Source organism: Allobosea sp. (genome assembly GCF_036675845.1).
GTDB lineage: Bacteria > Pseudomonadota > Alphaproteobacteria > Rhizobiales > Beijerinckiaceae > Allobosea.
Genome location: NZ_JAKFED010000064.1, coordinates 1 through 43,465, shown reverse-complemented (window position 1 = coordinate 43,465; position 43,465 = coordinate 1). Strand labels below are relative to the sequence as shown.

General features: G+C 68.6%; 40 protein-coding genes. 18 read left to right on the top strand and 22 right to left on the bottom strand.

Annotated features, from left to right (window positions below):
* The coding region (locus tag V6M56_RS07965) for a malonyl-CoA decarboxylase (RefSeq protein ID WP_332682668.1) at positions 1-1,104 on the top strand (1,104 nt) is incomplete at its 5' end.
* A gap of 58 nt (positions 1,105-1,162) precedes the next feature.
* Positions 1,163-2,707, top strand: coding sequence for a malonate--CoA ligase (locus tag V6M56_RS07960; RefSeq protein ID WP_332682666.1), 1,545 nt, complete (start codon positions 1,163-1,165; stop codon positions 2,705-2,707).
* 192 nt (positions 2,708-2,899) lie between these two features.
* Here the strand turns inward: V6M56_RS07960 and V6M56_RS07955 are convergent, their stop codons facing one another.
* Together V6M56_RS07955 and V6M56_RS07950 are read right to left on the bottom strand one after the other, a co-directional pair.
* Complete coding sequence (locus tag V6M56_RS07955) at positions 2,900-3,670, bottom strand: MBL fold metallo-hydrolase (RefSeq protein ID WP_332682664.1); 771 nt, start codon at positions 3,668-3,670, stop codon at positions 2,900-2,902.
* A gap of 253 nt (positions 3,671-3,923) precedes the next feature.
* A complete protein-coding gene (locus tag V6M56_RS07950; protein WP_332682663.1) occupies positions 3,924-4,478 on the bottom strand; it encodes an NADPH-dependent FMN reductase in 555 nt (184 codons plus the stop codon).
* 75 nt (positions 4,479-4,553) lie between these two features.
* Between V6M56_RS07950 and soxR the strand changes: the two genes are divergently transcribed.
* A complete protein-coding gene (soxR, locus tag V6M56_RS07945; protein ID WP_332682661.1) occupies positions 4,554-5,015 on the top strand; it encodes a redox-sensitive transcriptional activator SoxR in 462 nt (153 codons plus the stop codon).
* Between the two features lie 95 nt (positions 5,016-5,110).
* Here soxR and V6M56_RS07940 read toward each other — a convergent pair whose 3' ends face one another.
* Positions 5,111-5,908: a creatininase family protein gene (locus V6M56_RS07940; RefSeq protein WP_332682660.1), complete on the bottom strand. Its 798-nt coding sequence runs from the start codon at positions 5,906-5,908 to the stop codon at positions 5,111-5,113.
* 311 nt (positions 5,909-6,219) lie between these two features.
* Between V6M56_RS07940 and V6M56_RS07935 the strand changes: the two genes are divergently transcribed.
* The 3 genes from V6M56_RS07935 to V6M56_RS07925 all read left to right on the top strand — a co-directional run bounded on the left by V6M56_RS07935 (position 6,220) and on the right by V6M56_RS07925 (position 9,043).
* Entirely contained in the window at positions 6,220-7,248 is a 1,029-nt protein-coding gene (locus V6M56_RS07935) for an ABC transporter substrate-binding protein (RefSeq protein ID WP_332682658.1), read from the top strand.
* A gap of 95 nt (positions 7,249-7,343) precedes the next feature.
* Positions 7,344-8,150 carry an ABC transporter ATP-binding protein gene (locus V6M56_RS07930; RefSeq protein ID WP_332682657.1) on the top strand — a complete coding sequence of 269 codons (807 nt, stop codon included), beginning with the start codon at positions 7,344-7,346 and terminating at the stop codon, positions 8,148-8,150.
* On the top strand, positions 8,147-9,043 hold the full coding sequence (locus V6M56_RS07925; RefSeq protein WP_332682656.1) for an ABC transporter permease: 897 nt from the start codon (positions 8,147-8,149) through the stop codon (positions 9,041-9,043). The genes V6M56_RS07930 and V6M56_RS07925 overlap by 4 nt, the downstream gene beginning before the upstream one ends.
* A gap of 37 nt (positions 9,044-9,080) precedes the next feature.
* On the opposite strand, the gene V6M56_RS07920 is transcribed toward V6M56_RS07925, so the two are convergent.
* Entirely contained in the window at positions 9,081-9,986 is a 906-nt protein-coding gene (locus V6M56_RS07920; protein WP_332682655.1) for a hypothetical protein, read from the bottom strand.
* Positions 9,987-10,088: 102 nt separating this feature from the next.
* Between V6M56_RS07920 and V6M56_RS07915 the strand changes: the two genes are divergently transcribed.
* The 6 genes from V6M56_RS07915 to V6M56_RS07890 all read left to right on the top strand — a co-directional run bounded on the left by V6M56_RS07915 (position 10,089) and on the right by V6M56_RS07890 (position 15,590).
* The gene (locus tag V6M56_RS07915) at positions 10,089-11,276 is read left to right on the top strand and encodes an MFS transporter (protein ID WP_332682654.1); all 1,188 of its coding nucleotides are present in this window, start codon (positions 10,089-10,091) and stop codon (positions 11,274-11,276) included.
* Positions 11,277-11,308: 32 nt separating this feature from the next.
* The gene (locus V6M56_RS07910; RefSeq protein ID WP_332682652.1) at positions 11,309-12,454 is read left to right on the top strand and encodes an MlaE family lipid ABC transporter permease subunit; all 1,146 of its coding nucleotides are present in this window, start codon (positions 11,309-11,311) and stop codon (positions 12,452-12,454) included.
* A 17-nt stretch (positions 12,455-12,471) separates the two neighbouring features.
* Entirely contained in the window at positions 12,472-13,299 is an 828-nt protein-coding gene (locus V6M56_RS07905; protein ID WP_332682650.1) for an ABC transporter ATP-binding protein, read from the top strand.
* A 9-nt stretch (positions 13,300-13,308) separates the two neighbouring features.
* Positions 13,309-14,442 carry an MlaD family protein gene (locus tag V6M56_RS07900; RefSeq protein WP_332682649.1) on the top strand — a complete coding sequence of 378 codons (1,134 nt, stop codon included), beginning with the start codon at positions 13,309-13,311 and terminating at the stop codon, positions 14,440-14,442.
* A 4-nt stretch (positions 14,443-14,446) separates the two neighbouring features.
* Positions 14,447-15,055 (top strand): ABC-type transport auxiliary lipoprotein family protein, encoded by a 609-nt coding sequence (locus V6M56_RS07895; protein ID WP_332682647.1) that lies wholly within the window; start codon positions 14,447-14,449, stop codon positions 15,053-15,055.
* Between the two features lie 61 nt (positions 15,056-15,116).
* Positions 15,117-15,590, top strand: a complete 474-nt coding sequence (locus V6M56_RS07890; RefSeq protein ID WP_442881107.1) for a GNAT family N-acetyltransferase — start codon at positions 15,117-15,119, stop codon at positions 15,588-15,590.
* 124 nt (positions 15,591-15,714) lie between these two features.
* Here the strand turns inward: V6M56_RS07890 and V6M56_RS07885 are convergent, their stop codons facing one another.
* Complete coding sequence (locus tag V6M56_RS07885; RefSeq protein WP_332682645.1) at positions 15,715-21,870, bottom strand: apolipoprotein A-IV repeat region-like domain-containing protein; 6,156 nt, start codon at positions 21,868-21,870, stop codon at positions 15,715-15,717.
* A gap of 267 nt (positions 21,871-22,137) precedes the next feature.
* On the opposite strand from V6M56_RS07885, the gene V6M56_RS07880 reads away from it, so the two are divergent.
* A complete protein-coding gene (locus tag V6M56_RS07880) occupies positions 22,138-22,476 on the top strand; it encodes an Hpt domain-containing protein (RefSeq protein ID WP_332682644.1) in 339 nt (112 codons plus the stop codon).
* A 278-nt stretch (positions 22,477-22,754) separates the two neighbouring features.
* Entirely contained in the window at positions 22,755-23,075 is a 321-nt protein-coding gene (locus V6M56_RS07875) for a 2Fe-2S iron-sulfur cluster-binding protein (protein WP_332682643.1), read from the top strand.
* A 30-nt stretch (positions 23,076-23,105) separates the two neighbouring features.
* Here the strand turns inward: V6M56_RS07875 and V6M56_RS07870 are convergent, their stop codons facing one another.
* Positions 23,106-24,341 carry an MFS transporter gene (locus V6M56_RS07870; RefSeq protein ID WP_332682641.1) on the bottom strand — a complete coding sequence of 412 codons (1,236 nt, stop codon included), beginning with the start codon at positions 24,339-24,341 and terminating at the stop codon, positions 23,106-23,108.
* Positions 24,342-24,546: 205 nt separating this feature from the next.
* Here V6M56_RS07870 and V6M56_RS07865 point away from each other — a divergent pair, with 205 nt between their 5' ends.
* The 3 genes from V6M56_RS07865 (at position 24,547) to V6M56_RS07855 (ending at position 26,019) form a co-directional block, all read left to right on the top strand.
* Complete coding sequence (locus V6M56_RS07865) at positions 24,547-24,969, top strand: universal stress protein (protein ID WP_332682640.1); 423 nt, start codon at positions 24,547-24,549, stop codon at positions 24,967-24,969.
* A 255-nt stretch (positions 24,970-25,224) separates the two neighbouring features.
* The gene (locus V6M56_RS07860; protein WP_332682671.1) at positions 25,225-25,485 is read left to right on the top strand and encodes a GlsB/YeaQ/YmgE family stress response membrane protein; all 261 of its coding nucleotides are present in this window, start codon (positions 25,225-25,227) and stop codon (positions 25,483-25,485) included.
* A 69-nt stretch (positions 25,486-25,554) separates the two neighbouring features.
* Positions 25,555-26,019: a YidB family protein gene (locus V6M56_RS07855; RefSeq protein ID WP_332682638.1), complete on the top strand. Its 465-nt coding sequence runs from the start codon at positions 25,555-25,557 to the stop codon at positions 26,017-26,019.
* Positions 26,020-26,074: 55 nt separating this feature from the next.
* Here the strand turns inward: V6M56_RS07855 and V6M56_RS07850 are convergent, their stop codons facing one another.
* The 3 genes from V6M56_RS07850 to V6M56_RS07840 form a co-directional block, all read right to left on the bottom strand.
* Entirely contained in the window at positions 26,075-26,686 is a 612-nt protein-coding gene (locus V6M56_RS07850; protein WP_332682637.1) for a hypothetical protein, read from the bottom strand.
* A 34-nt stretch (positions 26,687-26,720) separates the two neighbouring features.
* Positions 26,721-27,896, bottom strand: coding sequence for a vWA domain-containing protein (locus V6M56_RS07845; protein ID WP_332682636.1), 1,176 nt, complete (start codon positions 27,894-27,896; stop codon positions 26,721-26,723).
* 78 nt (positions 27,897-27,974) lie between these two features.
* Positions 27,975-28,316: an HU family DNA-binding protein gene (locus V6M56_RS07840; protein ID WP_332682635.1), complete on the bottom strand. Its 342-nt coding sequence runs from the start codon at positions 28,314-28,316 to the stop codon at positions 27,975-27,977.
* A 239-nt stretch (positions 28,317-28,555) separates the two neighbouring features.
* Here V6M56_RS07840 and V6M56_RS07835 point away from each other — a divergent pair, with 239 nt between their 5' ends.
* On the top strand, positions 28,556-29,797 hold the full coding sequence (locus V6M56_RS07835) for a flavin-dependent oxidoreductase (RefSeq protein WP_332682633.1): 1,242 nt from the start codon (positions 28,556-28,558) through the stop codon (positions 29,795-29,797).
* A gap of 24 nt (positions 29,798-29,821) precedes the next feature.
* Here V6M56_RS07835 and V6M56_RS07830 read toward each other — a convergent pair whose 3' ends face one another.
* The 13 genes from V6M56_RS07830 to xdhB all read right to left on the bottom strand — a co-directional run.
* Positions 29,822-30,196, bottom strand: a complete 375-nt coding sequence (locus tag V6M56_RS07830; RefSeq protein ID WP_332682631.1) for a PilZ domain-containing protein — start codon at positions 30,194-30,196, stop codon at positions 29,822-29,824.
* A 113-nt stretch (positions 30,197-30,309) separates the two neighbouring features.
* On the bottom strand, positions 30,310-30,768 hold the full coding sequence (locus V6M56_RS07825) for a cupin domain-containing protein (protein ID WP_332682630.1): 459 nt from the start codon (positions 30,766-30,768) through the stop codon (positions 30,310-30,312).
* 135 nt (positions 30,769-30,903) lie between these two features.
* On the bottom strand, positions 30,904-31,602 hold the full coding sequence (locus tag V6M56_RS07820; protein ID WP_332682629.1) for an ABC transporter ATP-binding protein: 699 nt from the start codon (positions 31,600-31,602) through the stop codon (positions 30,904-30,906).
* Between the two features lie 3 nt (positions 31,603-31,605).
* Positions 31,606-32,355 carry an ABC transporter ATP-binding protein gene (locus tag V6M56_RS07815; protein WP_332682627.1) on the bottom strand — a complete coding sequence of 250 codons (750 nt, stop codon included), beginning with the start codon at positions 32,353-32,355 and terminating at the stop codon, positions 31,606-31,608.
* Complete coding sequence (locus V6M56_RS07810; RefSeq protein WP_332682626.1) at positions 32,352-33,347, bottom strand: branched-chain amino acid ABC transporter permease; 996 nt, start codon at positions 33,345-33,347, stop codon at positions 32,352-32,354. The genes V6M56_RS07815 and V6M56_RS07810 overlap by 4 nt, the downstream gene beginning before the upstream one ends.
* Positions 33,344-34,270, bottom strand: a complete 927-nt coding sequence (locus tag V6M56_RS07805; RefSeq protein WP_332682625.1) for a branched-chain amino acid ABC transporter permease — start codon at positions 34,268-34,270, stop codon at positions 33,344-33,346. Before V6M56_RS07805 ends, V6M56_RS07810 begins: the two co-directional genes overlap by 4 nt.
* A 97-nt stretch (positions 34,271-34,367) precedes the next feature.
* Positions 34,368-35,555, bottom strand: a complete 1,188-nt coding sequence (locus V6M56_RS07800; RefSeq protein ID WP_442881106.1) for an ABC transporter substrate-binding protein — start codon at positions 35,553-35,555, stop codon at positions 34,368-34,370.
* Between the two features lie 247 nt (positions 35,556-35,802).
* Entirely contained in the window at positions 35,803-36,879 is a 1,077-nt protein-coding gene (locus V6M56_RS07795; protein ID WP_332682624.1) for a BMP family ABC transporter substrate-binding protein, read from the bottom strand.
* Positions 36,880-36,913: 34 nt separating this feature from the next.
* Positions 36,914-37,837: an ABC transporter permease gene (locus V6M56_RS07790; protein WP_332682623.1), complete on the bottom strand. Its 924-nt coding sequence runs from the start codon at positions 37,835-37,837 to the stop codon at positions 36,914-36,916.
* Positions 37,834-38,871, bottom strand: a complete 1,038-nt coding sequence (locus V6M56_RS07785) for an ABC transporter permease (RefSeq protein ID WP_332682621.1) — start codon at positions 38,869-38,871, stop codon at positions 37,834-37,836. Before V6M56_RS07785 ends, V6M56_RS07790 begins: the two co-directional genes overlap by 4 nt.
* A gap of 31 nt (positions 38,872-38,902) precedes the next feature.
* Positions 38,903-40,462 carry an ABC transporter ATP-binding protein gene (locus V6M56_RS07780; protein ID WP_332682620.1) on the bottom strand — a complete coding sequence of 520 codons (1,560 nt, stop codon included), beginning with the start codon at positions 40,460-40,462 and terminating at the stop codon, positions 38,903-38,905.
* A complete protein-coding gene (xdhC, locus tag V6M56_RS07775; RefSeq protein ID WP_332682618.1) occupies positions 40,446-41,312 on the bottom strand; it encodes a xanthine dehydrogenase accessory protein XdhC in 867 nt (288 codons plus the stop codon). Before xdhC ends, V6M56_RS07780 begins: the two co-directional genes overlap by 17 nt.
* Positions 41,309-43,465 (bottom strand): xanthine dehydrogenase molybdopterin binding subunit (gene xdhB, locus V6M56_RS07770; protein WP_332682616.1); only part of this gene is annotated, 2,157 nt, incomplete at its 5' end. The genes xdhB and xdhC, both read right to left, overlap by 4 nt.

The window sequence follows — 43,465 nt, the reverse complement described above, 5'->3', positions numbered from 1 at the left end:
GAGAGCTTCGGTCCCGATCACGCCCGGCTCGAGGCGGCGCTGGCGCGTTATCGCGAAACGCCGGACGCGGCCGCCGTGGCGCAGCTCCACCTTGCTTCCGAGCCGCGCCGGCAGGAGCTGTTCCGCCGCCTCAACCTGGCGCCCGGCGGCACCCATGTGCTGGTCAGGATGCGCGAGAGCCTGTTCGAGGCGCTCGAGGCCGAGCCCGGGCTTTCGGTGGTCGATGCCGATTTCCGGCATCTCTTCGCCTCCTGGTTCAATCGCGGCTTCTTGGTGCTGCGCCGGATCGACTGGCGAACTCCCGCCAATGTGCTGGAGAAGATCATCCGCTATGAGGCGGTCCACGCCATCGAGGACTGGGACGATCTGCGCCGCCGGCTGGAGCCGGCCGACCGGCGCTGCTTCGCCTTCTTCCATCCGCAATTGGTCGACGAGCCGCTGATCTTCGTCGAGGTGGCGCTGACCGGCGAGATCCCGCGCGGGATCGACGATCTGCTCGGCGAGCAGCGCGAGATCATGCCGGCCTCGGCCGCGACCACCGCGGTGTTCTATTCGATCTCGAACTGCCAGGAGGGCCTGCGCGGCATCTCCTTCGGCAACTTCCTGATCAAGCAGGTGGCCGAGGACCTGAAGCGCGAATTGCCGGGGCTCGACGTCTTCGTGACGCTCTCGCCGGTGCCGGGCTTCGCGCGCTGGCTCGACCGGGCGCTGGCCGAGCCGGCGGCGCTCGGGCTCGGCAATGAGGAGGCGGCGCTGCTGACCGCCACGCCGGCCGAGGTCGCGGAGTTCGACAGTGCCGGCCGGGCAAGGCGCGACAAGCTGCTCGGCCAGATGATGGCGCAATACATGCTGCGGGAGCGGACCGGTTCGGGCCGGGTGATCGATCCGGTCGCGCGCTTCCATCTCGGCAATGGCGCCAGGCTGGAGCGCATCAATGTCGGCGGCAATCTGGCGGAGCGGGGCGTGCGCGAGTCGCATGGCGTGATGGTCAATTACCGCTATGAGCTCGCCGATATCGAGGCCAATCACGAGGCCTTCGCCAGCCGCACCACGGTGGTCGCCTCCGCCTCGGTCAAGAAGCTGCTGCGCCCGGCCGGCGCTTGAGGCAAAAGCGCCTGAACCAAGAACTGTCTGACAAGACTGCCTGAAAGGACCCGGTATCATGGGTAATCACCTGTTCGACCTCGTCAGGGCGCGGATTCCAGCGCCGGAAGCCCGCTTCGCGCTGATCGATGACGGCCGGGTCTTCAGCTATGCCGACATGGTCGAGGCCTCGGCCCGCTATGCCGGAGCGCTCGTTTCGCTCGGGGTAAAGCCCGGGGACCGGGTGGCGGTTCAGGTCGAGAAGAGCATCGAGGCCCTGATGCTCTATCTCGGCACGGTCAGGGCCGGCGCGATCTTCCTGCCGCTCAACACCGGCTACACGCCGGCCGAGATCGAGTATTTCCTCGGCGATGCCGAGCCCTCGGTCTTCGTCTGCGATCCGTCGAAGGCCGATGCCTTGCGTCCCTATGCCGAGAAGGCCGGGGCAAGGCTGGAGACGCTCGGCGTCTGGCGCTCGCACGATGTCTGGGCCGGGACCCTGCCGGATCGGGCGCTGGCCTCGCCGGCGCAGTTCGCCGATGTCGCGCGCGGGCCCGACGATCTCGCCGCCATCCTCTACACCTCGGGCACCACCGGGCGCTCCAAGGGCGCGATGCTCAGCCACGACAACCTCGCCTCGAACGCTTTGGCGCTGGTCGACTACTGGCGCTTCACGAAGGACGACGTGCTCCTGCACGCGCTGCCGATCTTCCACACCCACGGGCTCTTCGTCGCCACCAACACCGTGCTGCTGGCCGGCGCCGCGATGATCCTGCTGCCGAAATTCGATCCGGAGCAGGTCTTCAAATACATGGCCCAGGCGACGGCGATGATGGGCGTGCCGACCTTCTATGTCCGGCTGCTCCAGGACAAGCGCCTGGGCAAGGAAACGACCGCGCATATGCGGCTCTTCGTCTCCGGCTCGGCGCCGCTGCTCGCCGAGACCCATCGCGAATGGCGCGAGCGCACCGGCCACGCCATCCTCGAGCGCTACGGCATGACCGAGACCAATATGAACACCTCGAACCCCTATGATGGCGAACGCGTCGCCGGCACGGTCGGCTTCCCGCTGCCGGGCGTCTCGGCCCGGGTGGTCGATCCGGAAACCGGCAAGGCCCTGGGGCGTGACGAGATCGGCATGATCGAGGTCAAGGGCCCCAATGTCTTCAAGGGCTACTGGCGCAATCCCGAGAAGACCGCGGCCGAGTTCAGGGCCGACGGCTTCTTCATCACCGGCGATCTCGGCAAGATCGACCCCGCCGGCTACGTCCACATCGTCGGGCGCGGCAAGGACCTGATCATCACCGGCGGCTACAACGTCTATCCCAAGGAGGTCGAGGTCGAGATCGACGAGATGCAGGGCGTGGTCGAGAGCGCGGTCTTCGGCTGCGCCCATCCCGATTTCGGCGAGGGCGTCACCGCGGTGGTGGTGGTCAGGCCCGGCGCCGAGGTGACGGCGGCTTCGATCCAGAAGGCGCTCGACCAGCGCCTCGCCAAGTTCAAGCTGCCCAAGCAGGTCTTCGTCGTCGGCGACCTGCCGCGCAACACCATGGGCAAGGTCCAGAAGAACCTGCTGCGCGAGCAGTACAAGGACATTTACCTCAGCCGGAAGGCGGGGGAGTAGGCAACTTCAGCAAGCCATCGCTCGCCCAAAGCAGCACCGTCATTCCGGACAAGCCGCGTGAGCGGCGCAGCTCCGGAATCCATCGAGGGGCGCTGCGCTTTACGATGGATTCCGGCACTCCGCTGCGCTGCGGCCGGAATGACGGAGCGCGGCGCTGCTGCATTGCCGGAATCCTTGCCCGGCGGGATGCTTTCAGGCGCCCGCCCGCGCCGGCGCGCTGATCACCAGCGTCTCGCCATCTGCCGGTATCAGCAGCCGGTTGTGCCCGATGCCCTGCGCGTCCGCCGCCTGCCGCAGGGCCTCGCGGCTGACGGTCGCGTGGTCGAGCGCTTCCATATGGGTCGCGATCACGGTGGCATGCGGCTGGGCGGCGCAGAGATCCAGCGTCTGCTGCGCGTCCATGACGATCAGCGTGTCGTCCCAGTGCGCGCCGCAGGAATGCGTGACGATGATGTCGGGATCGGTCGCGGCGACGGCGTCGCGCAGCGGGGGATAGAGCACGCTGTCGCCGCACCAGTACAGCGTCGGCTCGCCCGGCGCCTCGAAGGTCAGCCCCATCACCGGTCCCATCTTCTCGACCACGGCGCCGGTGCCGTGCTGTGCCGGCTGGCGCTTGATCACGATCGAGCCCAGCCGCAGGAAGTGGTCGAGCGGCGTCACTTCGGTGAACCCTGCCTCCCGGATCGCCTCCTCGTCGCCCGGCTGGCAGAGCAGCGGCAGGTGCTTGGGAATCCGCTCCTTGGCGACCTCGTCGAAATGGTCGGCGTGCAGATGCGAGACGATGAGCTGGTCGACGCCGGCGAGGATGGTTTCGATCGGCTCCGGCAGCTCCACCATCGGATTCGGCGATCGGCCGGTGAAGGAAGGCCGGCGGTGTCGCGGGCCGAAATCGGGGTCGATCAGCAGCGTCCTGCCGGCATAGGTGAGCTTGAGCAGGGCGTTGCGCAGGAGCTGGAGCTGCATGGCGGTTCCTCGGCAGGTGGATCGGCTCGGGCCGATCCTTCCGTCAAAGCCCCGCCGCGACCAGTTCCGATTTGTGAAGGAAACTGCATCGCGGCGTTGGATGCCGGCTCTGGTTTCCCTCTGCCCTCATCCTGGGGAGCGCCCGTAGGGCGCGTCTCGAAGGATGGTCCAGTTGTCTCCCGAGCCTCCTGAAGCATCCTTCGAGACGCCGCTGCGCGGCTCCTCAGGATGAGGTGGAAAGGGGGGCTGCGTATCAGGCCGCGAATTGCCCATAGGGAACCGTATTGCGCGCCGCGCGGAGCGCGCTCGCCCACCAGTGCAACTGGCCGAGCGTCGTCGCCATCGCCCGCTCGGCCCGCTCCGCATCGGCGAGCCGGCCGGTCTCGTCGAACTGGTTCCAGGCATTGGCGAAGCAGACGCCGTCGCGGATCGTCGCGGCGTGCAGCTCGGCGAAGACGAGGCGCAGCTGCTCGACGGCGCGCAGGCCGGCGGAGACGCCGCCATAGGAGACGAAGGCGACCGGCTTGCCGCGCCATTCGGGGCCCGTGGCATCGATCATCGCCTTCAGCGGGGCGGGGAAGCTGCGATTGTATTCGGGCGTCACCACGATGAAGGCGTCGGCGCGGCCGAGCCGGGCCCTGACCTCGTCGACGTCGAGCGCGGCCGGGTCGACCGCCTCGACGGAAAACGGACCTTCGCCCTCGACCTGAGTCAGCGCCCAGCCGGCGACCTTGTCGCAGAGGCGGCCCTGGCGGGCGCTGCCGTAGATCACGGCGAGATTGATGGCGGGCGTGAGCCTTCGATGCATGGGGACGCTCCTTGGGCTGGCGAACCAGCGGAGCACCTCGTATAAAACCTCAACTAAGGTTAAGGTCAAGCGCAAATGGTCGGAACGGCACGCAGCGTCTTTGCGGAGGATCTGAGCGTCGGCGAGGTCGCAAGGCGCAGCGGCCTTGCGGTCTCGGCGCTGCATTTCTACGAGGCGGAGGGGCTGATCCGCAGCCGCCGCAATGCCGGCAACCAGCGCCGCTATGCGCGCGAAGTGCTGCGCCGGGTCGCGATCATCAAGGTGGCGCAGCGAACCGGCATCCCGCTCAAGACCATCCGCGAGGCCTTCAAGACGCTGCCGGCCGAGCGCACGCCGACGGCACAGGACTGGAGCCGGCTCTCGGCCGCCTGGAAGCAGGAACTGGAGCGCCGCATCGACCGACTGACCCGGCTGCGCGACCACCTCAGCGACTGCATCGGTTGCGGCTGCCTTTCGGTGAAGAGCTGCCCCTTGCACAACCCCTGGGACGAACTCGGCAAGCAGGGGGCAGGGCCGCGCCTGCTCGATCCGGATTGAGCTCGCGCCGTCATTCTCGGGCGCAGCGAAGCGCAGACCCGAGAATCTCTTGTCACGAGATGCTCGGGGGTCAAGCCCGAGCATGACGCGGCAGATCACCCCGCCTTGTGCAGCTTTGCCAGCGGGAATTTCGCGACGTCGGCGAGCAGTTCGACGAAGCCTTTGGCCTGAAACGCCGCCGTCGCCTCGCCCTTCGCTGCAGTCGCCAGTCCCGCATCGCCGACGGCGCCCGAGGGGTGCACGTCCTGCGCCATCCAGGCGAAGGGATGCGGGCCGGTCGGCCGCAGCCATTTGTAGTCCTGCGCCATTGCGACCGTCAGTGGCTCGAAGCGGCCTGCCGCCGTCATGTCGACCAGGTCGGGCCGGAAATGCAGCATCAGCGAGGTCTCGACGTCGCCGCCATGGATGCCGTGCAGCGCGTCCATGCTCTCGAACATGCCCGGCGGCAGGCCGAAATTGCTCCAGGAGGTGGTCACCGCCAGCATGCCATGGCTGACGCGCAGCTCGCGCGCGACGACCTTCATCGGGTCGACATTGCCGCCATGCGAGGTGACGATGACGAGCTTGCGCAGGCCGGCGCGCTTCACGCTCTCGCCGATCTCGATCCAGCTGCGCGTCGCGCTTTCCCAGGAGAGCGTCAGCGTGCCCGGCGAATGCAGGTGCTCGTTCGACTTGCAGATGGCCAGCGTCGGCAGGACGAGCACCTCGAGCCCGGCCGGGACGAGCGGCATCGCCTGGGCCAGCATCGCGTTCATCACGGTGGTGTCGACCGAGACCGGCAGATGCGGGCCATGCTGCTCGATCGCCGCCAGCGGCAGCACGGCGACGGTGCTGTCGGGCGAAAGCCCATGGAATTCGGTGGTCTTCAGGTCGCCCCAGAAGCGCGCGCTCATCTCGTCTGGTCCTTGCAGTCGGTTGCAGGCGGTCGCTGTCTTCTACATCGCAAACGAGGCGCGGGAACCCGCCTTCGCATTGGCCTGGCGCGCACGCGGCGGCGATCGGCTGTCAGGCTACACCGCCCGCCGCATAGCTGTGGATCGAGCCGGCCGAGGCATTGCCTTGCAGTGACAACCATAAGCACAGCCTGTCTCCGATGCTTGTGCGCGAGCCGGCCAGGGGGCATTCTTGGCGGGTCGCCGCCCGGTGCTGCTGCCTCACCCGCCGCGGATGGTCACCACAGTCAGTCGCGGAAGGGGTTTGAGTCATGACGATGAAGTATCGCCTGAACCGGCGCGCCGCGCTCGGGCTGATCGGCGGCTCGGCAGCCTCGGTGCTGGTTCCGGTGCCCGGTGCCCGCGTCAATGCGCAGACGCTCGACAAGGTCAGCTACCAGACCAACTGGCGGGCCCAGGCCGAGCATGGCGGCTTCTATCTCGCCTCGGCCAACGGCATCTACAAGAAATACGGCCTCGACGTCGACATCCGCCCGGGTGGCCCGCAGCAGAACCCGACCCAGCTCCTGCTCGGCGGCCGGGTCGACATGATCATGGGCAACTCGCTGGAAGCCCTGCATTTCGCCCAGGAGGGCATCCCCTTCCTCTGCATCGCCTCGATCTTCCAGAAGGACCCGCAGGTCCTGATCTCGCATCCGAACCAGGGCAATGATTCGCTTGCCGCCCTCAAGGACAAGCCGATCCTGATCGGCGCGCAGGGCAGGGTCGGCTTCTGGCCGTTCCTGAAGCTCAAATTCGGCTACCGCGACGAGCAGATCAGGCCCTACACCTTCAACATGGCGCCCTTCCTGGCCGACAAGAAGATCTCGCAGCAGGGCTTCCTCTCCTCGGAACCCTTCGCCATCCGCAAGGCCGGGGTCGAGCCGGTCGTCCATCTCCTCGCCGATGCCGGCTTCGAGAACTACAACACCACCATCACCATCTCGCAGAAGATGGTCGACGAGAAGAAGGACCTGGTGCAGCGCTTCGTCACCGCTTCGCTCGAAGGCTGGGCCGAATACATGAAGGGCGGGCCGGGCATCGCCGCCGCCGATGCCCGGATCCTGAAGGACAACCCCGACATGGACCAGGAGAAGCTCGACTATGCTCTCAAGGTCATGCGGGACAACGGCATCGTGCTGTCCGGCGACGCCCTGACGCTCGGAGTCGGCGCCATGACCGATGCGCGCTGGGCGAGCTTCACCAAGAGCATGACCGAGGCGGGCGTCGTTCCGGCCGGCGTCGACTTTCGCAAGGCCTACAGCCTCGAATTCGTCAACAAGGGCGTCGGCAAGGCTTGACCTTCGCTGCGCGCTTCCGTCATTCCGGGCAAACAAGGCACAGCCCGGATTGACGAAGCGCGACCGCCAATCTTCACCGATCGGACCATCAGGCTTTGGACACAGCCTATCTGAGCAAACCCCCGGCTGAATCGGCGAGCGGCGCGAGCCCGCTCGTCAGCGTCCGCCGGGTCTCCAAGCAGTTCGGCAACGGCACGCTCGCCGTCCGCGACGTCGATCTCGACCTCGGCGCCGGCGAGTTCGTCAGCCTGCTCGGGCCGTCTGGCTGCGGCAAGTCGACCTTGTTGCGCATGATCGCCGGCCTCGCCGCCCCGAGTACGGGCGCGATCGAATGGCGGGATGGGGCGTCGGCCGCGGCGCGGCCCGATCTCGGCTTCGTCTTCCAGGACCCGACCCTGATGCCCTGGGCGAACGCGCTCGCCAACGTCATGCTGCCGCTCGCCCTCAAGCATGTGCCGAAGCGCGAGGCGCAGGAACGCGCCGCCGAGATGCTGGCACTGGTCGGCCTCAAGGGCTTCGAGCGCTCCTATCCGCGCGAGCTCTCCGGCGGCATGAAGATGCGCGTCTCGATCGCCCGCGCTTTGGTGATGCGGCCGAAGATCCTGCTGATGGACGAGCCCTTCGCCGCCCTCGACGAGATCACCCGCCACCGCCTCAACGACGACCTGCTGCAGCTCTGGTGGAAGGAGCGCTTCACCGCGGTGTTCGTGACGCATTCGGTCTTCGAATCGGTCTATCTCTCGCAGCGCATCGTGGTGATGGCGGCAAGGCCCGGCCGCGTCATGGCCGATTTCCCGGTCGATGCGCCTTATCCGCGCGACGAACTGTTCCGCACCTCGGCCGATTACGCCAGCCTTTGCAGGCTCGCTTCCGGCCGGCTCAAGGAGGCGATCGGCTCATGAGCGCGCCATCGATGGGCGCCGTCGCCCCGCCCCATGCTCCTGCCCATGACGGCACCGACGCCGAGGCGCGCCCGGTTCTCGCGACGGAGCCGTATCTGCTCGGCCTGCCGGCCAGCGCCTGGCCGCGCCTGCTCGCGCCGCTCTGCATCGGCGCCCTGGCGCTCGGCCTCTGGGAAGTGCTGGTGCGCTGGTACGCGGTCCCGTCCTATGTCCTGCCGGGGCCGCTGCTGATCGGCCAGACGCTGATCGCCGACTGGGGCACGCTCTCGGGCTCGCTCTGGATCACGCTGCGCATCACCTTCATGGCGCTGGCGGCGGCGGTCGTCGTCGGCGTCACGCTGGCTGTGCTGTTCACCCAGTCGAAATGGCTGGAGATGGCGCTGCTGCCCTATGCGGTGATCCTGCAGGTGACGCCGATCGTGGCGATCGCGCCGCTGATCATCATCTGGGCCGGCGATATCGACCTCTCGCTGCTGATCTGCGCCTGGATCGTCGCCTTCTTCCCGATCCTCTCCAACACGATCCTCGGCCTGAACTCGGCCGACCACAACCTGATCGACTACTTCAAGCTCCATGGCGCGACGCGCTGGCAGACGCTGCGCTATCTCAAGCTGCCGGCCGCCTTGCCCTATTTCCTGGCGGGGCTGAAGATCTCGGGCGGGCTGGCGCTGATCGGCGCCGTCGTCGCCGAGTTCGTCGCCGGCACCGGCGGCAGCGCCTCGGGGCTCGCCTACCGCATTCTCGAGGCCGGCTACCAGCTCAAGATTCCGCGCGTCTTCGCGGCGCTGATCATGATCTCGCTGACCGGCGTCGCGATCTTCCTGGTGACGAGCTGGATCTCGCACCTGTCGCTGCGGCGCTGGCATGAGAGCGCCCTGAAGCGCGAGAGCTGAGTCGCGAGAGCTGAGTCGACGGAAAAGCGCGGGCTGCTCAGGCGAAGAACTTCAGCCGGTCCTCGATCGGCAGCGTATCGATTGCGCGCAGGTCGGCTTCCGAATAGCTGATCTCGAGGCGGGCCGAGCTGCTCGGCGGCGCTGCGGGGATTTCCTCTGCCGGTGCGCCGATATCGGTGAAGACGATGTCCTCGTCGACGATAGGGCCGCCGCTGAAGCGGCGAAGGCCGGATGCCTTGGCCGGCTGCCCGCCATCCTGCGTCAGGGGCGCCCGCTTCTGCGTGTCGATCTCGACGATGTCGATGTCGCCGGGATCGGTCAGCGACGGCCGCATGAGCGTCTGCGGCCGCGGCTCGTAGGCCTCGGCTTTCGCCGGAGCGGGAGGAGCCTCGAGCGAGAAGCTCGCCCCGTCGACCACGGCGCGCAGGCTCGAATCGAGCATGGCGACGGTATCGGCCATCTTCTCGATCTGGTCGGCGGCGGCCTCGACGGCGGCGGTGGCGCTGTAGATCTCGGTGGCCCGGCGATCGAGGCTGTCGCAGATATCGGCCGCGGCGCCGCTCTCGCGCAGCGTCCAGGCCGCTTCCTGAATACCTTCGGCGGCGCCGAGGATGTTCGATGCGGCCTCGTGCACCTGCCCCGACAGCCGCGACGGCGAAGCGCTGCCGACGCCGGCGCGATCGAGGTCCCCGCGCAGCTCGGCGATCGCCCGCGCCGCTTCCGGGAAGTCGAGGCTGGCTTCGAAGGCCGGCGCAGGCGCCGGCGCGCCGAAGAGCCGTTCGAGCCGGGCGATGGCGGACAGCACCATCTCGGTATCGGCCTGGCGATTGCGTTTGGCGTATTCGGCGAGGAACCAGCGGCCGCGCCCGGTCTCCATCACTGCCGCGGCGATGGTCTCATAGTCCATCTCGCTCAGCGGGGTCGGCGAACGCGCGTCGCTCATGGCAGGACTGCTCTCCACGGGCTGGTCGAATCGCGTCTCGCCGATCGAAGATGCCCGCACGGCAATCTGCTGGTGATTCTTTAAGAAATCGCTGCCAAGGGCATGTCCTCCTCCCCCCATCCCGGGTCGGGTCCAAGGCGTCGGCTGGCTGCGCGCCTGTCGCTGATGCACGGGCTGAACTTCGTCGGCATCGGCTTCTACCTGCCGTTCTTTCCGATCTGGCTCGGCTCGAAGGGGCTGAGCGATGTCGATATCGGCTATGTCCTCGCCGTCCCGATCCTGGTGCGCGTGCTGGCGGCGTCCTGGATCACCGGCCTCGCCGACAGGCATATCCCGCCGGTGCTGCTGCTGGCGCTGCTGAATGCCTGCGCGGCAACAGCCTATTTCGGGCTTTCCAGGCTGGATACGCTCGTTCCGATCGCGCTCGTGACCACGCTGGCGGCCGTCGCGCTCTCGGGCGTCGTGCCGCTCGCCGACATCCTGACCACGACGCAGGTCCGGGCCGGCAGGCTGCGCGACTACGGCCGCGTCCGGCTCTGGGGCTCGATCACCTTCGTGCTGGGCAATCTCGCCGGCGGCTATCTGGTGGCGCGCCATGGCGCCTGGCCGATTCCGCTGGTGCTGGCGGGCTGCAGCCTGCTGGCGGCGCTCTCTGCCCTGCAGGCGCCGCCGCCTCCGGCCGCAGCGCTCCCGCCGGTGGACCAGGCCGGGTCGTCGCGCGGCTTCCCGCCTGCCTTCTGGCTGGCGGTGGCCGCTGCCGCCTGCGTCAACGCCACCCATGCCGCGCTTTATGCCTTCGGCTCGCTGCATTGGCGCAGCCTCGGCTTCAGCGACGAGAGCATCGGCTTTCTCTGGGCCATTGCCGTCGTCGCCGAGATCGGCGTCTTCCTGTTCGCCGGAGGCATCGCCGCCCGCGGCGCCGGTGGCCTGCGCTGGACCATCATTGCTGCGATGGCGGCCGCGTTGCGTTTCGGGCTGATGGCGCTCGACCCCGGCTTCGGCGTGACGATCGCGCTCCAGCTCCTGCATGGCGTGACCTTCGCCTGCGCCCATCTCGGCGCGCTCGCGGCGGTCTCGGCCCTGGCGCCGGACACGCGCCGCGCGGCGGCGCAGGGCCGGCTGGTCGCCGTGGGTGCGCTGGCCATGGGCACCCTGACCGTGCTCGCCGGCTATCTCTACCGGCTGCTGGGCTCCGGTGTCTTCCTGGCCATGGTCCCGGTCGCGCTGCTCGGCGCCGGCCTTGCCGCGCTTGCCATTGCAAGGTTGCGCGGCGATACAGGCCGGGGGTAGCGAATCTGATCGCAAGGGGCGGGTAGACCCTCATGGCTGTCGTCGACGACGCTGAACCGCAGGCGATCTATCGCGATGATGGCGGCGTGCTGGCGGTCACCCTGGCGGGCAGCTGGAGCGCCGATCGCGCGCCGCGTCTCGAAGAACTGATCGCCGAGATGGGCGAGCGCGTCGGCGCCGTCCGGCAGGCGCGGCTCGATCTCTCCGCCATCGAGCGCCTCGACACGCTCGGCGCCTATCTTCTCGCCCGCCTCAAGGAGAGCGGGGAGGCGGCCGGCGCCGCCGTCGAGCTGGCGAGCCGCCGTCCCGAGCATGCCGTGCTGCTGCGCGAGGTCGATCTGCGCGCCGCCGAATACGAGCCTCCGGCGCGGCCGATCGGCCTTGTCACCGTGCTCGTCAACATCGGCAGTGCCGTCACCAGTTTTGGGCGCGACCTGGTCGGCGGCGCCGTCTTCCTCGGCGAGGTGATGATCGCCTGCGGCGGCGTTCTGTTCGGGCCGCGCAGGTTCCGCGGGCCGTCTCTGATCAACCAGATCGAGCTGATCGCCTTCAGCGGCGCGCCGATCATCATACTCATCTCGTTCCTGGTCGGCTGCATCGTTGCCCAGCAGGGCATCTTCCAGCTCCAGCAGTTCGGCGCGACGGCGTTCGTGGTCAACCTGACCGGCATCCTGATCCTGCGCGAGCTCGCCGTGCTCCTGACCTCGATCATGGTCGCCGGCCGCTCGGGCTCGGCCTTCACCGCCGAGATCGGCTCGATGAAGATGCGCGAGGAGATCGACGCGCTCCGGGTCATGGGGCTGGAGCCGATCGAGGTGCTGGTGGTGCCGCGCATCCTGGCCTTGGTGATCTCGCTGCCGATCCTGACCTTCATCTCGGCCATGTCGGGGCTGACGGGGGCGGGCCTGGTCGCCTGGCTTTATGGCGGCATCGGCCTGGACACTTTCCTGGCCAGGCTGAAATCGGTGATCACCTGGCAGCATTTCGCGGTCGGCCTCATCAAGGCCCCGTTCATGGCGTTCGTGATCGGGCTCATCGCCTCGATCGAGGGACTGGCGGTCAAGGGCTCGGCCGAATCGCTTGGCCATCAGGTCACCGCCTCGGTGGTGAAGTCGATCTTCATGGTCATCGTCGTCGACGGGCTGTTCGCCATGTTCTTCGCCTCGATCCGGTTCTGAAAGGGCAGGCGGCCGCGATGCAGGACGATCTGGCGACGCCGGAAACCGCTTCCAGGACGCCCGCCGACGCGGGCGAGGCCGTGATTCGCGTGCGCAACCTCAAGGTCGCGTTTGGCGACAAGGTGATCATGGAGGGGCTCGACCTCGACGTGATGCGCGGCGAGATCCTCGGTTTCGTCGGCGGCTCGGGACAGGGCAAGTCGGTGCTGACGCGCACGATCCTCGGCCTGGTACGCAAGCAGCGCGGGACGATCGAGGTCTTCGGCGAAGATGTCGACCGGCTCGATCCGCGCGGCCGGCGGGCGCTGGAACGGCGCTTTGGCGTGATGTTCCAGCACGGAGCGCTGTTCTCGGCGCTGAGCGTCAAGCAGAACATCCAGCTGCCGATGCGCGAATATCTCAAGCTTTCGCCGCGGCTGCTGGAAGATCTGGCCATGCTCAAGATCGAGATGGTCGGCTTGAGCCCCGATGCCGCCGACAAGGCGCCCTCGGAGCTCTCCGGCGGCATGGTCAAGCGCGCGGCGCTCGCCCGCGCCTTGGCGCTCGACCCGGAAGTCGTCTTCCTCGACGAGCCGACATCCGGGCTCGACCCGATCGGCGCCGCCGAGTTCGACGAGTTGATCATGACCCTGAAGCAGACTTTGGGACTGACCGTGTTCATGGTAACCCATGATTTGGACAGTCTCTATGTTGCGTGCGACAGAATAGCCGCCCTGGCGGACAAGCGTGTCATCGCGGTCGGTCCGCTCGCCACCATGCTGGCCTCCGACCATCCCTGGCTGAAAGCCTATTTCGGTGGCGAACGGGCGCGCGCCCGGCTGCCGAAGGACAATGTGAGGACCTGACGGAGCATCATGGAGTCTCGTGCCAACTATGCTCTGGTCGGCCTGTTCACGCTCGCGGTGATCGCGGCGATGTTCGGCTTCGTCTACTGGTTCGGCAGCGGCGGCTCCGGCCGCAAGCAGGATGTCCGGGTGATCTTCACCGGCACGGTCACCGGGCTGGCGCGCGGCTCCAGCGTGCTGTTCAACGGCCTGCGCGTCGGCGAGGTCAAGCAGATCGGCCTTCAGCCCGATGATCCGCGCCGCATCTACGGCGTGATCGAGGTCGAGAACACGACGCCGCTGCGGGTCGACACCCGTGCCCGCATCGAGGCGCAGGGCCTGGCCGGCGTGGTCGCCCTGCAATTGATCGGCGGCGAGCCGAATGCGGCGATCCTCGAACCCCAGCCGGGCGAGACCGTGCCGACGATCTTCGCCGAGCGCTCGGAATTCCAGGACATCATCGAATCGGTGCGCAACGTCGCCAAGAAGGCGGACGAGGTGCTCGGCAGCCTGGACGGGCTGATCAAGGAGAACTCCGGCTCGATCACCGCGACCGTCCGCAATGTCGAGAAATTCTCGGCCGCGCTCGGCAACAATGCGGACGGCATCGACAAGCTGATGGCGAGCTTCGGGCAGATCGCCGAGACGATCTCGCCGCTGACGCAGAAGCTTGGCGTGCTCAGCGAGGAACTGACCCTGGTCGTCCGCTCCGTCGACGAGCAGAAGATCTCCAGCATCATCGGCAATATCGACAAGTTCACCGCGGCGCTCGGCGGCTCGAGCAACGACGTTTCGAAGGTGGTCAGCGACGTGGCCTCGATCACCGAGAAGCTCAACAAGGCCGCCGATCAGGTCGAGGGCGTGCTCAAGGCGGCGCAGTCCTTCCTGAACGCGGAGGACGGGCAGGGCGCTCTCGCCGAGGTCGGCAATGCCGCGAAGTCGATTCGCGTCCTGGCTGAGAATCTCGACAAGCGTACCGCCGAGATCACCACCGGAATCAGCCGCTTCACCGGCCCCGGACTGCGCGATCTCGAATCGCTGGCCTCGGACGGCAAGCGCACTTTGGCCGACGTGAATCGAACTTTGCGCAGCTTCGAGCGTAATCCCCAGCAGTTCATCTTCGGCGGCCGCCCGCCGCTTCCCCAATACGGTGGTTCGCGCTAGTTCGATGCTGATGCCCAGCCCGCTTTCGACGCTCCCCGCTCGCGCGCGCGCCGTTTCCAGCGCAGTCACGGTCGCCTTGCTGCTGGCGGCCTGCGGCGCCGGGCCGGTCCCGACGACCTACGACCTCTCGGCGCCGCGCGGTTTCGGCCGGGTCGGCGGTTCGCAGGCGGCCCTCGTCGTCGCCGAGCCGACCACGGTTCAGGCGCTCGATTCCGACCGGCTCATCGTCAAGGATGCGGCCGGGGCGCTGTCCTTCGTCGGCAGCGTCCAATGGGCGGACCGGGTGCCGCGGCTGGTCCAGACCCGCCTGATCCAGACTTTCGAGAACGGCAGCCGGATCGCCGCCGTCAGCCGGCCGGGCGAGCGCATGGTCCCCGACGTCCAGCTCAACACCGATATCCGGAGCTTCAACATCGACGCCGCCAGCGGCCAGGCCGTGGTTGAGATCACCGCCAAGCTGGTCGGCGACCGCTCGGGCAAGATCCAGCGCGCAAAACTCTTCTCGGCGCGCGTACCGGCCAGCGCCGCCGACGGCGGGACGGCCGCCCATGCGCTCGACCGGGCGCTGTCGCAGGTGCTGATCGAGATCGTGCGCTGGGCCGGGCGGGGGTGAGCGCGGCAGGGGGCGCACATCGCCTCGGTACGCGGGCGGCCGCGTCCGCCTGCACAGGCTCATGAGCGAGACCGGGATGCCGGGCGACGCCATCCGGACGCTTCGGCTGGCCCCCGAATTCGCCGACGAGGCTGCACGCGTCCTGCGCGCCTCCTTCGACGATCGGCTGCCATGGCTCGCGAGCCTTCACACGCCGGAGGAGGATCGCTGGTTCCTCCACAACCGGGTTTTCGCGGAATGCGCGGTGTGGGGCGCGACCGACGGTGCAGTTCTGCTCGGCTTCGTCGCCTTTCGGCCGGGGTGGATCGACCAGATCTATGTCCTGCCGGAGCGGCAAGGGTACGGCATCGGCGCTTCGCTCCTGGCCATCGCCAAGGCCGGCGAATCGGAGCTGTCGCTCTGGACCTTCCAGCGCAACGCGCCGGCTCGGCGCTTCTATGAGAAGCATGGCTTCATCGCGGTCGAAGAGACCGATGGCAGCCGCAACGAGGAACGGGAGCCGGACATCCGCTATCGCTGGCGGCGCGGCGACTGAAGCGCCGGGGCCTTCGCGTCAGCGCCGGCATTCTTCCGCGGTCACGCCATCACCTGAAAACCAGACTCCAATGAAAAGGCCGCCCGAAGGGGGCGGCCTTTTCCTTACTGACAGGCGAGGGCGCCTACTCGAAGCGCCCGCTGGCATGGGCCAGCATGGTGTAGACCTTGCCGGTCTCCGAGGTCAGGTAGGTCTTGGCCACCATCGAGTCGCGGTCGTCCTTGGCCGCCTCGCCGAGCAGGCGCTCGAACTCCTCGATATAGCGGTCGACCGTCTCCTTGAACTCGGCGTCCCGGCGATATTTGCGCCGGATCTCGTCGAAGGTCTGCTGGCCCTGCAGGGTGTAGAGCCGGCGCGTGAAGACGTTGCGCTCGCCACGCTTGTAGCGGTCCCAGAGCTCGACGGCAGCGTCATGGTCGATCATCCGGGCGATGTCGACCGAGAGCGAGTCGAGCTTCTCGATGCTGTGGGCGGTCGGCTTGGGCGCCTCCGACGCACGGTCTTCGCGCGAGGCCCGGTTGAGCAGATCGGAGAGCCAGCCGGACTTGGCGGGGGCGGGCTCCGGCTGCCGGCGTGCCGCTTCCGCCCGTGGCACCTCCTGGCGCACCGGTTCGGCCGCCGGTTCCGGCCGCGCCGGCTCGGGCGTCGGGTCGATCGAGGCGCGCAGCGGCTCCATCAGCGCCGGCATGCGGGCGCCTTGCACGGCGACCGGGGCCGGTGTGGGCGCGCCCGCCTGCTGGAAGCCACCGGAGCGGCGGCTGCCGCCATCGGCTGGCGGCCGGCCGACATCGCTGCTGCGGCCGGAGCGGGTCACGATCTCGGTCAGCTCGTTCAGCGCCTTGATCTGGTCGGCGACGACGCGGCGCATGGCGGCGGTCGATTCCTGCGTCTCGCGCGGCAGGTCGAGCACGCCGCGCTTGAGCTCGGAACGGGTCGCCTCCAGCTCCTGCTGGATCTCGGCCGACATGGTGCGCATGTCCTCGGCCGCGCTCTGGAAGCGCTCCGTTACCTTGGCGATCTCGGCGCCGACCTCGCTGACCACCTGCTCATAGGAGGAGCGCAGCGTCTGCGTGATGCGCTCGCGCTCGCGGCCGCTGGCAGCGCGGATCGTGTCGAACTGCGCTGCGATCGCGTTGGTGGTCGTCTCGGCGGATTCGCTGAGGACGCCGCCGATCTGGCGGGTGCGCGTCTCGGCGGCACTGAGCGAATCGTCGAGCGTCGACGAGAAGGAGCGGGTGATCTGCTCGATGTCGTCGGTGCGGGTGGCGATCAGCCCGTGCAGGTGCTCGAGCGCCTCCTTGCGGTCGGCAAGGGCATTGCCGACGCGCGCCTCGACCTGCTCGAGCCGCGCCGCGACCGAGTTCAGTGCCGCGGCGTTGGTCTGCGTGGTCTCGGTCATCGCCGAGCCCTGCTCGTCGATCTTGGCGATCAGGGCGACGGTGTCGCGCAAGGTGCCTTCCGAGAAGCCCTTCAGCGTCTCGATCTGGCTCGCGACCTGCAGGGAGGCGCGGCCGGTTTCCTCGACCACCGTCGAGAGCACGGTCTGCAACTCCTCGACGCGGCCAGACAGGCTACCCTCGATCGCGACCAGGTTCTTGTTCGCTCCGGTGACGATCTGCTGCATCAGCTTGTTCGCCTCGCCGAGGCGGCCGAGCATGCCGCCGAGCTCGTTGCGCAGCTGGTCGTTGGTCTTGAGCAGGGCCTCGACCGAATGGCTGGTGCCGCTCTCGAGCGTGTCGCGCAGCTGGCTCGACGCGGTTTCGAGCGCGCCGGTGATGTCGGCACCACGCTCGCGCAGCCCCTCGATGATCGAGGTGCCGCGGCTTGCGAGGGTACGCACCACCGCTTCGCCGACATTTGCGACCTCGCCGGCGATCGCCTCGCCCTTCTGGCTGAGCGCTTCGATCATGCCGCCGCCGGCCTGCTCGAACAGGGCGCGCAGTTCCTCGGTGCGGGAGCCGAGCGTCGTTGCGAGTTCGCCGGACTTCATCTCGAGCGTCTGCGCGATCTGGGCGCCGCGCCGGTCGAGCGTGCTGATCACGCCGCCGCCCTTCTCGTCGAACAGGGCACGCAGCTCCTCGGTGCTGACGCCGAGCGCGGCGGTGATCTCGTCCGACTTCGACTGCAGGGTGTGGGCGATCATCGAGCCGCGCTGGCCCAGCGCGCTGATGACGCCGCCGCCCGTCTCATCGAACAGGGCGCGCAACTGCTCGTTGCTGGCGCCGAGCGCGGCGGCGATCTCGTCCGACTTGGTCTGCAGGGTGAGCGCGATCTGCGAGCCGTGCTGGCCGAGCGCGTTGATCATGCCGCTGCCCTTGTCGTCGAACAGGGCGCGCAGTTCGTCGGCGCGGGCGCCGAGGGTGACCGAGATCGCGTCGGAGGTGCCCTGCAGCCGCTCGGCAATCTCGGTGCCGCGCGAATCCAGCGTGCCGGAGACGGTGTCGAGCCGATCGACGACGCGCTCCTCGAAGCGCGCGACGCTCTGGTCGAGCGTGTCGGCGATCTGGAGGGCGCGCCCGCCCAGCGTCGCGTTGATGTTGTCGGCCTTGTCGGCGAGGGTGCGGGTCAGCGCCTCGCTCTTCGAGGTGACGACCTCGCCGATCTCGTCGGCCTTGGCCGCAAGGGCGCGGGTGACCTCGCGCCCGCCCTCGGCCATGACGCGGGCGATGTCGACGGTGCGCTCGACCAGCGCCTCGTTGAGCGCCGTGGCGCGCGAGCCGAGATTGCCGTCGATGCGTGCGATCAGCCCGTCGAGCGAGCCGGCGATCTCGGCGCTCTTGGCGCTGGAGCGCTCCTCGAAGATGCGGATCTGGTTCTCCATCGCCGCGGCCGCTTCCTGCGTCCGCGAGCTCATGATCTCGGCCGCATGCTGCGAGCGCTCGCCAATGCGCTCGGCCAGCGCCTGGCCTTCCTCGCCGAGCAGTTTCTCGACCTGGCCCAGGCGCAGCGTCACCGAGTCGGTGAAGGAGCGGGCATCGTTGGCGAGCTTCGAGGCCAGTGTGCCGCCACGGGTGACGACGATCTCCTCGAAGGCGCCGAGGCGGGCGCCGAGCGAGGCCTCGATCTCGCGGCCCTGGACGTCGAAGAGCCGGTTCAGCGCGTCATGGCGCCCGGCCAGCAATTCGTTCAGCGCCTGCGAGCGCGCCTCGACCGAGCGCATCAGCGACTCGGCATTGGCGGCCAGCGCCTCGTTGACGCGCCCGCCCTGCTGGGTCAGCGCGATCACCACGTCCTTGCCGGTCGCGGCGAGCAGGCTGCTCGCCTGGTCGGCCTGGATGGTGAAGGTCTCGCGCAGCGCCACCGTCGCCTCGCTGACGCGGTCGGCGACGTGGCGGCCGTCGACATTGATCGTCTCGGCCAGCGTGCGGGCAGCCTCGCCGAGGCGCTCGGCCAGCTTCTCGCTCTGCTCGCCGAGCAGGCCATGGACCTCGCGGCCGGTGCTCGTCAGGTCGGCGATCAGGCCCTCGCGCTGCGAGCCGATCAGGCCGTGGACCTCGCGCCCGGTCGCGGTGAGGCCGGCGATGATGCTCTCGCGCTGGGAGCCGAGCGCGCCGGCGACCTCGTCACCGGTCTGCGCCAGGCGCGCGATGAAGCCGGCCTGCTGGTCGTCGAATACCGCCCTGGCGCTGTCGCTCGCCGCGTTGATGCGGGCCGCGATCGCCTCGCCCTGTTCGCCGAGGCGCTCGTGCAGCGATTGGCCGGCCTCCGAGAGCTGGCTGATCAGCGCGCCGCTGCGCTCGGCGAGCAGGCCGTGCACGGAGCGGCCGACATCGGCGACGCGCGTGACCAGCGCCTGGCTCTGCCCGGTGAGCAGTTCCTGCATGTCCTGCCCGGTGGCGACCACGCGCCCGCTCAGGGCCTCGCTTTCCGCGATCAGCAGGCTGCGCACGCCCGAGCCCGCCTCGGCGAGCTGCAGGATCAGGTTCTCGCGCTGCTCGCCGATGGCGGCCTGGACGTCGGCGCCGACTTCGGACAGACGCGCCACAAGGCTTTCGCCACGCTCGCCGAGCGAGGCCTGGACTTCGCGGCCGACATCCGAGAGCCGCGTCACCAGTCCGCCGCCGCGCTCGTCGATCGCCGCCTCGACCTCGCGGGTGACGTCGGCGAGGCGTGCGACCAGCCCGTCGCCGCGGGCTCCGATGGAATTCTCGACCTCGCGGGTGACGTCGGCGAGACGCGCGACCAGTCCGTCGCCGCGGGCGCCGATGGTGTCCTCGACCTCGCGGGTGACGTTGGCGAGGCGGCTGACCAGGCCGCCGCCGCGCTCGTCGATCGCGGCCTCGACCTCGCGGGTGACCTCGGCCAGGCGGGTGACCAGCCCGTCGCCGCGTGCGCCGATGGCGTCCTCGACCTCGCGGGTGACATTGGCCAGCCGTGCGACGAGACCGTCGCCGCGCTCGCCGAGAGCCTCCTGCATGCCCTTGCCGACTTCCGACAGGCGCTCGATCAGCGTGTCGCCCTGCGTGCCGATGGCGCCGCGGACGTCGTGGCCGATATCCGAAAGGCGGGTGACCAGGCTGCCGGCCTCCTCGGAGAACAGGCTGTGCACGGTCGCGCCGACGGCGGAGATCCGCGCGGTCAGTTCCTCGCCGCGCTCGCCGATCAGCGTGTTGAGGCCTTTTCCGGCCTCGTCGAAGCGCACGATGATCGAATCGCTCTGCTCGCGCAGCAGCCCGTCGACGGTCTGCACCGTCTCGGTCAGCCGCTCGACCAGCGTCTCGCCCTGCCGGCCGAGCAGGCTGTGGACGGTGTCGCCGGCCTCCTGGATGCGCGTGGCGACCAGTTCGTTCTGCTTGCTGAGCAGCATGTGCACGCCGCGGCCGACCTCGGCGAGGCGGGTGGTGACGCTCTCGCCCTCGTCCGAGATGGTGGTGCGCAGCGTCTCGCCGGTTTCGGCGAGGCGCTGGGTCAGGTTGTCGCTCTGCTGGTCGATCAGTCCGACCAGGGTGCGCCCGCTCTGCTCGAAGCGCTCGGCGACGGTCGTGCCGCGCTGGGAAATCTCCTGCGCCAGCGTTTCGCCGGTGACGCGCAGCGTCTCGTTGACGGTCTCGGCCCGGCTCGCCAGCGTCTCGGCGACCTGCGCGCCGGTTTCGCTGATCGCGCGGGTGACGTCGCGGGCGCCGGCGCTGAGGCCCTCGGTCAGCACCGAGCCGGTGCGCTCGAGCGAGCTCGCGATCTCCTGGACCCGGCTGTCGATCAGGCCGGTGACGCTGTGGCTGGCGCCGGCGAGCCGTTCGCCGACCTCGCTCGAGGTGAGCTGCAGGCGCTCGACCATCTCGTTGCCGCGGCCGCTGATCTCGTCGACCATGCGCTCGCCGGCGCGTCCGAGCGCCAGGGTGATCTGGTCGCCCTTGTCGCTGAGCGTCACGGTGACGCGTTCGCCCGCCTGCGCCACCGCCTCCGTGATCGAGCGGCTGGCGTTCTCGAGATCCTTGCTGATGTTCTCATGGGCGCCGCTGATGGCGAACTTGACCCGCTCGGCATTGCCGACCACGGATTCGCGCTGCGTCACCAGTTCGTCGATCAGCGAGCGCAGCCGGATCTCATTGTCGGCATAGGCGCGCTCCAGCGTCGCGATCTCGCCGCGCACGATGGTCTCGAGCTCGCCGGCCCGCGCCACGGCGCGCTCGATGCCGTCGCCCATCGCGGCGACCTCGCGGCGGATGGTCTGGCTCAGCGAGAGCACGGAATCGGTGGCCACGACCTCGGGCTCGGCCAGGCGCAGCGCGACCTCGGTCATCGCCCGCGACACCAGGCGCATTTCCTGGGTGCGGCGATAGAGCGCCGCCAGGACGAAGAAGAACACCACCGGCGTGCCCGCGCCGAGCACCAGCAGCGCCCATTGCCCGGGGCCGAAGGCGGCGATGCCGGGGGGAAGGCCCTCGGCGAAGGAGCCATAGCGGCTGACCAGGGTGAAGCCGACACCGCCGAGCCAGACGAGGGCGGCGAGCGCCGCCAGCCAGTAGGGCCTGCCGGAGGGGCGGACGGAGAAGGCCTGGACCAGCGAGCTGGAATCGCGGCGGTCGTCATTGGCGACGCGGCTGGTGTCGGGGGCGATGGCCGGGCGCGGCGGCGGCGCGGGCTCGGCCGCTTCCGGCTTCGGCGGGGCCGCCTCGACATGCGGCAGCTCGAACTTGAGATCGCTGTCGGCGGCGGAAGGCAGCTTCAGCTCCGCGTCGGCCGCGGGATCGTCGCTCTTGGGCTGATCGAGCCTCAGCGCTTCCTCTATCGCCGACATGGCGGCCTCGGTCGGATCCTGGAGCTTGTTCTGCCGGGTCATGAATGCCGCCTCGCTACGCCACTGGCGATGAGGCGTCGTCCCGCGCCGCATGACTGGAACCGGCTGCCTCAAGCCGGAAAGCCGCCAAGCGACACGACGCCCATCGTTTACCGTCTCGAAGGGTAGTTGAGGCAAGCAGTGATTGAAATCCTTTTCCCCCTCCGATTCACAAACGTCGTTAACGCCTCATTCACCATGTTCGCGCTTCCTAGAAGGTTGTGAGGCTGCGTCGCAATGCTGCCACCGAGCTTGAAACTGAGTTCCCTGATGACCCAGACAGCCATCGATCTCGAGCATCTCGCCCGCCAGACCGGCGGCGATCTCGCGCTGGAGCGCGAGCTGCTCGTCCTGTTCTCCCAGCAATGCGCCCGCCATCTGCGCACCATCCATGGCAGCGCCGACGATGGTGCCAGGCGCGACGCGGCCCACACCCTGAAGGGCGCGGCGCAGGCGATCGGGGCCTGGCAGGTGGCCGAGGCGGCCGACCTGATCGAACAGCAGCTCGCCGCGCCGGGCGCGCATCCGCAGGAGGCGACGATGGACGCGCTGGCGCTGGCGGCGGCCGAGGCGCGGGCCGCCATTGCGCGGTTCGACTGCGCCGCCTGAAATCGCCGTTTCGCGCGCTTTCGAAATCCTCTAGATCACATCGCGTCCGGGCCAAACCGTCCGGATGCCAATGGCCCGATCGTCAGCAGCGAGCGGGAACGCGGTTCCCGCGAAAGGCCGGCCCCGGTTCTCGCGCCATGTCCCGGAGACGGGCTGGTCCGGGCCTCTCGGCGCCGATCCTCCTTGCGGGCGAACGGCGCGCCACCGCTCGACAGGCGGGCGGGCTCCGCCGGACATCGAAGCAGAAGAGCCGCCAGGACGGCGCGCCGGAGTTCACCATGCCGAAGATCGTTTTCATCGACGCCCAGGGGGCGAGCCGCGAGGTCGAGGCGGAGACCGGCTCGACCGTGATGGAGGTCGCCGTCCGCAACGGCGTGCCGGGCATCGAGGCCGAGTGCGGCGGCGCCTGCGCCTGCGCCACCTGCCATGTCTATGTCGACGATGCCTGGCTCGCGGCGACCGGGCAGGCCGAGCCGATGGAGGAGGACATGCTCGACTTCGCCTTCGACGTGCGCCCGAATTCGCGCCTGTCCTGCCAGATCAGGGTCCGCGACGATCTCGACGGCCTGACCGTGCGCACGCCGGCCCGCCAGGGCTGAGCGGCAGAGGGCCGAGCGGCTGCCGGCTCTTTATTCCGCCGGGGCCGCTGCCGCCGGCGCGAGCGTCGTCTCGTGCCCTGCCATGGGATGGCGCGGCACCAGCAGCGACAGGGTGAGCGAGACCGTCGCCACGCCTGCGCCGATATAGAAGACGAGCGCCGGGTCGCGGATCCAGATCAGCCCGAAGGTGATCGGCAGGAACACCGCCGCGATGTGGTTGATGGTGAAGGCGACGGCCGAGGTCGGTGCGATGTCGGCCGGGTCGGCGATCTTCTGGAAATAGGTGCGCTGGGCCAGGATCAGCGTGAAGAAGACGCCGTCGACGACGAACAGGGCGCCCGCCACCAGCGCCCCCCAATCGCCGAAATGGCCATGGCTCGCCAGCGCGTAGCCGACGAAGACGGCGATCAGCGAGACGTTCTCGAGCTGGATCGTGGCGCGCTCGCCGATGCGGCCGACCAGGCTGCCGAGCAGCGGCCCGGCGAAGGTGTTGACGCCATAGGTCGCCAGCAGCAGCGTCGCCGTCGCCGCGACGTCGTAGCCGAAGCGCTCGACCAGCAGGAAGCCGCCGAAGGCCATGAAGATCTGCCGGCGGGCGCCGGACATGAAGGTCAGCGCATAATACAGCCAGTAGCGCTTGCGCAGCACGAAGCCCTTGTTCTGCGGCACCTCGCCCTGGAAGCGTGGGAACAGCGCCATGGCGACGACGGTCAGCGCCATGGTGGCGACGCCGGCCCAGAGGAAGACGGTGGCGTAGCTCGGCTGCAAGGTCCGCCAGATCAGCGCGATCGAGCCGAACGCCAGTAGCTGGGCGACGGCCGAGGCGCCGGCGATCCGGCCGAGCAGGCGCGGTGCCTCCGATTTCGGCAGCAGCTGCAATTGCAGGGATTGCTGCGCGGTCTCGTAATAGTGGAAGCCGAGCGACATGATCATCGTCGTCAGCAGCAAGCCGCCGAGGCTCGGAAAGAAGCCGGTGAGGGCGACGCCGAGGCCCAGCGTCAGCAGGCTGAGATAGGCCAGCATCTGCTCGCGCATGATCCAGAACAGGATGATGGCGGTGAAGGCCAGGAAGCCCGGAATCTCGCGCACCGACTGCAGGATGCCGATGTCCTGCCCGGTGAAGCCTGCGGCCTCCTTGGCGAAGTTGTTCAGCAGCGCGGTCCAGCTCGCGTAGCCGAACCAGTTGACGAAGGCGAGCGCCATCAGGAAGCTGGTCGGCGAGGCGAGCAGCCCGGTCAGCCGGCGAGGAGGGTAGGCTTCGGACATCGGCACACCCGGGAAGGAGAAAGTCGCGGCGGGGCGACCGATGCCGCGACAAGGCGGCTTCCGCCGGACTGTTAAACTCATGCCGATCGGCGTCAAATTCCGCGGCATCATGACGACCATGCGTAGGCCCGATTGATCGAGCGCAATGACCCGGCGGGCGCCCGGTGCGAGAACGTCCCTGGTCCGGCGAAGTGAGGAGGATGCGATGTACAAGTCGATTCTGGTTCCGGTCGACCTCGCCGAGGCCGATCTTGCCGCCCCGGCCATCACGGCGGCGGAGTCCTTCGCCACGGCTTCGGACGGCACGATCCGGCTGGTCTATGTCCGCTCGCTGGTGCCGATCACCTACATGGAATTCGTCCCGGCCGATTTCGACGCCGGCCAGCAGAACGAGGCGGAGGCGAAGCTCGCCGAGATCGCGGCCGCGGTGAAGCTGCCGGCCGACCGCGTCTCGGCCAAGGTGCTGGTCGGCTCGGTGCATGGCGAGGTGCTGGCGGAAGCCGATGCCAGCGGCGCCGACCTGATCGTGATCGGCTCGCACGAGCCCGGCATGCTCGCCTATGTCATCGGCTCCAACGCCTCGACCATCGTCCGGCGGGCGAAGTGCTCGGTGCTGGTGGTCCGCTAGAGACCGCTTTACCGATCAGATTGGTTTAATCTGATCGGATCCGGCTCTGGCGCTGCTCCATCGGCGCGGAACCGGGCGGTCATTCCGGGCTCGACCCTGCGGGCCGCCCCGGAATGACCGCGTGGTTCCGGGAAAACGCATCCTGTTCGAGGCGCTGAACTCGCATGCGGTCTCCCGGCGGGAGATTTTTCAAGGATCGGGAACCTCTCGGCGTTGCGGCCGTTGAAGCTTTGGGCCGCAATTCGGGAGGACATCGTGGGCATCCTTTGGACCATCATCATCGGCTTCGTCGCGGGCGTCGTCGCCAAATTCGTGATGCCCGGGCCGAATGAGCCGTCGGGCTTCGTGCTGACGACGATCCTCGGCATCGTCGGAGCGTTCGTCGCCTCGTATCTGGGGCAGGCGCTCGGCTGGTACGCGCCAGGCGAAGGCGCCGGCATCATCGGCGCCATCATCGGCGCGATCATCGTTCTGGCGGTCTGGGCTTTTCTTTCGAAGCGTCGAAGCGCCGTCTGATCGGACCGACCCGTACGTCCCGATCACTTCGCAACCGCCAATCACTTCGCACCCGCCAGGAGACGCCCCATGAGCGAGAATCGCCTGCCGTCGATGACCGCCCTGCTCGGATTGCTGGCCCTCGCCGGCTACCAGAACCGGGACAAGATCGCCGAGTGGCTGAACAGCGCCAAGCAGCCCGATAGCGCCTCGCCGCCGGCTTCCGACATGCCATCCCAGGCGGGAGGCATCCTCGGCGGCTTGGCTGGCGCCGGCGGGATCGGCGGCCTGTTGAATGGCGGGCTCGGAGAGCTGATCGACCGCTTCAAGCAGGCAGGCCATGCGGAGAAGGCCGATTCCTGGGTCCGGCAGGGACCAAATCAGGAAGTCGCACCGCAGGAATTCGAAAGCGCCATCGGTCCCGATGTCATCGATGCCCTGGTCCGGCAGACCGGCCTTTCGAAGGACGAGCTGCTCTCCCGCCTGTCGCGACAGGTTCCCGAGGCGGTCGACCGCTATACGCCGGACGGGCGGCTCGGCACGGCCGGCGCCTGAACCGATCGCGTCGCAGACGTGGCTGCGGGGCGCCTTTCGGGGCGCCGCCGCTTCTTCACTTGCGATCGCTGCCCGGCACCAGTTCGTCCGGCACCTCGCCGGTGGCGAGTTCGCGCGGACGGTTGAGCCGGATCATCGGCCAGACCTGCCAGAACGAGGCGGCGCCCAGCAGCAGGCCGAGCCAGCCGGCGGCGCTCGATCCGTGCTGGAAGGCGCGCAGGCTGAACCAGGCGAGCATGACGAGCGAGAGCCCGCCGACCAGCGCCAGCGCCAGCCAGAGCGCGAACGGCTTGCCGGCGACGAAGCGGGCGCGCGGACTGGCCCGCCGGATCGCGGCCGACAGAGCCGTGACGAAGGCGTGGTAGCGCGGATCGTCGCGGTCGACATCGGTCAGCGAGCGCCAGGACAGGTTGCCGAAGGTGACGCTCTTGCCGTCGCTGAGCCGCAGCTGCACCCGGTAGCTCTTCGAGGTCACGTTGCTCGGCGCGTAGACGAAGCGCACCTGCTCGACGGCCGCGAGCCTGACCCGGTCGATCTTGCGGGTGGTGTCGATCTCCAGTTCATCGCCGTCCAGACGATAGGCGATCTCGAAGCCGATCGGCTTCGGGCGCTGGCGCCAGGAGGGCAGGGGCGTATCGTCTTCGGCTTGCATGTCTTCGGCTTGCATGGTGGCGAGCCTTAACCGCTTGCCACCGCCAGCGCTACCGTGTCAGCGCCTTCATCGCGCCGTCGAGCCCGTCCAGCGTCAGCGGGAACATCCGCCCGCCCATCAGCCCGCCGATCTGGCGGATCGACTGGGTGTAGCTCCACAGATGCTGTTGCACCGGGTTGAGCCAGACCGATTTTTGGAAGCGCTCGGTCAGCCGCCGCATCCAGACCTCGCCCGGCTCCTCGTTCCAGTGCTCGACCGAGCCGCCTGGCATCGCGATCTCATAGGGGCTCATCGAGGCGTCGCCGACGAAGACCAGCCGGTAGTCGGGCGGATAGGTGCGCAGGATGTCGAAGGTCGGGATGACCTGGTCGTGCCGGCGCCGGTTCTCGCGCCAGACCCGTTCATAAGGGCAGTTGTGGAAGTAGAAATGCTCGAAATGCTTGAACTCGGCCCGCGCCGCCGAGAACAGCTCCTCGGCCAGCTCGATATGCCAGTCCATCGAGCCGCCGACATCGAGGAAGAGCAGCACCTTGACCGCGTTGCGTCGCTCCGGCCGCAGCTTGACGTCGAGATAGCCATGCCGGGCGGTCTCGGAGATCGTCTGGTCGAGGTCGAGTTCCTCGGCCGCGCCGGTGCGGGCGAATTTGCGCAGGCGGCGCAGCGCGATGCGCAGGTTGCGGACGCCGAGCTCGCGGCTGTCGTCAAAATCCTTGAACTCGCGCTTGTCCCAGACCTTCACCGCCCGGAAGTTGCGGTTGCCGTCCTGGCCGATGCGGATGCCTTCGGGATTGTAGCCATAGGCGCCATAGGGCGAGGTGCCGGCGGTGCCGATCCATTTCGAGCCGCCCTGATGGCGCCCCTTCTGCTCGGCGAGGCGTGCTTTGAGCGTCTCGAGCAGCTTGTCCCAGCCGAGCGCCTCGATCTGGCGCTTCTCGTCCTCGGTCAGGAATTTCTCGGCGAGCTTGCGCAGCCATTCCTCGGGGATGCCGGCCTGCTCGAAGGCCTGGCCGAGCGTCTCCATGCCCTTGAACACCTGGGCAAAGACCTGGTCGAAGCGGTCGAGATGGCGCTCGTCCTTGACCAGGCAGGTGCGGGCGAGATGGTAGAACTCGTCGACGCGGTGCTCGGCGAGGTCGGCTTCGACGCCCTCGAGCAAGGCAAGGTACTCCCGCAGGGTCACGGGCACCTTGGCGGCGCGCAGGTCGGTGAAAAGGCGCAGGAACATCGCGCTACTGTGGGCAGCGGCGCGCGCCGGTCAAGCAGCAGCGGCAGCAACCGGTGCTGCCGCTGCTCGCCAGACCACTCAGGCGACGGCGTCGGCGAGGTCCTTGGTGACCTTGAACTTCACGACGGTCTTGGCGGGAACCTTGATCATCGCGCCGGTGGACGGGTTGCGGGCTTCCCGGGCTTCGCGCTTGGCCGCCGCCAGCTTGCCGACGCCGCCGAGCGTGACGTCGCCACCCGACTTCAGGGTCTTGGCGACGACACCGGCGAGCGAGCCGAGAATGGCGGAGACATCGGCCTTGGTCTTGCCGGTCTCGTCGGCGATGGCGGCGATCAGTTCGTTCTTGGTCATACAACCCTCCTGGAAAAACGATGATGAAAGTGACTTCACACCGGCGCCGCTCTTGAGAGGCCGGAGCATCGCGGCGAATCGGAGCGCTATCGCGCGCGAACTCGCCGTGTCGCATGGCTGCCATCCAAAAACGACAGCATTGGGCCTAGATACGCACAGAATATGGCTTCGTTCCGCCAAAAAAAGCACTTGGGCAGTTCAGGGGGCTCCGGCTGCACCGGCCGAGGACCGATTGACAAGCTTCGGCTTGATATTTCAAGCTTGAAATAATCAGGGCTTGAAATAGTCAGGGGTGGGGCGGAGCGCGCATGAAGGTCATCATCGTTGGCGGCGGCATTGGCGGTCTCACGCTGGCGCTCATGCTGCACGCGCGCGGCATCGCGGCGACGGTCTATGAGCAGTCGGGCGATATCCGCGAGGTCGGCGTCGGCATCAACACGCTGCCGCACGCCATTCGCGAGCTCGCCAAGCTCGACCTGCTGCCGGCGCTCGACAAGGTCGCGATCCGCACCCGCGAGCTGATCTACATGAACCGCTTCGGGCAGACGGTCTGGCGCGAGCCGCGCGGGGTGCATGCCGGCTCGCCGGTGCCGCAGTTCTCGATCCATCGCGGCCGGCTCCAGGGGGTGATCCGCGATGCCGTGGTGGCGCGGCTCGGGCCCGATGCCCTGCGCTGCGGCCGGCGCCTGCAGGGCTTCGCCCAGGATGAGGGCGGGGTCACGGCGCATTTCGCCGATTCGCGCCGCGGCGAGGCCGGCGAGACCGCGCGTGCCGATCTGATGATCGCGGCCGACGGCATCCACTCGACCGTGCGCGCCCACTACTTCCCGGATCAGGGCCCGCCGCACTGGAACGGCGTGCAGATGTGGCGCGGCGCCTGCGACTGGCCGGTGTTCCTCGACGGCGAGAGCATGATCATCGCCGGCGGCATGGCCGGCAAGCTGGTGCTCTACCCGATCGCGCCGGGCGCGACGCCGGGCACGCGGCTGACCAACTGGGTGGTCAATATCCGCACCGGCGATCCCGCCAGGCCGCCCCCGAAGGAAGCCTGGTCGAAGCCCGGCCGGCTCGAGGACGTGCTGCCCTTCGCCCGCCGCTTCACGGTGCCGGACGTCGACGTCCTCGCCTTGATCCAGGCGACGCCGGGCTTCTGGGACTATCCGATGTGCGACCGCGATCCGCTGCCGCGCTGGACGCATGGGCGGGTGACCCTGCTCGGCGATGCCGCCCATCCGATGTACCCGGTCGGCTCGAACGGCGCCTCGCAGGCGATCCTCGATGCGCGCTGCCTGGCCGACCTGCTGGTCAGGGCCGAGCACCCGCGCCAGGCGCTGTCCGCCTATGAGGCCCAGCGCCTGCCGGCGACGGCCGAGATCGTGGCGATGAACCGGGCGGGCGGGCCGGAACGCGTCATCGACGCCGTCGAGGAACTGGCGCCGAACGGCTTCGACGATGTCGAGCGCGTGCTCTCCTATGCCAGGCGCGAGATGATCGTGAAGACCTATGCCGGCAAGGCCGGCTTCGCCAAGGAACAGCTGGCGCGGCGATAATGGGCGCCGCGAGGCGGGGGGCGTTCAGCCTTCGGTGAGCTGGGCGATCCGCGCCTTCAGGGCCGTGTTCTCCTGCTCGAGACGCTTCAGCCGGCGCACGAGATCGAGCGGGACGGGATCCTTGTCCGGCCTGCCCGCGCCGGTGAACTCGACGCCCTGGCGCGCGCCGTCGTGCCAGCGCGCCCGGACCATGCGGCTCTCGCGCTTCAGCGGAAAGTAGAGCTCGAACAGTTCGGGCGTGGCGACGGCATCGGAGAGCACGAGCAGCGCCCCCTGCTCCGAGAGGTTTCTGACGGTGCAGTCCAGCGTCGACTGGCGCTGGTTGAAGATGATCTGCGCGCCGATGAAGGTGCGGTTGCGGGCTTGCAGGCGGCGCTCTGTCGTTCCGGCGGCGGGCATCGACCTAGCCTTCTTGCTGGTTGCGGTCCAACCATGCGCCCGCGAGCGGCTCCTGACACGCATAAGCCCCGGTTAACCCTAATGCCGGGGCTGGGGCCAGGAGCGCGCTTGCCTCAGCCCGCGTCGGGCGGCGGCGGCAGGAAGTCGATCTCGTAGCGCGCCGCCAGGGCGACGACCTCGGCGGGGTTCTGTTCCTTCATCGAATGGATCGCCCAGAACAGATCGTAGAGCCGGCCCGTCGGCGCGACCCAGAACAGGCACTTCACCGGCGCGTCGCTCTTGTTGAACAGCCCGTGCGGGACATTGCGCGGCAGCCGGATCAGGTCGCCCGGCAGCGCGTGCGATTCCTGGCCGTCGAGCACGAGGTCGAGCCGGCCCTCCAGCATGTAGATGAACTCTTCCTGGGTCGGATGGATGTGCGGCGGCACGAAGGTGCCGGGCGGGAAGGTGGCGTGCCAGGAGAAGCTGCTCTCGGTCAGCATCTTGGGCACATAGGTCTGGCCCAGGATGTTCCAGGTAATCGCGTCGAGGCCCTCATTGGCGCGGGTCACGCCGGCGGTCAGCGGCTTCATGGTCGGTTCTCCATCGTCGGCTCCGGATGAGTATCCCGTCATTGCGAGCGAAGCGAAGCAATCCGGAAGGTCTCGCTCGACATTCCCCGGATTGCTTCGTCGGCTTCGCCTCCTTGCAATGACGGCAGGCGGTTCTCAAAGATTCAAGAAGCGGTCCTTGACCGCGCTATCGCTGCGCAACTCCTCGCTCGAGCCGCGCCAGACGACGCGGCCTTTCTCCAGCACGATATGCCGGTCGGCGATCCGCGCCAGCGCGTCGACATTCTTGTCGATCACCAGGATCGACTCGCCTTCGGCCTTCAGCGCCGCGAGGCAGGACCAGATCTCCTGGCGGATGATCGGGGCCAGCCCCTCCGTCGCCTCGTCGAGGATGACGAGCTTCGGATTGGTCATCAGTGCCCGGCCGATCGCCAGCATCTGCTGCTCGCCGCCGGAAAGCTGGTTGCCGCGATTGCCGCGCCGCTCCTTCAGCCGCGGCAGGAAGGCGTAGAGCCGCTCCAGCGTCCAGCGCGGCTTGCCGAAGCGGCTGGCGGCCGTCGCGATCAGGTTCTCCTCGACGGAGAGCGTCGGGAAGATCTGGCGGCCTTCGGGCACCAGCCCGATGCCGGCCTGGGCGAGGCGGAAAGGCGCGCTGCCGGTCAGGTCGATGTCATTGAGGCTGACCCGCCCGGCCCAGGGCTTGATCAGGCCCATGATGGCGCGGATCGTCGTGGTCTTGCCCATGCCGTTGCGGCCGAGCAGCGTCACCACCTCGCCGGCGCCGACGGCAAGATCGACGCCGAACAGGATCTGCGCCTCGCCATAGCCGGCATCGAGCCCCTCGACCGTCAGCACGGTTCAGCCCTCCTCGCCGAGATAGGCTTCGCGCACGGCGGCATCCGCCCGCACCGCGGCCGGCGCGCCGGAGGCGATGACCCGGCCATAGACCAGCACGCTGACCGTGTCGGCCAGCGCGAAGACTGCCGCCATGTCGTGCTCGACCAGCAGCATGGCGTAGCGCCCCTTCAGGCTGGCGAGCAGCTCGATCAGCCGCTCGCCCTCCTCGCGGCCGACGCCGGCGAGCGGCTCGTCGAGCAGGATCGCGGCCGGCTCCAGCGCCAGCGCCATGGCAAGTTCCAGCGCCCGCTTTTCGCCATGCGAGAGCCGCCCGGCCAGGACCTGCGCGCGGTCGATGAGCCCGACGGCCTCCAGCGCCGCGCGGGCAGGGCGGTTCAGCCGCTCGTCGCGCGCCGCATTGCGGAACAGCGAGAGCGGGTGCGCCGCCTTGGCCTGAACGCCGAGCGCGACGTTCTCCAGCACCGTCAGCGAGGCGATGGTCGAGGTGATCTGGAAGGTGCGGGCGAGACCACGGCGAGCCCGCTTCTCCGGCGTCAGCGCCGTGATGTCCTGGCCGCGGAAGCGGATGGCGCCGCTGTCGGGCGTCAGCATGCCGGAGATCTGGTGGACGAGCGTCGTCTTGCCGGCGCCGTTGGGCCCGATCAGCGCATGCAGCTCGCCCGGTGCGAGGCTCAGGCTGACATCGTCCGTCACCTTGAGCGCGCCGAAGGATTTGCGCACGGATTGCAGGGCGAGCACCGGTTCGCTCATGCCTCGCGGTCTCCGCCGAGCCGGCGCAGCATGCCGACGATGCCGCCGCGGGTGAACAGCACGAAGAGCACGATCAGCGGCCCGAAGATCACCCGCCAGTGCTCGGTCAGGTGCGACAGCGCGTCCTCGGCGATGAGATAGGCGATGGCGCCGATGATCGCACCGTGCAGCGAGCCGACGCCGCCGAGCACGGCCATGAAGATCAGCTCGCCCGAGCGCTGCCAGGACATGAAGGCCGGGCTGACGAAATCGGTGTGATTGGCGAGGAAGAAGCCGGACAGTCCGGCGATCATCCCGCTGATCACATAGGCGACGAGGCGGATGCGGGTGACGTCGAAGCCGGTGACCGACACCCGGACTGGGTTTTCGCGCGCCGCGCGCAAGGCGCGCCCGAAGCGCGAGGCGACCAGGATGCGGACCAGGACGTAGCAGCCGATGAGCGCGGCGAGCACGCAGTAGAAGAGGCCGCTGCGGCTCGAAAACAGGTCGAAGCCGGCAACGGTGCTCTTGCTGTAGAGCGTCAGCCCGTCATCGCCGCCATAGGCCGAGAGCGCCTGGGCCAGGAAATAGACCATCTGGCCGAAGGCCAGCGTGATCATGATGAAGGTGACGCCGCTTGTGCGCAGGCAGACCGCCCCGGTGACGGCGGCGAAGAGGGCGCACAGGCCGAGCAGCACCGGCAGGATCACCAGTGCGTCGCCATGGCCCTCGGTGATCATGATGCCGGTGACATAGGTGCCGATGCCGAGGAAGGCGGCATGGCCGAAGGAAACCAGCCCGCCGACGCCGAGGATCAGGTCGAGCGAGAGCGCCGCGATGGCGAAGATCATCGCCCGGGTCAGCAGGCGCAGCCAGGCGGCCGGCATGCCGAGATCGGCCGCGAACGGTGCCAGCGCCAGCGCCGCGAAGAGCAGCACGGGCAGCAGCAGCCTGCCGCGCCGGCGCGGGGCCGGGCTTGCCGCCGTCTCGGCCAGCGCCGGTGCCGCGCTCATGTCCGGCCCCGGGAGGGCAGCAGCCCCTCCGGCCGGACGAAGAGCACCACCGCCATCAGAAGGTAGATCAGCATCGAGGACAGGGCGGCGCCGGTGGCGCGGGCGGAAGGGGCGCTCATGAACAGGCGCAGCAGGTCGTTCATGAAGGAGCGGCCGAGCGTGTCGACCAGGCCGACGATCAGGGCCGCGACGAAGGCGCCGCGGATCGAGCCGATGCCGCCGATGACGATGACGACGAAGGCGAGGATCAGCACGGTGTCGCCCATGCCGGGCTCGACCGAGAGGATCGGCGCCGCCATCGCCCCGGCGAAGCCCGCCAGCATGGTGCCGAAGGCGAAGACGATCATGAACAGCTTGCGGATGTCGACGCCGAGCGCCGAGACCATCGGCGCGTTCGAGGCGCCGGCGCGCAGCAGCATGCCGGTGCGGGTGCGGTCGACGACGAACCAGAGCAGCAAAGCGACGCCGAGGCCGGCGCCGATCAGCGCGAAGCGATAGGTCGGGTAGAGGATGCCGTCCAGCAGCGGGACATTGCCGGAGAGGAATTCGGGCAGCGGCACGGAGAGCGGCGCGGCCCCCCAGATGATCTTGACGCCCTGATTGAGCAGCAGGATCAGCCCGAAGGTCGCCAGCACCTGGTCGAGATGGTCGCGTTCGTAGAGATGGCGGAAGACCAGGAATTCGAGCGCCAGCCCGAACGCCAGCGCCGCCGCCAGCGCGAGCACAAGCCCGAGCACGAAGCTGCCGGTGAGCGAGACGAAGGTCACCGCCAGATAGGCGCCGAGCATGTACTGCACGCCATGCGCCAGGTTGATGAAGTCCATCACCCCGAAGACCAGTGTCAGCCCCGCCGCCACCAGGAACAGCAGGATACCGAATTGGAGCCCGTTCAGGATCTGGACGATGAGGAGGCCGGTGGTCATGGCAAAGTCGCCCCGTCATGCTCGGGCTTGACCCGAGCATCTCTTGCAGGAGATCCCCGGGTCGAAGCTGCGCTTCGCCCGGGGATGACGCTTCGCGTCACTTCAGCGCGCAATCCTTGGCGTGCGGGTCGGCATAGTCCGTGAACACCTTCTGGGCGATCTCGGTCTGGAACTTGCCGTCCGGCCGCTTGGCGACCTTGACCAGGTAGAAGTCCTGGATCGGGTAGCCATTGGTGTTGAACTTGAACTTGCCGCGCAGCGAGGTGAAGTCCGCCTTCTTGATGGCGGCGCGCAGCTTGTCCTTGTCGCCGGTGCCGCCGGCGGCCTTGACCGCCGAGTCGATCAGCAGCGCGGCGTCATAGGCCTGCATGGCATAGGAGCCGGGCACGATCTTGAAGGCCGCCTCATAGTCCGCGACGAACTTCTTGCTCTGCGGATTGTCCATGTTCGGCGCCCAGGTCATGCCGCCGAACAGGCCGACCGCCGCGTCCTGCTGCGCCGGCAGGGTCGATTCATCGACCGTGAAGGCGGAGAGGAAGGGAATCTTGCCCTGCAGGCCGGCCTGCGACCACTGCTTGACGAAGTTGACGCCCAGCCCGCCGGGCAGGAAGGCGAAGACGACGTCGGGCTTGGCCGAGGCGATCTTGGCGAGCTCGGCCGAGAAGTCGAGCGAGGACAGCGGGACATAGACCTCGTCGATGACCTCGCCCTTGAAGTGGTTCTTGAAGCCGGCGAGCGAGTCCTTACCCGCCTGATAGTTCGGCGCGATGATGTAGGCCTTCTTGTAGCCTTGGTCCTGCGCGTACTTGCCGAGCACCTCGTGGACCTGGTCGTTCTGGTAGGAGGTCACGAAGAAGTTCTGGTGACAGCCCTTGCCGGCGAGCGTCGAGGGGCCGGCATTGGGGCTGATCAGGAAGGCGCCGCTGTCGAGCACCGGCTTGGCGATGGCGCCGAGGATGTTCGAGAACACCGGGCCGACGACGAAGTCGACCTTGCCGCCCTCGACGAAGCTGCGGACCTTGCCGACCGCGACATCGGGCTTCAGCTCGTCGTCGATCACCGTGATCTGCACCGGTACGCCGCCGAGCTTGCCGCCGTTCTTGTCGACCGCGAGCTGGAAGCCGTCGCGGACCTGCTGGCCGAGCGCTGCCGCCGGCCCGGTCAGCACGGCGACGACGCCGATCTTCAGCGGCTCCTGCGCCTGGGCGCCGGAGAGGCTGAGCGCGACGATGCCGGCGCTGAGCGACAAGGTCGATTTCAATGTCGTGGCGAACTTCAGTGTCATGTCGGATGTCCTCCCGGGACCTTTTGGAAGCCGTCTGCGGAAGGGATCCCCATCCCGGCCCGCGCAGCGTCACGGCCATATTGTTTCAAGCTTAAAATATCTGCAAGGGGTGCGGGGCAGGGAATTTTCGAGCGCGGACCGCTTGCGTCATTCTCGGGCGAAGCGAAGCGCAGACCCGAGAATCTCTGTCAGGAGATGCTCGGGTCAGGTCCGAGCATGACGCGAACGGCCAGTTGGGGGCGCCGCCTTACGCCTGCACGCCGTCGACATACCAGTCCATCTTGGACAGCATCTCGTCGCTCGCCGTCTCGCCGGCCTTGAGCCGGACCACGCCCTTCTGGTCCTTGAGCTCGCCGGTGAAGGGGTGGAGCGTTCCGGCGATGATGCCCTTCTGGAGCTCGTCGGCGGCGGCGCGTGCGGCCGGCGTCACCGCAGCGTTGTAGGGCGCCATCTTGACCATGCCCTCCTTGAGGCCGCCCCAGATATCGCCAGTCTTCCAGCTCCCGTCCATGACCTCCTTGACACGCTTGATGTAGTAGCCCGACCAGTCGTCGACGATCGCGGTGAGGTGGGCTTTCGGCGCGAAGGCGCTCATGTCGGAGGCCTGGCCGAAGGCGAAGACGCCGCGCTGCTCGGCCGCCTGCAGCGGGGCGGCGGAATCGGTGTGCTGGGTGATCATGTCGGCGCCCTGGTCGATCAGCGCCTTGGCGGCGTCGGCTTCCTTGGCCGGGTCGTACCAGGTCGAGGCCCAGATCACCTTGGTCTTGAAATTGGGGTTCACCTTCTTCGCCGCCAGATGGAAGGCGTTGATGCCCATCACCACCTCGGGGATCGGGAAGGAGGCGACATAGCCGGCCTGGCCCGATTTCGACATATGCCCGGCGATGGCGCCGATCACGGCGCGCCCTTCATAGAAGCGGGCATTATAGGTCGCGACGTTATCGGCGCGCTGATAGCCGGTGGCGTGCTCGAACTTGATCTTCGGGAACTGCTTCGCGACCTGGATCGTCGGGTTCATGAAGCCGAACGAGGTGGTGAAGATGAGCTGGTTGCCGGCCTGGGCGAGCTGGCGGATGGCGCGCGCCGCGTCCGGCCCCTCGGCGACGTTCTCGATGAAGCTGGTCTTGATCTTGGCGCCGTATTCCTTCTCGAGCGCCAACCGGCCCTGGTCATGGGTCCAGGTCCAGCCATGGTCGCCGATCGGGCCGACATAGATGAAGCCGATGCCGAGCGGCGCCTGCGCTTGCGCTCCGCCGAGGAGCGGCAGCGCCGAGGTTGCGGCCGCGCCGGCGAGCAGCGTCCTGCGGGTGATGATGGTCGACATGTGTATGCTCCCCGTTATTTGCTTGCGGCGTCGCTCAGGACGCCGGGAAGGGCTTGCCAAGGCAGGAAGGCGCGTTGCGCCCGCCGGTCCTCTTTCCTAGCGACATCATCGTCAGAACCACAATCGTCGCAAGGTAGGGGGTCATCGCCAGCACCTCCGGCGCGATCCAGTTGACGCCCGCCGCCTTGGCCTGCAATTCGAAGGTCGCGACCGCGCCGAAGAGATAGGCGCCGAGCAGCAGCCGCCCCGGCCGCCAGGCGGCGAAGACGACGAGCGCAAGCGCGATCCAGCCGCGCCCGGCGGTCAGCCGGTCGGCCCACATCGGCGTCAGCGCCAGCGAGAAATAGGCGCCGCCCAGGCCCGCCAGCGCGCCGCCGAAGGCGGTTGCCGCGGTGCGGATGGCGAGCACGCGATAGCCGATCGCATGGGCGGAATCGGCGTTCTCGCCGACCGCGCGCAGGATCAGGCCGGCCCGCGTGCGGCGCAGGAACAGGCTGACGCCAAGCACCAGCAGCAGCGAGAGATAGATCAGCGCATCATGGCCGAAGACGAGGCGCAGCCAGGGATGCGTCGCGAAATCTGCCGGAAAGATCGGCCCGAGCCGATGGATGGTGCGGCCGACGAAGCCGGCGCCGAACAGCGAGGAGACGCCGACGCCGAAGATCGTCAGGGCGAGGCCCGTCGCGACCTGGTTGGCGCCGAGGCCGAGCGTCAGCAGGGCGAAGATCATCGCGGCGAGGAGCCCGGCCAGCGCCGCCGCAACGAGCCCGAGCGTGACGCTGCCGCTGCCATAGGCGACCGCGAAACCGGTGACCGCGCCGCACAGCATCATGCCTTCGACGCCGAGATTGAGCACGCCGGCCTTCTCGGTGACGAGTTCGCCCAGCCCCGCCAGCAGGATCGGCGTCGCCGCCGCCGCCAGCGTCATGAAGATCGAGACGAGGATGACGCTGGTCATGGCGCGGCCTTCGCCGGGCCACGGCGGAGGACGAGCCGCCAGCGTACCAGCACATCGGTTGCGAGCAGGAAGAACAGCAGCATCGCCTGGAACATGCCGGTCGCCGCCTGCGGCAGCCTGACCGTGCTCTGCGCGATCTCGCCGCCGACATAGGTGACCGCCAGCACCAGCCCGCCGAAGACGATGCCGACCGGCGAGAGGCGACCGAGAAAGGCGACGATGATCGCGGTGAAGCCGTAGCCGACCGGGAATTGCGGGGTGAGCTGGCCGAACGGGCCTGCCGCCTCGAACAGGCCGGCGAGCCCGGCGAGCCCGCCGCCCGCGAGCAGCGCCGCCCAGGTGACGCGGTCGGCGTCGAAGCCGCCATGACGGGCGGCGGCCGGCGCGCGCCCGACCACCCTGACGGCGTAGCCGGCGACGGTCTTGCCCAGCACGAACCAGGCGGCGAGCGCCAGCAGCAGCGCGACGGGGATGCCGAGATGGACGAGCGAGCCCTCGGCCATCGCCGGCAGTGTCTGATCGGCGCTGAACATCCTGGTCTGCGGGAAGTTGAAGCCTTCCGGATCCTTCCAGGGGCCGCGCACGAGGTAGTAGAGGAACTGGATCGCGACATAGCTCAGCATCAGGCTGGTCAGGATCTCGCTGACCTGCAGCCGGACCTTGAGGAAGGCGGGGATCGCCGCCCAGGCGGCGCCCCCGAGGATGCCGGCGAGCGCCATGGCGGGCAGGATCCACCAGCCGGTCATGTCATGGGTGAGCAGCGCCACGCCGGTGCCGGCGATGGCACCCATCACATATTGCCCCTCGGCGCCGATGTTCCAGACATTGGCGCGGAAGCCGATGGCGAGGCCGAGCGCGATCATCACCAGCGGCGCCGCCTTGACGCCGAGATCGGGCCAGCGCTGCGGCTCGATCAGCGGCGTGACGAAGATCGCCTGCACCGCCCGCACGCCGTCATAGCCGATCGCGCCGAAGACGATCATGCCGGTCGCCATGGTGAGCGCAATGGCGATCAGCGGGCTCAGATAGAGCATCGCCCGGCTCGGTTCGCTCCTGGGGCGCCATTCAAGCATGGGCGTGGTCCGCTGCGGCGGCCTCGCCGTGGACGCCGCCCATCAGCAGGCCGATCTCCTCCAGCTTCAGCCCGGCGACCGGCCGTGCTTCCGACAACTGGCCGTCATTGATGACGCAGAGCCGGTCGGCCAGTTCGAGCAGCTCGTCGAGATCCTGCGAGATCACCACGATCGCCGAGCCTTGCGCCGCCAGGTCGACCAGCGCCTGCCGGATCGCGGCCGCGGCGCCGGCATCGACGCCCCAGGTCGGCTGTTCCACGACCAGGACCTCGGGCTGCTGGCCGATCTCGCGGCCCATGATGAACTTCTGCAGGTTGCCGCCGGAGAGCGCCCCGGCCAGCGCCGCCGGCCCGCTGGTGCGCACGTCGAAGCGCTGGATCACCGCGCTTGCATAGGCGTCGACCGCGCCTTGCCGGATCAGGCCGGACGGCGCCAGCGGCAGGCGATGGCGCGCGGTCAGCACGACATTCTCGGCGAGCGAGAACTCCGGCACGGCGGCATGGCCGTTGCGCTCTTCGGGCACGCAGGCGAGGCCGGCCGCGCGCCGGGCGCCGGCATCGGCATGGCCGATCGGCCGGCCGTCGAGCTTGATGGCGGCGTCCGAAGCGGCGCGGCGCTCGCCCGACAACGCCATCAGCAGCTCGGCCTGGCCGTTACCGGCGACCCCGGCGATGCCGAGGATCTCGCCGGCATGGGCGGTGAAGCTGATGCGCTTCAGGCGGGTGCCGAAGGGCGGCTCGCCCGGCATGTCGAGCCGGTCGACCGCGAGGCGCGGACGGCGCGCCTCGCCGGACGGCGCCGGGCGCTCGATGTTCTTGAGCTCGGAGCCGATCATCAGCTCGGCCATGCGCCGCGTCGTCTCGCGGCGCGGGTCGCAGGTCGCCACGACGCGCCCGCCACGCAGGATGGTCGCGGCCTCGCACAGGGCTTTGATCTCGTGCAGCTTGTGGCTGATGTAGAGGATCGAGCAGCCCTGTGCCGCGATCCGGCGCAGCGTGTCGAACAGCCGCTCGACCTCCTGCGGCGTCAGCACCGAGGTCGGCTCGTCCATGATCAGCAGCTTCGGCTTCTGCAGCAGGCAGCGCACGATCTCGATCCGCTGGCGCTCGCCGACCGAGAGCGTGTGTACTTCGCGGTCGGGGTCGAGCGGCAGCGAATAGCTGTCGAGGATCGCCCTGATCCGCTGCTTCAGCTCCTCCGCCGGGACCTTCTCGTCGAGCCCGAGCGCGATGTTTTCCAGCACCGTCATCGCGTCGAACAGCGAGAAATGCTGGAAGACCATGCCGATGCCGAGCCGGCGCGCCGCCTTGGGCGAGGGGATTTCGACGGGGCTGCCATCCCAGCTGATCTCGCCCTCGTCGGCGCGCTGCACGCCATAGATGATCTTGACCAGGGTCGACTTGCCGGCGCCGTTCTCGCCGAGCAGCGCATGGATCTCGCCCGGCCGCACGCCGAAGCTGATGTCCTGATTGGCCTTCACGCCCGGAAAGCTCTTCGAGACATGGGCGAGCGCCAGACGTAAGGGGGCCGTCTGTTCAGGCGGCTGCGTCATGGTCGCCCCGGTCTCCGTCTGGCGCTGCGGCGCCCTTCCTCGCGAAGGCCGCCTTCCTGCCAAGCAAGCAACGCACCAGCTCGGCTGCCGTCAAGGCCGCGATCACCTCCGGACGCTTGTCATGCACATCCGATCCACCGATCGGGCAGGTCAGCCCTTCAAGCGCGGTGCTCGCCGGGTGCCGGCGGCGAAAGCTGGCCTCGAACCGCGCGCGCTTGGTGCCCGAGCCGATCATGCCGACATAGGCCGCATCGCCGCGCAGCAGCGCCGTCTCCACCAGCCGGTAGTCGAGGGCATGGCTGTGGGTCAGGACGACGAAGGCGGAGTCAGGCGCCGCCGCCGCCAGCGCCTGTTCGGGATCGTCGAGCTCGAGGCAGGCGAGGTTCTCCGGCAGCCCCTCGAACTGGCCCGGCCGGTCGTCGACGAGCGTCACCGCGAGCGGCAGAAGCGACAGGCAGCGGGCCAGCGCCCGGCCGGTATGGCCGGCGCCGAAGATCAGGACCTGCGGCCGGGCGGCGCTCGCCTTCGCTTCGCTGGCGCGCAAAGCCGCGAGATCGGGCGGCGTGGCGCGCGCGAGAGCGACCTGCACGCGCCCGCCGCAGCACTGGCCCATTTGCGGGCCGAGCGGAATCTCGACGCGGCGCGCCGGCTCGCCGCTGGCCAGCATCTCTCGGGCGAGATCGATGCAGTGAAATTCGAGCTGGCCGCCGCCGATCGTGCCGGCGGTCCCGGTGGCGCCGACGATCATCGCCACGCCGGTCTCGCGCGGCGTCGAGCCCTGCGCCCGCGCGATCCGGACCAGGATGGCGCCGTCGCCGAGAGTGACGGCGAGGAATTCGGCGGGGCTCATGACAGTGCCTCCCGGCCCGCCGCCTGCGCCCGCACGCGCTCGACCGCGTCCAGTACGCGCTCCGGCGTCGCCGGCGCGTCGAGACGGGGGCAGATGCGATGATCGCCGACGCTGGCGACCGCGTCCGAAAGCGCATGCAGCACGCTGATCGCCAGCATCAAGGGCGGCTCGCCGACCGCCTTGGAGCGGTGGATCGTATGCTCGCGATTGGGCGCGTTCTCCAGCAAAGCGACGTTGAAGATCCGCGGCCGGTCGGAGGCGACGGGGATCTTGTAGGTCGAGGGCGCGTGCGTCGCGAGCCGGCCCTTATCGTCCCAGACCAGTTCCTCGGTGGTCAGCCAGCCCACGCCCTGGACGAAGCCGCCCTCGATCTGGCCTCGGTCGATCGCCGGGTTCAACGAGTTGCCGCAATCGTGCAGGATGTCGACGCGTTCGACCTTGTACTCGCCGGTCAGCGTGTCGACCGCGACCTCGGCGGCGGCGGCGCCATAGGCGAAATAGTAGAACGGGTGGCCTCTGCCGGCCTCGCGGTCCCAATGGATCTTCGGCGTCGCATAGAAACCGGTGGCAGAGAGCTGGACGCGGGCCATATAGGCCGCCTTCGCCAACTCGGCGAAGCCGATTTCGCGCGCACCGATCCGGACGCGGCCCGGCAGGAAGGCGATGGCGTCGGGCTGCTCCTGCCAATGCTCGGCCGCGAAGGCGGTAAGCCGCGCCTTGATCGTCTCGCAGGCGTCGAGCGCCGCCATGCCGTTGAGGTCCGAGCCGGAGGAGGCGGCCGTCGCGGAGGTGTTGGGCACCTTGCCGGTCGTCGTCGCGGTGATCCTGATCTGGCCGAGGCCGATCCCGAAGGCCTGGGCCGCGACCTGCGCCACCTTCTGGTAGAGCCCCTGGCCCATCTCGGTGCCGCCATGGTTCAGCGCAACCGTGCCGTCGGTATAGACATGCACCAGCGCGCCGGCCTGATTGTACCAGGTCGCGGTGAAGGAGATGCCGAACTTGACCGGGGTCAGCGCGATGCCGCGCTTGATCACCGGGCTTTCGCGGTTGAACGCGCGGATCGCCTGCTGCCGGGCGCTGTAGTGGCAGTCGCGTTCCAGCTCGTCGATGATCTCGCCGGCGATCATGTCCTCGACCGGCTGGTGATAGGGCGTGATCGCGCGCTCCTCGCCGCCATAGAGATTGCGCTTGCGGACCTCGAGCGGGTCGAGCCCGGTGGCGTAGGCGATCTCCTCGATGAAGCGCTCGGCCCCGACCATGCCCTGCGGCCCGCCAAAACCGCGGAAGGCGGTGTTGGAGACCGTATGGGTGCGCAAGGGCTCGGAGCGGGCGCGCACCGCCGGGTAGAAATAGCAGTTGTCCATATGGAACAACGCCCTGTCCGTCACCGGGCCGGAGAGATCGGCATTCCAACCGCAGCGCGCGGCATAGGCGGCATCGACAGCGCGGATTCTGCCCTCGTCGTCGAAGCCGATCTCGTAGTCGACGACGAAGTCGTGGCGCTTGCCTGTGATCATCATGTCGTCGTCACGGTCGGGCCGGAGCTTGACCGGGCGGCCAAGCTTGCGGGCGGCAAGCGCCGCGACGCAGGCGAAGAGATTGGCCTGCGTCTCCTTGCCGCCGAAGCCGCCGCCCATGCGCCTGACCTCGACCGTGACCGCATGGGCGCCGATGCCGAGCACGGCCGAGACCATGTGCTGGACCTCGCTCGGATGCTGGGTCGAGGACAGGACCAGCATGTCCTGGTCCTCGCCGGGAATGGCGAGGGCGATCTGGCCTTCGAGATAGAAATGGTCCTGCCCGCCGATCGCCATCGTGCCTTTCAGCCGGCGCGGGCTGCTCGCGAGCGCAGTCGCCACGTCACCGCGTTCGAGCTTCAGTGGCTGGGTGACGAGGTCGCCGCCGGCAGCGCGCGCGGTCGCGACGTCGAGCAGGGGAGGCGCCTCCTCATAATCCGCCTGCGCCAGCGTCGCAGCGTGGCGGGCCTGCTCGCGCGTCGTCGCGATCACGGCGAAGAGCGGCTGGCCGTGATGCAGGATCCTCTCCGTCGCAAAGACCGGCTCGTCGTGCTTGTGCGTCGAGGAAATGTCGTTCTGGCCGGGGATGTCGGCGGCGGTCAGTATGCCGAGCACGCCGGGTGCGGCCGCGACCGC

What these genes read in the sequence shown, in the direction of transcription:
- V6M56_RS07960 (WP_332682666.1), top strand. Translation starts at nt 1,163, where the DNA reads ATGGGTAATCACCTGTTCGACCTCGTCAGGGCGCGGATTCCAGCGCCG.
- V6M56_RS07955 (WP_332682664.1), bottom strand. Translation starts at nt 3,670, where the DNA reads ATGCAGCTCCAGCTCCTGCGCAACGCCCTGCTCAAGCTCACCTATGCC.
- V6M56_RS07950 (WP_332682663.1), bottom strand. Translation starts at nt 4,478, where the DNA reads ATGCATCGAAGGCTCACGCCCGCCATCAATCTCGCCGTGATCTACGGC.
- soxR (WP_332682661.1), top strand. Translation starts at nt 4,554, where the DNA reads ATGGTCGGAACGGCACGCAGCGTCTTTGCGGAGGATCTGAGCGTCGGC.
- V6M56_RS07940 (WP_332682660.1), bottom strand. Translation starts at nt 5,908, where the DNA reads ATGAGCGCGCGCTTCTGGGGCGACCTGAAGACCACCGAATTCCATGGG.
- V6M56_RS07935 (WP_332682658.1), top strand. Translation starts at nt 6,220, where the DNA reads ATGACGATGAAGTATCGCCTGAACCGGCGCGCCGCGCTCGGGCTGATC.
- V6M56_RS07925 (WP_332682656.1), top strand. Translation starts at nt 8,147, where the DNA reads ATGAGCGCGCCATCGATGGGCGCCGTCGCCCCGCCCCATGCTCCTGCC.
- V6M56_RS07920 (WP_332682655.1), bottom strand. Translation starts at nt 9,986, where the DNA reads ATGAGCGACGCGCGTTCGCCGACCCCGCTGAGCGAGATGGACTATGAG.
- V6M56_RS07915 (WP_332682654.1), top strand. Translation starts at nt 10,089, where the DNA reads ATGTCCTCCTCCCCCCATCCCGGGTCGGGTCCAAGGCGTCGGCTGGCT.
- V6M56_RS07910 (WP_332682652.1), top strand. Translation starts at nt 11,309, where the DNA reads ATGGCTGTCGTCGACGACGCTGAACCGCAGGCGATCTATCGCGATGAT.
- V6M56_RS07905 (WP_332682650.1), top strand. Translation starts at nt 12,472, where the DNA reads ATGCAGGACGATCTGGCGACGCCGGAAACCGCTTCCAGGACGCCCGCC.
- V6M56_RS07900 (WP_332682649.1), top strand. Translation starts at nt 13,309, where the DNA reads ATGGAGTCTCGTGCCAACTATGCTCTGGTCGGCCTGTTCACGCTCGCG.
- V6M56_RS07895 (WP_332682647.1), top strand. Translation starts at nt 14,447, where the DNA reads ATGCTGATGCCCAGCCCGCTTTCGACGCTCCCCGCTCGCGCGCGCGCC.
- V6M56_RS07890 (WP_442881107.1), top strand. Translation starts at nt 15,117, where the DNA reads ATGAGCGAGACCGGGATGCCGGGCGACGCCATCCGGACGCTTCGGCTG.
- V6M56_RS07885 (WP_332682645.1), bottom strand. Translation starts at nt 21,870, where the DNA reads ATGACCCGGCAGAACAAGCTCCAGGATCCGACCGAGGCCGCCATGTCG.
- V6M56_RS07880 (WP_332682644.1), top strand. Translation starts at nt 22,138, where the DNA reads ATGACCCAGACAGCCATCGATCTCGAGCATCTCGCCCGCCAGACCGGC.
- V6M56_RS07875 (WP_332682643.1), top strand. Translation starts at nt 22,755, where the DNA reads ATGCCGAAGATCGTTTTCATCGACGCCCAGGGGGCGAGCCGCGAGGTC.
- V6M56_RS07870 (WP_332682641.1), bottom strand. Translation starts at nt 24,341, where the DNA reads ATGTCCGAAGCCTACCCTCCTCGCCGGCTGACCGGGCTGCTCGCCTCG.
- V6M56_RS07865 (WP_332682640.1), top strand. Translation starts at nt 24,547, where the DNA reads ATGTACAAGTCGATTCTGGTTCCGGTCGACCTCGCCGAGGCCGATCTT.
- V6M56_RS07855 (WP_332682638.1), top strand. Translation starts at nt 25,555, where the DNA reads ATGAGCGAGAATCGCCTGCCGTCGATGACCGCCCTGCTCGGATTGCTG.
- V6M56_RS07850 (WP_332682637.1), bottom strand. Translation starts at nt 26,686, where the DNA reads ATGCAAGCCGAAGACATGCAAGCCGAAGACGATACGCCCCTGCCCTCC.
- V6M56_RS07845 (WP_332682636.1), bottom strand. Translation starts at nt 27,896, where the DNA reads ATGTTCCTGCGCCTTTTCACCGACCTGCGCGCCGCCAAGGTGCCCGTG.
- V6M56_RS07840 (WP_332682635.1), bottom strand. Translation starts at nt 28,316, where the DNA reads ATGCTCCGGCCTCTCAAGAGCGGCGCCGGTGTGAAGTCACTTTCATCA.
- V6M56_RS07835 (WP_332682633.1), top strand. Translation starts at nt 28,556, where the DNA reads ATGAAGGTCATCATCGTTGGCGGCGGCATTGGCGGTCTCACGCTGGCG.
- V6M56_RS07830 (WP_332682631.1), bottom strand. Translation starts at nt 30,196, where the DNA reads ATGCCCGCCGCCGGAACGACAGAGCGCCGCCTGCAAGCCCGCAACCGC.
- V6M56_RS07825 (WP_332682630.1), bottom strand. Translation starts at nt 30,768, where the DNA reads ATGAAGCCGCTGACCGCCGGCGTGACCCGCGCCAATGAGGGCCTCGAC.
- V6M56_RS07815 (WP_332682627.1), bottom strand. Translation starts at nt 32,355, where the DNA reads ATGAGCGAACCGGTGCTCGCCCTGCAATCCGTGCGCAAATCCTTCGGC.
- V6M56_RS07810 (WP_332682626.1), bottom strand. Translation starts at nt 33,347, where the DNA reads ATGAGCGCGGCACCGGCGCTGGCCGAGACGGCGGCAAGCCCGGCCCCG.
- V6M56_RS07805 (WP_332682625.1), bottom strand. Translation starts at nt 34,270, where the DNA reads ATGACCACCGGCCTCCTCATCGTCCAGATCCTGAACGGGCTCCAATTC.
- V6M56_RS07800 (WP_442881106.1), bottom strand. Translation starts at nt 35,555, where the DNA reads ATGACACTGAAGTTCGCCACGACATTGAAATCGACCTTGTCGCTCAGC.
- V6M56_RS07795 (WP_332682624.1), bottom strand. Translation starts at nt 36,879, where the DNA reads ATGTCGACCATCATCACCCGCAGGACGCTGCTCGCCGGCGCGGCCGCA.
- V6M56_RS07790 (WP_332682623.1), bottom strand. Translation starts at nt 37,837, where the DNA reads ATGACCAGCGTCATCCTCGTCTCGATCTTCATGACGCTGGCGGCGGCG.
- V6M56_RS07785 (WP_332682621.1), bottom strand. Translation starts at nt 38,871, where the DNA reads ATGCTCTATCTGAGCCCGCTGATCGCCATTGCGCTCACCATGGCGACC.
- V6M56_RS07780 (WP_332682620.1), bottom strand. Translation starts at nt 40,462, where the DNA reads ATGACGCAGCCGCCTGAACAGACGGCCCCCTTACGTCTGGCGCTCGCC.
- xdhC (WP_332682618.1), bottom strand. Translation starts at nt 41,312, where the DNA reads ATGAGCCCCGCCGAATTCCTCGCCGTCACTCTCGGCGACGGCGCCATC.